Below are 57,671 nucleotides of genomic sequence, written 5' to 3' on the forward strand. Positions count from 1 at the left end.
TGTTTTAAGATGTTTTTTAGATAGCCTAATTTTTTTAAGTATGTGCTAATGTCTAAATTTTGGTTTAAAAATTCATCTCTAAGTTGATTTGTGAGCTCTTGTAAGAATAAGTTGAATATATTTTCATCTTTTAGGAGATTAAATGTGTCAAGGTTAAATATGCTCTGTTTTTCTTTTATTACATTTAACATTCTTTTGACTTCTTCTTTTAATTTTGTGTGTTCTTCACTGTAAAATAAGTTAAAATATTCTTCTGTTGTCAGTTCTTCATTTTGATTAAAGATTGCTTTGAATTTTTTGATCTCGAAGTCTCTGCTTTCTTTGTTACATTTGTAGATTCTTAGTCTTGAGAGTATTGTTTTTGGAATCTTATTTTTATTTCTTGTAGCTAATATAAAATAAATATTTAAAGGTGGCTCTTCTAATATTTTTAGTAGTGCATTGTAAACATTAAAGTGTAAGTTTTCAATTTCATTGATGTAAATTATCTTTGTCTTATTTTTTTCTGATAATGCCCAGGATTTAATCTTTCTAATATCATTAATGGTAATACTAAAATTTATATCTTTAATTATTTCTTCAATTTTTTTTATAAGTTCTTTTTTAGTTGCCTCATTATATTTGTGCTTATAATAAATTTCATTAATGAAATTTATATTTGCTTCAATTTTTTTTAAATTTTTATCACTGCTGAAATTGTACTTAGTAAATATGATGTTTTTAACATATTCTAGATATTTATTTGTGGTTTCATTTGAATTTACGTGAAGATATGCTTTTGCTTCGATTGTGTTAAGACTTGAGAAAATTATTATATTTGGAGTTGTTAGATTTTTTGTATTTAAAATTTTTTTTGCAAGTGCAATTGCAGTTGTCTTTTTTGAAGAAAATCTTTCTCCCCAAAGAAGTATTGCATTTGGCAGACTGTTTTTTTTGTATTCATTAATTATTTCTTGGGCTATTTTAGGTAGTGTTTCCATTTTTTTGATTCTCTTTACTGTGTTTTGGGTATTTTAAAAAAATAGTTTATTCCAGGATTTAGATATTCAAGAAATTTGCTTCCTGCTAGAAAATAGTCGGGGTTAAAGATTTGTTGTGAATGGATTATATATACTACAATTGCAATTATGCCAAAAGCTTCGAATAAACCTAGCATTAGGCCAAGGAGCCTGTTAAAAAATAATAATTTGAGATGACTTATTATTGATTCGATTAGTGCTTGTAAGATTAAGAATGCTATGTGTATTACTAAAAAAAATACTAGCAATGCTTGGATATATGATAAATCAAGAATGGGGGATATTAATATTTTAAAATCATTGGTTTTATTGTAAAGTAAGAATATTAAACTAAAAATCTCAACAAATCCAGCTATTTCTTTTACAAACCCTCTTAAGAACCCCCTCAATCCCATTGATGTGAAAATTATTATTATTAGTATATCAACTATACCAGTTATTTTGAAAGGATTGTTAATTAGCATTTATTTCCTCAAATTCTTTTAATAATAGATTGGCTATTAGATGTAATGAATCTTGATTGTGAAATTTTTTTATGTTATTTCTTAGTATATTTGCTTTTTCTTTGTTTTTTAGGATTTTTTTGATTGCATTTATTATTTTGCTTTCACTTAAGTTTTCTTCATCTATTTTTAAACATGCATTTTGTTTTTCTAATAGTTTTGCATTTCTAAGCTGATCTCCTCTTGAACCTTTTACAAATGGGATAAATATTACACATGCACCAGCATTTGCAAATTCCTTAATAGCCCCTGCTCCTGCTCTGCTTATTATCATGCTTGAAAACTTTACTATACTTGCCATTTCTTCTGCATTAAAAAATTGTTTTCTTAAATAATTCTTTTCTCTAATTTCATCTAGATTTTTTCCGCATTGATGGATAAAATACGCATCAATTTGATTTTTTATATTGGCAGTTAATTTATTTAAGATGTCTGCTCCTAGAGAGCCTCCAAGTACGCTTATGATCGGCTTTTCTGTATTCTGAGTTAAGCTTTTCACGATATTTGGATTTGGATTTGAAAATTCTTTTCTTATCGGTGAGCCTGTGTATAAGACATTTTTGTTATTAAAATATTTTGTGCTTTCTTTAAAGCTGATATGTATTTTGTTTGCAAATTTTGAGTTGATTTTTGTTGCAAGCCCAGGATCAAGATCCATTTCGTGAGTTATTTTTCTGATCTTAAGTAAACTTGCTGCAATAATTGGGGGACTTGATACAAAGCCGCCAGTTGCGTATATAATTTGAGGCTTGTATTTTTTTAGTATGAAAAAGCTTTTAATTATTCCAAACATGACTTTGAAAAAGTCCGTGAAGTTTTTTAGGGAAAAATATCTTCTAAATTTGCCTGATGGAATTGTAATAAATTTAATGTGTGCGTGTTCTTTTATGAGCTTCTCTTCCATTGATCCTTTTTGTCCTAGCCAGAAGAATTCGATATTTGGGGCAACTTCTCTAAGTTTTGAAATTATTGCTATTCCTGGAAATATATGTCCTCCTGTGCCTCCTCCTGTAAAAAATATTATTCTCTTAGTTTTCATATGCTTCTTTCATATATTGCTTAAATTTGTATATAGTAAATTGATCTATCCTTACATTTTAGTTTAACAATATATCTTAATGCAAATATTTTACATTTTTATTTTTTAAGTAGAAAGTATTTTTTTAAATTTTATTTGATTTTATAAAAACTATAATGGTGCATTTAGATTAAATTATGTTTTTATTTGAAATTACTATTTAACTGAGAGTAAGATAGTAGTATATTGCAATAGGTTAAAAAATATTTTTTAAAAATTTCTCAATTTGAATACCCCCTTTTGTGGGAGTATTATTTTCAATAGAATATTTTATTATTGAATGAATTACTTTGGTTGCTTTTTCTAAAGCATGCTCTATTTCCAGTTTCTCTAGGTATCCTATTAATAGGCTAGCAAATAAGTCTCCTGTTCCACCAAAGTTTTGTTCTAATTTTTCTAGAAAAGTCTCTGAATATTCTTTTGTTTTTGTGTTATAAGCAACAGTTCCTATAAGATTTTTATTTTCTACACTTGTAACTACGGTTATCCCCTTTATTTCAAGGCTTGATATTGCTTTTATCATTTCATCTTTATTTTTTATCTCTTCAGTTTTGGCTAGCATTTTCAGCTCTGTGATGTTAGGTGTTATGATGTTTGCATGTTTTATTAGGTTTCTAAATCCATTCACTATTTTTTGATTAAAAATGGGGTAGAGTATACCATTATCTGCAAACACAGGATCAATTATTATTTTTTCAAACTTTATTAGCTTAAACATATTTTCTATTATTTTTTGTTGCTTATTGCTTCCAAGGAATCCACTATAGAATATATCAAAATTTTCATTTTGATTTTTCCAAGATGAAATAAAGTTTTCTAATTTATTTGTTAAATCTATTATTTCAAACCCTTCGTAGTTTGTTGTTGCTGAAAGAACGGCAGTTACAAGTGGACAAACTTGCATATTAAATGAGGATATGACTGGTATGCACATTGTAAGTGATGCTCGTCCTATAGTTGAAATATCATGCATGGCTAATACTCTTTTCACAATTGTTCTCCTTTTGTACATTTATAGTTTTTTATTCTTGAATTTACATCGGTTTCAATTGGACTTGCCCCGTGTTTTAAATACATAAGATATCCAAGTCCTGCAATCATTGCCCCATTATCAGTGCAAAGGTTAATAGGGGGATAATATGTTTCTATTTCAAGATTTTTTATCTTTTCTCTTAAATAAAGATTGCTTGCAACTCCCCCAGATATTATTAATTTTTTTATGTTGGTATCTTTTATTGCTCTTTTGATTGGAATAATCAAGTTTTCAAAGGCTGCTCTTTGGAAGCTTGCAGCAATATTATTTTTTGTTATGTTTTCATTTTGATTTTTAAAGTTTTCAAGTTGATGTATGCAGGCTGTTTTAAGCCCTGAATATGAAAAATTATATCGATTTTCTTTTCTGTCAAAAATTGTAATTGGAAAATTAAATGCATATTGATTGCCGTTTCTGGCTAATTTTTCTATGTTTGGTCCACCAGGGAAGCCCATTTTATAGTGTTTTGCTACTTTGTCAAATGCTTCTCCACAAGCATCATCAAGGGAGCGTCCAAGTATTTCAATGTCATCGAAGTCGTTTTGTTTGGCAAGTATTGTGTGTCCTCCACTTAATATTAAAGATAAAAATGGATATTCTATTTTTATGGTCATTAAAGGAGCATAAAGATGGCCTAGAATATGGTCAATGCAAATTAGTGGTTTTTTAAGGGCAATTGATAGTCCTTTAGCGAAGTTTATTCCAACAATTAAGGAGCCAATAAGACCTGGTTTAGATGTTACTGCTATTAAATCAATTTCTGATGTGTGTATTTGGGCATTTGTTATTGCCTTTTTACATACAGACATGATAAATTCCGTGTGTAGTCTTGAGGCAATCTCTGGCACTATGCCATAATATTTTTTGTGCTCTTTTTGACTAAGTTTAATATTGCTTAAAATCTTGGTACCATCTTCTACTATAGCTGCGCAGCAGTCATCACATGAACTCTCTATTCCAAGTACTCTCATTATTTGCCTCTCTTTTATAAAGGTGGATTAAATTTTTAAATTCGAATTCTTGATTTAATCTTTCTGTTTCTTGTTTTAATATTTTAAGAGTATTTTTTGACCAAATGTGTCCTATTACTTTGACAATTCCTTTTTCTCTTGCTATTTGTTTTGCTTGTTCAAGTGCTTTAATAACAGCTTTTTCATTGTCCTTGTTATCAAGAAATATGTCTCTTTGTTCTACTGTAATTCCAATACTTTTTCCGATTTTTTCAGATATACTTTTTTGAGTAGTTAAGCTGTCAAAAAAGTATCTGTTTGCTTCTTTAAGTTTGATTAGAATAATTTGCATTATGTTTTCGTTTGAGGTAATAAGACTTCCCATATGATTATTCATTATCTTTGCATTAGGATATTCTTTAAATGTTTTTTCAATTTTGGTTTGTATTGCAAATTTATTGTCATTGATATTTATGTGAAATTTTTCTATTTCATTGTTGTGTTTTGATTGCATTGGAAAATGAATCATTATGATTTTATTTTTTCTTATTAGTTTATTGTAAAAATTCATTGATTTTGGTAGAAAGGGGATAATTGAAAAGTTGATTTTTAAGTCAATTTTTATGAATTCGTCTAGCATAAATTCGTCATACCCAACATCATCAATTATGAGATAAAATTCAGGTTTTAAGTTGTTAGGTTTTACTTTTTTTTTTGACTTTATTAAATTTTCTTTTTTAATTTTTGCTAATTTATCTTTAAAATTGAGATTGAAATTTTTTGAATTTGCTTTTATATATGCAAGACTAAAGAACATCACAATTATTGACACAAAAGATGTAACAAGAATTAATAATATTATAATTTTTGATTTGTGTTGTTTTAAAAAAATAGGGACATTATGAATGTTCATGCACAATGGATTTTATTATATCAAAATCTGACATTAAGTCAATGATTATTGATAAAGTTCTTCCCTGAGTTTTTTAAGTACTCGTTTTTCAATTTGTCTTACGGTTTCTGAAGAGATTCCCAGCTCGCTAGAAATGTCTTTTAAAGTGCTTTTTTTATCGTTATTATCTAAATTGTATCTCTTTTTTATAATGTATCTTTCTTTATCGTTTAGTTTTGTCTCTAGTATGTGATTGAGATGTTTGAGTGTTGAATTTTGCTCAAGAGTACTTTCTGGATTAAAAGAATTATCTTCGTAAAGATTTAAGAGCGTTGAATTCTCTGAGCCTTCGATCTTTTTATCAAGGGAATATTCTTTTTCTAGATAAGGAATGATTTTTATGTATTGAGAAGTTGTTAAGTTAAATTTTTCCATTATGTCTTCTTTTTTAGGTGATTTTTCTTCTTCCATGAGATATTTATTTATTTGAAGTATTAAATTTTCTTTTCTGTAAGGAACCTTTACTAGCCTTGTTTTAGTATTCAATGCTCTTTGAAGCGATTGCTTAATCCAAAATGAAGCGTAGGTTGAAAATTTAGTATTTTTGCTTGGGTCGTACTTTTCAGCAGCTCTAATTAGACCTAAATTTCCTTCTTGTATTAAGTCTTCAACTTTTAATCCTTTTCCAGCATATCTTTTAATTATTTTTAATACAAGACGTAAATTGGCATTTATCATTTTGTTTTTTGCTTTCATATCTCCTCGTTTTATTTGTTTTGCAAGCTCAATTTCTTCTTCGTGAGTTATCAATCTGTGTTCTCTTACGGATTTTAGGTATATGTTTAAATCTTCATTACTAAATATATTCACAATACTTCTCCCATCTTTTAAATTTGTCTATTAACATCCTTCTCCCTTTGATGTGCTGCAAAAATCATGCCAATTTAGAAAATAATTGATGTTTTAATTGAATATAAATTATTTTCTAGAATTGTCTACTTCTGCTATTTGATTGCTGATTAAATCAGCAAGCCTGAAACTTTTAGATTTTGCTATTTGTTTTGCTCTTTCTGAATAGAGCATATCTTCAAAAATTTCCTCTGTTTGTCCACCATTAATTAGATTATTTTCTTTTTTTAAAGAATTTTTTATGCTCTTAAGCATTTGCTCTATAAATATTGTCTCGAATTCTAATGCAGCTGTATAAATTTTAAGGTTGTTTTTGTGTTGATTTGTTTTTTCTTGTACTTTGGTTTTTAAATTTTTTATTTGTTTTATTTGATTTTTTGTTTCTAAGATTTGTAGGTTAATTTTGTTTATCATATTTATTCCTCCAAAATTAGTTCCCCATTTAATTTATTAATTTTTTTAGATGCCTTAATTATTTTTATTAGCTCTTCATTGCTAAGTGAATCTGAATTTTTTAATATGAATTCACTTATTTTCATCTTTTCTATTTCTATTTTTACTTTTTCGTTTTTTTTATTGCTAAATGAATTTTTTTCATATCTTTCAATTGCAAGTATAAGTGGTCCTATTTCTGCGTTTTTGCTTGCTATAATTAGTTTGTTTTTCTCGCTTATTAGGACCTTGGGCATGGTTTCTATTTCTATTTTTTCAATTTCACTTAGTAATTCAGTTTCTTTAATTTCAATTTCTATGATTTTTCCTGATTTTATACTATTTTTTATCTTTTTGCTTGTTAGTTTTTTGCTTATTGAATCTGCTAAAGTATGATCTTCCTTTTTTAGAATTATGTTGTAATTTGTATAGTCTTTATTCTCATGTATTGTTGCTCCATTTAATATATATCCTGTACCTTTTGATTTTGAGTTAGTTGATATTGGTCCGGATGCAGTTGCTATTACTTTTCCTTCTTTATTTCTTAATTCTGTTTTTAAAAGTATGCCGTTTGTTAGGTCTTTTGAATCTAGCATGGATGCTATGTAAACGTTCTGATTTGTGCCTTTAATCATATTCCCATTGATTTTGATTGTTGCACTTACTAGTGCGATATTTTTACTTTCTATTTTTGTTAGATCTATTTCATTTATGCCAATTTCTTTTAAAGCTTGATTTAAAATTTCTTTTCCCTTTGAGGAGTCTCCTTTATCAGTAAGTCCTGCTACTATTCCAATGCCTGTTAACGTGTGTGAATCATTAGATTTTATTTCTGCAAGATCTTTTATCTTTATTTGCTCGCTTATTCGATTGATGATATTATTATCTTTAATAAAATTTTTTGAAGGTTGATTTTCTTGTGTGAATGAGCTGATGACAGTCTTTAGGCTTAGTATGGCTATGATTATCAATGTTTTCATGATATATATTCCTTTTGTATGGCAATATAGTTTACCTTTATTTTAATATTATTTCAATTGCTTTTTAATTTATTCATTTTTGCTTTAGATTGTACTAATGTTGTTTTTTGTAGTTAGGTTTTATTAGAAGTAAATTTTTATGGTTCTTTGATTGTTTTACAATTGATGAATAAGAATAATATAATAATAGGGCTAAGAATTTATAGTTTAGGCATAAATTCTTGTTGTTTTTGTATTTTGTTTAGCTTTATCTCGTCATTTTGCATTATATCGTGTAGTACTGTATAGTTGCTTTGGTTTAATGCGTTTAAGCTTAAGATTTCATTGTTTCTAGTTGTATTTATTTTATATTGAAAGTAAATATTGTATTCGTTTAAGCTTTGACCTGCCTTTAAGTTTGATTTTGCAAATACAATTGGTTCTATTATGTCAATGTACATGTTTATTTTGTTATGTTTTTTATAATCTTCAAATTTTTCTGCATAATAAACCAAAGTTTTTTGAATTGGTATGTTTTTATATAATATGTTTTTTATTGCTTTAAATTTTATGTTATTGGAGAATTTATTTACTATATTGATTTCTGATTCATCAAAACTGAATTGTAATATGTAAATATTTTTGTTTGCTAGATCCTTTGTGATATAGTCAATCATTTCAAATATTATTTGTTTTTTCTTAAAATGTGAACCTATGTAAATTTGTGATAAGTTATTGGCATGACATATTTTTGAATATTCTTTTGAAAAAAAATATACCTTGCTAGGGGATATTGTAAAACAGGTGTTATAAGCATAAAGTGTCATTTGGGATAAATTGATTGCAAGTAGATAGCATAATATAAGTTTTTTAGTAAGTGGTTTCACTACCTTTTTAAGTTATTGGCAATTCCTAGCATATTATCTGAGGTTTGAATTGCTTTTGAGTTTACCTCATAGGCCCTTTGTGCAACGATCATTGTTACTAGTTCGTCTGCAATTGATACATTTGACATTTCAAGAATTCCTTGTCTTAGTTTACCCATTCCGTTACTTCCCGGTGTTCCTGATATTTCTTCTCCAGAACCAATTGTTTCTTTAAAGATGTTATTTCCAATTGCATTTAGACCTGATGGGTTGATGAATCGTATAATTTCTATTTGTCCAAGTTCAATTGGAGCAGGATTTTCATCAACTTTTACAGAGATTATTCCTTCTTCAGATATTGCAATGGAATCTTTTATATATCCTTCAGGAAAGGATATATCAGGTAACAATTTGTATCCTTGACTTGTTACAAGCGCTCCATTTGAGTCAATTTTAAATGAACCATCTCTGGTATATCCGTAGGTACCATCTGGGAGAAGAACCTTGTAAAATCCGTCACCTTCAATTGCAATATCAGTGTTTAAATTGGTGGCCTGCAACTTTCCTTGTTCAAAGATTCTGTGTGTTGCTGATACTTTTGTTCCGTGTCCAACTTGGTTGCCAATAGGCCTTACTGTATCCTCAGTTGCAGGGGTTCCTGCCCTTCTTTGTGTTTGGTATATTAGATCTTCAAATTCAGCTCTTATCTTTTTAAATCCTGTGGTATTTACATTTGAAAGATTGTTTGCAATTGTGTCCACATTATATTGTTGTGCTTTCATTCCGCTGGCTGCTGTCCAGAGTGCTCTCATCATAAACTAATCTCCTTAAAACTTTCCAATTTCATTAATTAATTTACCAAGAAGTGAATCCTCGGTTTGTATTATTTTTTGATTTGCTTCATAAGCTCTGTTGACTGTAATCATTGATACCATTTCGTTAATAGCATTTACATTTGATCCTTCTAAGGCACCAGTTTCAATTTTGGGCCTTGAGTTTATTGCAATATCTTTAGCTTCTCCAGATATTTCTGTGCTGTTCCAAAGTGAGCTTCCTTGCTTTTTTAAAAATCTTGGTTTTTCAAAATTTACAATTTTTAGGTTATCAAGGAGTTCATAGTTTTCCCAAGAATTTTCATGTTCACTTACAAGTCTTTTAGGATTTTCTTCAAATGTTGTATTATGAAATATTTGTCCTTGATCTGTTATTTTGAAGTTATTATGTTTTAGGTGTATGTACCCCTTTTCCCCAATCACAGGATATCCATCTTTTGTGACCAGTATACCTTCTTTCCCTAGTGTAAAAGAACCATTTCTTGTATATCTTGATCCCTCTGGTGTTTGAACAACAAAAAAGCCTTCATTGGTTAATGCTAAATCAAGAGGATTTCCAGTGATTTTTAGTGGTCCTTGCTCAAAGGAAGTATATATTTCATTTTCTTCGACTCCTGTGCCAATTTTGCCGACAACAGGAGCTGTTTCAAGGTATCCTTTAGGAAATTTGTAAAGGCCGTCGTCATTAACTCGCTTGATTAACATTTCAGGGAATGCTTTTTGTATGGATAAATCTTTTTTATATCCCGTAAGATCAATATTTGCTAAATTATTAGCTATAACATCTAGTCTATATCTTTGTGCCATCATCCCGCTGGCAGCAGTATAAATTCCTCTTACCAAATTAAATCCCCATTATTTTTACTTGTATAACTAATTCTATCACTAAAATCATTGTATATCAATTCTAATCTATTTATTATTTATATTTATGTTTATTTTGATATAAACAGTTTGAAACATCGATTTTTGAATAACTTAAGTTGTATGATGATAAGTTATTTCTTTTGCAAAAAGCATAAAATAAATGTATAATTTGCTTTTATTATAGTCTATTTAAATTCTTGATTCAGATATTAATTTAGGAGTTTTTATGAGTAATAATTTGTTAAAAATTATATTTTTTTTATTTTGTTTTTCGTTTTTTGCGTTTGCAGAGTCTGAAAAAACAGAGGATGAAAAAGATGGTAGTGAAGTTTTAGGATATTGGGTTGGATATGATGATAGTACAAATATTAAAAATTCTGTAATTTATGTTTATAAGCACGATGATAAAGTTTATGGTAGAATTTTAAATGTAATAAAGGATGGTAAGGTGTATGATATTAATAATCCTTCTGGTTCTAAAGTTGTGGGTTTTGAGCATTTAAGCACTGAAGGTCTTGATTTTATGTGGGGACTTAGGTATATTAAATCTGCTGATAAATGGGATTATGGAAAAATTATTGATCCTAAGAACGGTAAGATTTATACTTCTGAGATGAGAGTGGATTCAAAAACAGGTAATCTTGTTACTAAGGGCAAGGTGTGGGTTTTTGGTAGGAGTAAGGTTTGGACAAGAGCTAAAGAAGATGAAGTGCCAAGTTTAAATGTAGAAGGCATAATCCCAGAGCCTCCTGTAACAGAGAGATAGATATTTATGTTTTGTGGGAAATCTCAATGAAAGATAAAACGGGATATTATGATAAGTTTATTATGAAAGTTCCTAACTTTCCAAAGGAAGGTATACTTTTTTATGATATTACTAATGTTTTACTAAAAGTAGAAGCATATAAGTCTTTAGTGAGAGATGTGCATGCTTTTTATTCAACAAGAAAAATTGATTGTATTGCTGCTATTGAATCAAGAGGATATCTTATTGGTGCGCCTTTGGCTTTAAAAATGAGTTTACCTCTTTTGTTAATTCGAAAAGAAGGTAAGCTTCCAAGACAAGTTTTAAAAGAGAAATATGAGCTTGAATATGGATTTAGCAGTATTGAAATACATAAGGATGATGTTAAACAACATTCAAATATTTTGTTGGTCGATGACATTTTGGCTACTGGAGGGACTTTGAAAGCAGCTGCTATGTTGCTTGAAAAGGCAGGTGGGATAGTTTCTGATATATTTTGTTTCATTGAGCTTGTAGGCATAAATGGTCGAGGTATTTTGAGGGAATATAGTTTTAATTCTCTTGTTAAGTATTCTTGATATTATAATTACTTTTTAGTAAATAAATTTGAATTATTAATTGAATTTGAGTGATTGACTTTAAATTTTATTAAATTTATAATGCCTTAGTTTAAACATTGAGGGGGTTGAATTGTATTATGTATGCGTTGTTGGAAATAAAGGGTAAGCAGTATAAAGCTGTTATGGGAGAAATATTAAAGATAGATAAGATTGAAGCCAATGAAGGGGATAAATTAGAATTTGACAGTGTAATGCTTGTTAATAAGGGTGGTGATGTAAAAATAGGAAAACCTTATATTTTTGGTTCTTGTGTAAAATGTACTTATGTAGAAGCTAAAAAAGATAAAAAGGTTATTTCTTACAGATATAGGAGAAGAAAGTCAAGTGAGAGAAAAGTTGGTCATCGTCAATCTTATTCATATATTTTAGTTGACAACATAATTGTTAGTTAGTGATTAATATTTTAATAAAAACCCATAATAATGTGGTTATCTATATTTTAGCTAATGGACATGCACAAGGAAATGGTTATGTAAACATAGTTTGTGCTTCATTTTCTTTTATTTTAAGGACTTTTTTAAGTATTCTTGATTGTGAGGAAGAAAATTTTATTGTGGATAATTCTTTAAGAGGTTACTTGAAATTTGAGGCTTCTTTTGGGAATTTGAATAAGCAGAGTCTTTTTTATTATAGTAGGTTTTTAATACAAGGTGTAAAGGATTTGTGCTTTGAATATCCTTATGATATTAAATTAATTTTGGAGGAAACTAGTGGCAACAAGTAAAAGTGGTGGTAGTTCTAAGAATGGAAGAGATTCTATATCTAAGAGGCTTGGTGTTAAGAGGAGTGGTGGACAATTTGTGAAGGCTGGAGAAATAATTGTGCGTCAAAGAGGTACAAAATTTCATCAAGGTAAAAATGCTGGACTTGGCAGAGATTATACAATATTTGCATTAAAGGATGGTATAGTAGAGTTTAAAACTTTTAAGGGCCGAAAGTATATAAATATTGTTTAATACTATTGTCATAGTTGAGGTTGATTTGCATACATTTAAAGATTCTTTAAACATAACTGTATCTTCAGGTGATGGAGGTTCAGGTTCTATTTCTTTTTTGCGAGAAAGGTTTAAAGCTAAAGGGGGTCCTGATGGTGGTAATGGAGGAAGAGGTGGAAATGTAATTTTTAAGGTCAAAACCAATCTTAAGACTTTATCTCTTTATAGAAATGGTCAGCGACTTTCTGCTAGTGATGGTAAGCCTGGGATGGGTTCTAAAAAAAGCGGAGCTTCTGGTGAAAATTTAGTTGTTTTTGTTCCTCCGAATACTCGTGTTTATGATGCTGTTACCGATTCTGTGTTGTTTGAACTTCAAAGCTTTGATGAAGAAGTAATTATTTTAAAGGGTGGAAGAGGTGGGCTTGGTAATGCAAATTTTAAAAGTTCTACAAGAAGGACTCCAAGATTTGCTCAGCCTGGAGAATCTGGTATGACCTTGAATTTGCGTCTTGAATTATCATTAATAGCTGATATTGGGATTGTTGGACTTCCTAATGCAGGAAAATCTTCTCTTATTTCTACAATAACTGCTTCAAAGTCAAAAGTTGCAAATTATCCTTTTACTACTAGGGTTCCACATCTTGGTGTGATTAAGTCTTGTTGCGATGATTTAGTGATTGCTGATGTGCCTGGGATAATAGAAGGTTCGAGTCGGGGGTTGGGTCTTGGGTTTGAATTTTTAAGACATATTTCAAATACCAAAGTTTTAGTCTTTTTGATTGATGTTGCTAGTAATAATTTTTTGAGTGATTATAAGATTCTTTTTAATGAGCTTGGTAAATATAATGTTGAGTTTTTAAGCAAGAAGCGAGTAATTGTTGCTAATAAACTTGATTTAGATGGTGCAGTTGATGGATTTAATGAACTAAAAAGAGCTTTAGAAAGTGAAAGAATTTTAGGAATTTCTATTTATGAGAATAGAGGAATAAATGAGCTTGTTAGTGAGCTTTTTACTTTATCAGAAATTTGATAGAATTATTTCCTCTTTTTTAGAGGCTTATAATGGATGTATTAAGATAGGAGATTTATGCGAATAGCAATATTGGGTGGTACTTATAATCCTGTTCATATTGGACATATGTTTTTGGCAAAGGAGATAGAACACTTTCTAAGTGTTGATAAAATCATATTTATTCCTACTCATAAACCTGTTCATAAGCGTATTGAAAGTATCAGCGTTAAAGATAGAATTGAAATGCTTAAATTGGCAATACAGCATGAAAGTAAGATGTTTGTTGATGAATGTGACATAATCAATGGTGGAATAACTTATACTGTTGATACTATTGCTTGTATTAAGAATAAATATATTTATGATGAGATCTATTTGATAATTGGTGATGATCTTTTTAAGGATTTTGATTCGTGGAAGAATCCAGAGGTAATAGTTGAATCTGTTAATCTTGTGATAGTTCACAGGATTTACAATGAAGAAATAATTAGTCGGTTTAAACATACTTATATTAATAATAAAATATTTCCTATTTCTTCTTCAGAGATTAGAAGTAGGATTGAAAAAGGGCTACCTGTTGATTATTTACTTCCCTTTGACGTTTTGCAATATATTAAAAATAATAATTTATATGTTAAAGGTAAATAATTGAGAAAAGAATTATTTTTTTTAGTTTTAATTATTTTAATAATTCTTGGTATTATAATTTTCTTTGTTGATAGTTCTAAAAGAGAGCAAATATATTTTGAGTTGAATGCTAAGAATAATATTAGTTTTTTATTTTTAATAGAAGATGATAATGCTAGTCTTTTGAGTATGCAAGAGATTTTTATTAATATGAAAACAGGAAATATTGGATTTTTAGATATTCCTGTTTATACAGGTTATGAGGATTTAAAAGGGAATGTGTCTTGGTTTGAAGATTTATATAAAAAAAATAGCTTTAGTGAATTTTTGTCTAAAATATTTAGACAGTTAAATCATGAATCTGATTATTATATTCGTTTTAAAAAGAATAATTTTTTAAAATTTATTGACTATATTGGTGGCGTACAACTTCTTGTTAAAAACTCTGTTAAAGTATATAATCTGGCACGTCCTGTCTTAATACCTTCTGGTAATTCTTTTTTTGATGGAGATAAATCTTATGATTATTTGAGTTATTTCAGAGATATTGCTTCTTATAGTGAAAGATTTGAATTTTTTAAGGAATTTTTTAAAAAATTCTTGGCACAATTTTCTGATTTTAAAGAAGAGCATGATTATTTATCTAAAATGTATTTCATGTTAGATACTAATCTTTCTGAAATTATATTTAAGTATATTTTTGCCAATTATAAAATAAATAATGAGAAACTTATTTTTATTAATATTAAGGGTCAAGAAGAAACACTTAAGGATAATGATGATAATTTAATAAAAGTTATTTTCCCTTATTATGGGGGAGCTGTTCTTAAGGAGTCAATAGAAAATTTGAATAGAGATTTAATAGGTGAAACTAAGAATGAGGATGCAATAAAAGTTGTTGTTTTAAATGGAACTAAAACAGCTGGACTTGCAAGGAATGCGGCTGATATTTTCAAATCTTTTAAATTTAAGGTTGTAAGGTTTGGCAATGCAGATAGTCATAATTATTCTCATACTTTAATAATAAATAATTCGGATAATTTAGAAATAGCCATTAAAGTTGGGGATGTGATTAGAGCAAAAAACATTAAACCATCTTCTGAATTTCATATAGATACTTTAGGACTTGATGTACCCGATATGATTCCTGATGTAATAGTCATTTTGGGAGATGATTTTGATGGGAGATACGTTAAAAACAAATAATCTTAAGAAGTTATACGAGATGATATTTGATTTGTCGGAATTAATGTTTTGGGTATTAGTATTAGTTCTGTTTTTAATTGGGTAGATTTTTTATTATTGTTTTTTGTTTATCATTTAAGCAAATGGAGGCTTTATATTCTGAGAGATTGGTTATAGTTCTTTAAGGAAAAATTTTAATTATTGTGATCAAAGCAAGGTGTTTGTTCATGATTTAACAATTATTTTGTGTAAAAATTTAATTATACATTTGATGAGTGCAAAGGTCGAGTATACTATGAGCTTGAAAATATATGAGATAGGGGAGAAGTTATTTAATTAGAAAAAATAAAAATATCGCAATAATTATTTACAAAAAATTAAAAATATTCTAGATTTAAGACATGTATTTAGGGAGGCCTAGAGGTGAATATTACAGACATAAGAATTAGGAAAGTTGAGAATAAAAATCCCGGTTCGAAATTATTGGCATATGTTACGGTTACTTTTGACGATTGTTTAGTTCTACATAATATTAGGGTTATTAGGGGGCAAAAAGGTATTTTTATTGTTATGCCTAATAGAAGAACTAAAGTTGGAGAGTATAAGGACATTGTGCATCCTATTAATCAAAATTTTAGAGAGATTTTGCAAACTGCTATTTTTAAGGAATATGTCAAGGAAAATCCTTCAAATCTTGCACTTGAATTAGGTTAGAAAATATTATTGACAAAGTGTATTGTATTTTGTATTCTTTTGGTTTGTGGATAATTAAGTATTTGGGACGTCGACAAGTGGTAAGTCACCTGGTTTTGGTCCAGGCATGCGAGGGTTCGAATCCTTCCGTCCCAGTATTTTATATTAGGAGTTTCATTTTGGATAGTAGTAGGATTTTAAGATATGAGGGCCGTTTAGATTTTGGTTCATCATGTGCTCGTAGGATAAGATCAAAGTCTGATATACCAGCTGTTGTGTACGGAAAGGGGAACGATGTCCTTCATATAAAAGTTAAGGGTAGTGAATTTAATAAGAAATTTGCTAAGTTTACAGATAATACTGTTTTAATTTTAAGTGATGGAAAAGTTGAGAGATGTGTTTTTGTTAAAGATGTAAGTGAAAATTTAACTAAAAAATTTATTTATCATGTTGATTTTTATGAAATTGATAGAGATAAAGAGATTGAAAGGGATGTTTCAATTAAATTTGTAGGAGCTTCTATTGGCGTTAAGGAAGAGGGTGGAATTTTAAGTGTGATGCGGACTAAAATTAAAGTTAGATCTTTGCCTTTAGATTTACCAGAATTTGTTGAAGTGGATTTAACACCTGTGAAGAAAGGGGAGCAAATAACTTTCAAGGATATTGTATTTTCTGATAGTGTTAGGCTTTCCGAAGAGGATGAAAATTTAGCTATTTTAATTGTAAGATAGAGAATTATGAATTTGTTAATAATTGGCCTGGGTAATCCCGGGTCTAATTTTTTGCATACTAGACATAATGTCGGTTTTGAATTTATAGATAAATTGGTAGTTAAAAATGGTCTTTCTTTTAAAAGGGTAAAAAATTATGAATATTCTGATTTTAATCTTCAAAGTAGAAGGGTAGTTTTTGTTAAGCCTTTAACTTATGTGAATTTGATTGGTAATATTTTTCCTTCTGTTTTTGCTAGGTTTCATATGAAAATAACTAATATGCTAGTTGTAGTTGATAATGTTGATTTGCCTTTGGGAAAGTGTAAACTTAGAAAAATAGGAGGGACTTCTACTCATAATGGGCTTCGTTCTATTTCTGATAGCCTAGGAAGTACTAAGTATAGTAGACTTTATATTGGGGTTGGTTGCAATAATGAATCCAGTCTTAGAGATTTTGTTCTGTCAAAATTTAGCGATATTGAACTGGAGCGTATTAAAAATGTCTTTGAGTTTTTAAGTGAAGAGATATTAGATGTTGATGGTTTTAATTTTGAACATAAAGTTGCAACTATTAATTCTAGTAATTTTTGATGTTTGGGAATAATATAATAACAAAAATAGAAAGTTTTTATGAAAAAAATTCTTTAACCAAAGGAAAAGTGGTGGTTGCTTTTTCAGGAGGTGCAGATTCTACTGCTTTGCTATTAAGTTTAAAGGAATATTTAAATAATAATATTATTGCACTTTATTTTGCGCATTATATAAGACCGGAATTCGAACAAAATTTAGAAATAGAGCATGTAAAAACGTTTTGTAATTTTCATAATATTACTTTTCAAATAAAGGAATGTAGTGTTGATATAAAGAGAGAATCTAGGCAACTTAGTATGTCAATTGAAGATTTGGCTAGAAAATATCGCTATAATGCTTTATTAGAAGCTTTTAGCGAAAATAAGGCTAGTTATATTGCTCTTGCTCATAATAAGAATGATCAATTTGAGACCCTGGTGATGAGATTTTTCCAGGGTTCGTTTTTGGATGGATTTTCTGGTATTCCAATTATTAATGGTAACATTATTAGACCTTTACTTGAAGTATCAAGAAAAGAGATTGAAGAATTTCTTTCTTTGAATAATATCGTTTATTTTGTTGATAGTACTAATCTTGAGGATTTATATTTAAGAAATAAAATTAGAATTAATCTTATTCCAGTTATTGAAAAAATTTTTAAAGGGTATGAAAGGGGCTTAGAAAGAATATCTGATTTTTCTAGTGAGCTTGTAGATTATTTTGATAAGAAGGATTTTCTTCCCTTTAGTAAGGGTAATTACTATTATTCTTTTGACGCTTTTACTTTTTTCAGTCTGCCAAAATATTTGGTTTTTAGAAGTATTTTCAAGATTTTAAATTTAGAGGGCATTGTTTCAACTCTATCATATAGAGCTCTAGGTGAGATTTTTAGGGTAAATCCTGTTTACAAAAGGAGTAAAATTTTATTAAGGACCGATGATTTTTTTTTAGAAAAACGTAAAGATAAAATTAATCTTGTTTTTAAGGAATCTGAGGAGATGCATGAATCTTTTGATTTTTTCTTAAAACTTAATGAATATCATAGTTTATCTTTAGGTAAGATTTTGTTAAAATATTTGGAGTGTGAAGATGATTCTATATTGACATTGAGATGTTGTTCTTATGAGTTTAGGCATAGATTTTTTAAAAATAAGTTGCAATCAAAGAAGTTTTTTTCTAAGTTTGTAAGATATAATCCACTCTATTTAATGTTATTAGTTTTAAATGATAAGATAATTGGAATTATTGATTTAAATACTTTAAAATTAATATGGAGTGATAGGAGTATTCTTAAAAAAATTAATATATCTTTGATCGGAGGATTTTTAAAGGAATGAGTATTAACAATAATAACTTGAATAATAATTGCAAATCTAATAACAAAAAGAAAAATAAGAATTGGATTTTAATTCTTGTTATAATCTTCTTAGTTTTGGCAATATTTATGTCTTATTTCATGCGAGCTGGAAATAGTTATAAAAGTGTACCTTATAGCACATTTCAAACTTATTTGGATAGTGGTTTAATTGAGTCAGTGGTTATAATTGATAAAAGTCAAATTCAGTTTGTTGTAAAGAATTCAAATTTAGAAAGATCTTATTTTTTTACTAATATCCCTTACTTTGATATCAGTTTGCTTGCTGAGCTTAAAGCTAAGAAGGTTGAAGTAAGTTCTGGAAAGAGTCAATCTTCTTTACTTAGTGTTATTTTTCAAACTTTACCATGGATATTATTTTTTATTTTTTTCTTTTTTATATTTCGTCAAACTCAGGGTGGTGGAGGAAAAGTTTTTTCATTTGGAAAAAGTAATGCTCAAAAGTATGAAGCAGGAAAAAATAAGGTTACTTTTAAAGATGTTGCTGGTCAAGAAGAAGTTAAGCAGGAACTTAATGAAGTGGTTGAATTTCTTAAGTATCCTAAAAAATTTGAGAAGATAGGTGCAAGAATCCCAAAAGGCGTTCTTTTAGTTGGATCTCCTGGGACAGGAAAAACTTTGCTTGCTAAAGCTGTTGCAGGTGAGGCTGGTGTAAATTTTTTTCATATGTCAGGTTCTGATTTTGTTGAGATGTTTGTAGGGGTTGGTGCAAGTCGTGTTAGAGATTTATTTGACAATGCAAGAAAAAATGCTCCTTGCATAATTTTTATTGACGAACTTGATGCTGTTGGAAGAAGCCGTGGAGCTGGTCTTGGTGGTGGTCATGATGAGAGAGAGCAAACTCTTAATCAGTTATTGGTTGAAATGGATGGCTTTGGGACATATACTAATGTAATTGTGATGGCAGCAACAAATAGACCTGACGTTCTTGATTCTGCTTTGCTTAGACCTGGGAGGTTTGATAGACAAGTAACAGTAACTTTGCCTGATATTAAGGAGAGAGAAGCAATACTGAATATACATGCTAAGAAGACTAAATTTTCAAAAAGAATTGATTTACAAGTGATAGCAAGGGCTACTCCTGGTGTTAGTGGTGCTGATCTTGCAAATTTAATTAATGAGGGAGCTTTAATTGCTGCAAGGAATAATCAGTCTGAAATTCTTATGAGTGATTTAGAAGAGGCTAGAGATAAAATATTAATGGGTGTTGCCAAGAAATCCATGATGATTACTGATAGACAGAAACTTGAAACAGCTTATCATGAAGCAGGACATGCTTTGCTTCATTATTATCTTGAGTATGCTGATCCTTTACATAAGGTTAGTATTATTCCTAGAGGTAGAGCTCTTGGAGTTGCTTTTTCACTTCCTAGAGAGGATAGGCTTTCAATAAATAAAAATCAGATTCTTGATAAAATTAAGATATGTTATGGTGGTTATGCTAGTGAGCAGATTAATTTAGGTTTTACTACGGCTGGTGTACAGAATGATTTAATGCAGGCTACTAATTTGGCAAAAAAAATGGTTACAGAGTGGGGTATGGGAGAAGACGTAGGTCCAATATTTTTGGTAGATGATGAGGCTCCAATTTTCCTTCCAAAAGAATTTTCTAAATCAAAAGCTTATTCTGAAAATACTGCTGATAGAGTAGACAGAGAAGTTAAAAAAATTCTTGAGGGATGTTTGAAAGAAGCATCAGATATTTTGATTAAGCATAAGGAGCAGTTAGTTAAACTTGCAGAAGCCTTGATTGCAAGGGAAACTTTGACAGATAATGAAATAAGAGAACTTTTAGGATTTAAAATTATCGAAAATGATTATGAAAAAAGTTTAGAAGAATCTAAAATGGAGATAGGAAATGTATAATTAAGGTTTTGAATGATGGGGTTGTGCGGCTTATGGTTGAAAATTATGTTTTTTCTTTTATTTTAATAAGCTTAAATGTTAGTCTAAGGTGAAGGTAGACAAAGGGGTATCTCAAAAATTCTTTTTATTGAGGCTAAAAATTTGATGGTTGTGCTTACAAGGGGATTTGATATTCTTTATAGTTCTCTTGAGTTTAATTTAGAAAACTCAGATTCTCTTTATGGATTTTCATTAAGAGATAATGTTCTTTTGTTAGATAGAATTTATTTTTTGAGATTTGCAATAGACATTGGTAGTTTTATCTTTGTTAAGCTCAGGGGCTTATATTACCGTTATTTTTCATTAATTTTAAGTCAAAATGATGATATCAATAAGATGGAAAAATTATTGATCTTTATGAGAAACTGGAGAATGACTTGCAGAATGATAAAGATTTAATTTATATGAAGCTTGAAGCTTTTAAGAGAAATTTTAGTAAAATTTTGGCACATTGTTTTGCTATGTATGTCGATGATTTGAAATTTTTTAAATAGTTTTTGAATGATGATAATTTTTGTTCAAGTATTTTTTCTGAACTTAAGTTGAGAGGAGATTCTTTTTTTAAGATTAATGGTATTTAATTTTAAAAGTACGTCAAAATGAAGCTAATATCGTTTCTTTATTTACTTTTTTAAAGAATAAGAGCAAAAAATTAAACGGGGTTTGGTTTAGGGTATTTATTGGAGTATAAACTCCTAATTTCTCTTGATGACGTTTATATCCTTTAAAGAAGGGTAACTTGAGTAATAAATATTTATGAGCTTTTGGAGATCCTAATAAAAATTTGTCTGATGTGTATTTTATAGATGATAAAGAGAATGTTGCCGTATTTGAGAATGGGGTTTTGGTAAGTTTTTTTAAAAATGGTGGACCATTATTTTATGGATTTAAACTTAGACGAGCAGTATTTTAATAGAGTTTATTTTAAAGATAAAGCTCCTGTTTGTTATGAGAACAGTTTGCTTGGTTATAGAGTTAATTATTCTATTTATCCTTATTGCAGTATGATTGAAATTAGTTGTTCAGATAAACAGTATGTATATACTTTTTTTGTGGACCCCTTTTGTTATGAAATTTTTAATATTTTTAATTATAACTTTGATTATATGGGTATCAATGAATTTTTAATAGCTAATTTTTCAAGAATTTTTCTTTCTAAGAGTTTAAATTTGAATCCTATTATAAGAAAATTAATGATTCTAAAAAATTCAATTATATTGAAATTTATGATAAAGGAGTTTTAAAAGCTAAAAAAGTTATTTTAGATAATAGTTTTGATATCTATCATAATGTTAATTAGCTTTTGAGAATTATTGATGCATAAAAAGATTTTTATTATTTTTATTTTAATTTTTTCATGCAAAACAATAAAAGACATAGATGACAAGTCGATTTATTATATTCCATCCGAAGGCATAAAAAAGCATATTAAGGATAATAATTTTGAGATTGCTCTTTCAAGTTATTACAATATGAAGAATAGTGGTTTTGAAATGGATCAAGGTATTTTAGAATTGAGAGATAAAGCTTTATCTGGGATTCAAGAGGAATATCTTAAGTTTTATAAAGAAAAAGATTATGAGAAAGCAATCTCTAAGCTTGAGACTTTGAATTTGTTTGGTTTTTTACTTCATGAAAGTAGAGAACAATTGATTTTAAAGCATCTTGAGAGTTTAAAAAGTAAAGAGCAAATGCTTTCAGATTTTTTTGCAAAATATTATCTACTTGATGATAATGCTTTTAATTCTATTAAAAATTTTATTTTTAATAAAAAATCCCCTTCAAAAAATGTTTTGCTTGATACGTCTGTTTTAACAGTTTTGGTAGATATGGGTACTAAAGTTTTAGACGGCTATAGGATACCAAATATTGCTTTGGGTTCTGCTTTTGTTGTTGATAATATGAAGGGATATGCTTTAACTAATTATCATGTAATTAGTTCTCAAGTTGATGAGGATTATAATGGAATTTCAAATCTTTATGTCAGATATCCAAGAGGCAAGGGCGAAAAACTTCCTGCAAAAGTAATTTCTTATTCAAAGGAAATGGATCTTGCGTTAATTAAAGTTCCTTTTAAATTAGAGCATCAATTTAATTTAAATTATTCTTCAAATATTAATATTGGAGATAGAATTTATGCAATGGGATCTCCTATGGGACTTGAGAAGAGTGTTACTTCAGGAATAATTTCTGGAAAGAATAGAAATTTATTGTCAGTGGGCGATTCTTATCAAATTGATGCTGCAATTAGTCCGGGAAATTCTGGAGGACCTGTAGTAAATGAGAATGGCGAATTTATTGGACTTTCATTTGCTGGAATTTTACATGCTCAAGGTCTTAATTTCGTTATACCTTCAAAGTGGGTTTTAAAGGTCTTGCCATTTATGTATGGTGGTGGAATTTTAAAAAATAAGTGGTTGGGATTTACTTTTTCTGAAAGTTTAAGAAATTTGGAAATATCATATGTGTTTCCTAATTCTCCTGCAGATATTGGTGGGCTTAAGATTGGAGATTCTATTTTAAGTGTTAATTCCTTAAAGTTTGAAACTTTAAGTGATCTTCAATATTATATTTTGCAAAAAAAATCTATGGTGAAAATTAAATATAGACGGAACAATAAAGAATATGAAGGTTATTTTTATCCTCAAGATAGACCAGGAGATATCGTTGAAAGTATTGTAAAAAATGATTCTTTTAAAAATTTACTAGGAGCCTTTTTGGGTTTAAATTTAAGTTTGATTTCTGGTAGAGAGTATAGAGTTTCTAAAGTATTTACAAATGGTCTTGGAAATGAACTTAATTTTAGACCAAATGATGAAATTTTTGTTTATAATTTTAAATATGTTAAGGATGAGAGGATATTTATTTTATTGCTTTATGTTAAAAGACTATTTGCAGGATATTTAGGCTCTCCATTGCAGCTTATTATTCCATTTGATTCTATTGTATTTGTATAAAATTAATTTATTTTGAGGTAATTGTATGAGCTTTTATTTGAATTTAGTTAGTGGAGAAACTAAATCCAATCCCGATGATATTGTTTCTATTAGTCATTTTAATTTTAAAGATAATTTAAATTTAATGCTTATAATTGGTCCTATGGGTAGTGGTAAGACAGAATATGCTGCTAAGATTTATAAAGATTCTCTTATTATTAAGAATAAGTCTTTTAAGGTTTTAGCGTCCATTACCAAGGGTTTTAGAAACAGAGCTAATGTGTTTTTTATTAGAAATATTCTTGATAAAAAAAGGTTTAAAGATTATCCTGAAAATGTTATTCCTTATAGGGGTGGTGTAAGTGATAAAATTGATGGGGTTGATTTTGCAGGTAGTTCTTTTGATGTAGGTAAATTGATAGATAATAATCCTGAACATGGAACTTTTATTATTGATGAGACTTGTTTTTACGATGAGCGTTTGGTTTTTATTTTAAATAAAATTGCATTGGATTCAAACGTGTTATTTATACTTCCTACCTTACTTTATAACTTTAGGAAAGAAATCTTTAATAATACTGCTAGACTTTTAATAGAGTATTCAGACAAAATTTGTCGTCTTGGTGCTTATTGTGAACATGTGGATTGTATGGATGAGTCCTTTTTAACATACAGGTATTATTTTTATGGAGGAAAGGAAATAGCTGCTCCTTATTTTGATCCTTTGTTAATTGTTGGTGGTGATGAGATTGTTGAATCTGCTATTTATCCAAATTATGCTACAAGATGCTCTAGACATCATTATCTTGTTGGTAGGGAATATTTTTTTACTATTCTTAAGCCTTTTGCATTATTGTATTCTCAAGGTGATAAAAAATTTTTTGAAAGAGAAATCTTGGATTTAAGTAGTAATGTGATAAGTTCAAATTTTAAAAATTCTCTCTTAATTGAATCTAGAGGAAGATATGATCTTCTAGTTTTAGAAGATTTGCTAGAATTACCTTTTTTAGCAGAGAGAGCTTTAATTACGCTTTCATTGGAATATAATATTCTTAGTAAGGGAGATTTTAAAAATCTTATCGATAAATTTTCTCTTAGTAAGGATTATATTCAAAAAGTGGTTGTTTCAAGAGGGGACAAATGGATCTTTTAAAAGATGTTAATAATAGTTTGGTTTATTTTTAAAAAATTCCTTTGTTTTTTCAATGCGTATTAATTCTTTTTCAATTATGTTATAATAATCGAGTTCTTTCATTTCAATTCTGTAATATTCATCTTCCCAATTTGTTATTCCGCTGCTTTGTATTTTAGTAAATTTATATTTGTGAAGTTGCTTGTGATACTTTAAAGCTTCTGTGTAATAATCGGCAGCTATTTTGTAAAGATTTGTGGCTTTATTTAAGTTTTCAAGAATTGCATTTTTTTTTGGAGTTTTGTAAAAATATGCATATCTTGTATCAAATAAGTCACCTAAATACAAATGTTGCTTTACAAGAAGCAGATTTACATGCATTTTAAAAAGAAGCTTATATTTGTTCCATTCTTCTCTTGTTTCTATTTTTGATAGAGAGTAATTTGGATTTCCAAATGGGTACTTTAATGCATTTTTTAAAAAAAATATATTTCTTTTATAATTGTCAGGTTTTCTTTTAATTTGTTCGTTGAATATGACATACCATTGTTCCGCGTAGAAAAATTTTGATGATGCATTTATATTGGTTATTAGTAGGATTGAAAATATTACTAGACACAATATAAGAATACTTTTATTAAACATAGTTTAGATCCTTTCCTTCATTTTGATTATATTAAAATTTGATTAAATCAAAAATTTTTCTAGTGTTTATTTCTAAATCCTCTTCATTTGAATTTTCAATGTATACTATATCAATTAAGCTGTCAAATATTTTGAGTATTTTCATGTACTTAGAGTTAATTTTTTTAAATATTGATGCTTCAAATTCAAAAAGGTCAGCTTGTGTTCTATTTTTTTGAATGCGTTTGTATGCAATATTGGGATCCGCCTTTATAAAAAAAAGTTTTTCGGGGAGAGGGAAATCTTTATTTAGTGTATATCCTAATTTTCCTTGATATGCTATAGACGAAAATAAATATCTATCAGTTATTACTTTTGTTTTGCCTTTATTTAATATTTCTATTATTCCATTTTTAGTATTGTATAAATGTTCATATCTATCTGCTACATACAAGTGTGCAAGAGATACTTTTTTTAGAGGGGTTTTAAAATTATTTAGTTGCTGTCTTATAAATTCACCGATTACTCCTTGTGAAGGTTCTTTTGTAAAATGGTATTTTAGTTGATTGTTATTACAGAGTGTTTGTAAGTTTTGAATTATACTTGTTTTTCCGCTTCCGTCGATTCCTTCTATGCAATAGAAGTTTTTTAGAATCTTATTCACAAAAATTGTCCCCTTAGATACTTATTAAGTATAATATTATAATAATATATATACATAAATATATGAATTTGTTTTGTATAAGAAATAAGATTGCCTTATCTTTTATTTTCTCGGTTTTAGTTTTTATATTAATTCTTGTAGTTTTTATTTTATCCATTCAAGCTCAAGTTTACTCTGTTAGGTTTTTTGTCATAAATTATCTTGAATCGAAATTGGGATTTAAAATCAAATATGATAAAATTGCTCCTTATTTTTTGTCTTCAATAAAAATAGATAATCTGGAATTAAGTTTAAGTGAGCGAGATAAAATATTGATGGATACTGTTAAAGTAAATTTGGATTTATTTAAGCTGTTGTTAGGAGATAAAAACATTATTTTGGATGTTTTTGTAAAGGGTAGTATCTTGAGTTTTGATTTAAATGATTTGCTTCTTAAGTCTCAGAATTTGAATTCCCATACATTGGAATTGAATGATGATAATACGAGTTATGCAATACTTGGTAAAATTTTTAGTGAGTTTGACAGTCTTCATATTTATTTAGAAGATATTAAAATTAATCTTAAATTAAATTCTGATAAATTTTTGAGATTTCAGATTAATAATTTTGCATTAAAGACTGTTGATGATGATTTTTTATTTAACTTTATTGTTGATTTTATCCCTCTTTCAGGTTTGAATTCTAATGTTAGTGCGGAGAATATTTTTGATTCTACTTTTTATTTTGAAGGTAAATTTAAAAAGGATCTTAAAGATGGATATATTAATTTTAATTTTTTAGAATTGCACACAGGTTATTTTTCTTTGCTTGAGCAGGGATTTCAAATAAATTATTCAAAGGGAAATATTGAAATTTTTAATGTAAAAGAAAATTTGGATTTTAACTTAAGATATGATTTTAATAAAAATTTTTTAAGATTAGATGCTTTGTTCTTTGATTTAAATCTTTTAAATTGGATAAGACTTAATGAGAATTTAAGTTATTATAAAAATTATCTTGATACAAATTTAAATGGTCAATTGGCATTTTCTTATGATTTTAAAGATAAAGATTTGAGGTATGCATTATTATTAGATTCATCTTCAAAAGCTGAAATAATAGGAAAAGAGATTCAGGGAGTAAAAATACAGATTAAGGGTAATGAAGAAGTTGCAGATATACAAAATGTTTTCATAAAACTTAAGAGAGGATTTATTTCTTATAAGGGTTTTTATTCTTTAAAAGATTTAGTACCAATAGGAAGACTTGATTTTAAATCTGCAAAGATTTTTAGTTGTAAAGATATTAATGGGTATTTAGATTTTAGTAATAAAAATAAATATTTTTTGGTAAAATCTGATAATTTCAGTATTGGAAGGCTTAAAGTTCAAGATTTAAATATGAAAACAAATTTTTATAAGGACAGAATCTATGTTGATTATTTGTTAAATTTTATTAACAATAAGTCTAAAATTTCATTAAAGGGTGATTTTAATAAAGAAAATTTTAATCTTAATTTAGGTGTCAAAGAGTTTCCTATGCTTTTTTTGAAGGATATTTTACCAGAATCATTCATTATTAAGATTATTCCTGAATATTTTTTCTCAGGTAAGTATTTGAATTTGGCTTCGGATTTTGATTTAAATACTTTTGATTATGCTAAGAGTAAATTGAATAATCTTAATTTTACTATCTCATCAAAATTAGATGATTTTAGTTTATTATTTGATGCTAGTGGAGAAAAGGGTGTTTATAAGATAAATTATTTTAATTATGGTAATGTAGATTGTAGTATAAATTCTAGTTTTTTTATACAGTTTTTTGAAGATAGTTTTAAGATAAATACTAAGATTAATTATTTGAATAGAACTTATCCTTTGTATTTTGAGTGGGATTTCAAAAATAGATATGTGAACTTTGAATTTTCGCCTAAGGCACGGGCCGGTCTAAATTATTCTGATTCATTAATAGTTTATTTTTTTAATATTAATAATTTTCATTTTTATAATGGAGATTATGAGATTTTATTGAATGTTAATTCTTATGGTAATTACCAAAAAGTTAATGATGATTTGAATGTTACAATTACTGATTTTAGATTAGATAGAATTTCTGATAATCCTTCTTACAATTTTAATTTTAGCTTTGAGGGTTTATATGAGCATAAAGAAATTAGTCTTTCAAATATTAGGTTTATCAATAAGGTTTCAAATTTACAAGGGCAAGGATATTTTAATTTAAATGATAAACTTCGTGGTGATTTGAACTTATTTTCAAACTTGAATTCAGAGCGTTATTTTTTTGGTGTTACTTCCAATGAAGATAGCAGTTATTTTTTTGGTAGATTTCAGGGATTAGATTTTAATAATTTGAAATTTTTGTCTTTATTAAACGGAAAAATTAATGGTAACTTTATTTTTGTATTGAGTTTTAAAGAGAGTAATTTATTTAATTACTCTCTTAATGCTTATCTTGAAACAGATAGTCTTTCTTTGGCAGGTATTCCTACATATTGTTCTTTAAATGTAGGATTGATTGATAATAATTTTAATCTTTATAACATAAAGGCTATCCAGAACAAAAAAGAAATTTTAACAGGTAATGTTAGATATGATATGAAGAATTCTGTTGGAGTTTCTAATTTGAATTTTAATAGCACACTTTTCTCTTCAAGTGTGAATGCAAGTTTTCAGAAATTTGAAAATAAAGAAGAGGAAGAATTTGGTATTTTAAAGAGTGAGACTGATGGAGAGATTGCTTTCAGGGCTATAAGGTATAAAGACAATGATCTATCTGATATTACAATTGAATTTAGAAATAATCTTGAAAGGTTTAGCATGTCATCAATTGAGTATGATCTTATTAATTGTTTGTATAAATATGGTAACGGTAATTTTAATATTAGGTTAAATGATTATTTACCTCTTAGTTTTGATGCGTCAGGTAACATTTTTGGAAATAAAATTGCCAGCAGCATTCAAGATATTAAATTTGATTCAAAGTTAATTACAAAAGATTTATTAGGTTCAAAAATACTTTTTAATTTTAAAAAATATTTTCTTCTTTATGATATTAATTTGGCTGGCAAATTGGATGTTAATGGTAATTTATATAATCCCAATCTTAATGGAGAGTTTGAGATCTTAGATGGTTCCATAAGCAATGGATATCTAAAATCTTCTAGACAGTATGGAAAGAGTAGGATTTTAAAGTTTGTTAATGTGCCGGTTATTATTAATGATAATAATGTGATTATTGAGCACAAATTTAATTTAGATTATTATTCTGATGTCAATTTTGCTGCACGGCTGAGCCTAAATTTTTTAAGTGATAGTGTTGTTGATTATTATAAAATAAATATTGGTGTTTATGGTAGTTCTGGAGCACCTATTCAGTTTGATGATATAACTATAAATTTTACTGGACATGTTTTAGGTGATTTTTTTATTGAAGGTAATTTTGAAGAGATTATGTTGAGAGGAAATCTGAATGTTTCGAATGCTTGGATTTACTTACTTGAAAATTCGATTGTTGATTTATTAATAGATCCTTATAAAAGATCAAGGAAGCCCATAGTGTCTGATGTTAAATTTAAGGGTTTGGATATTGATATGGATTTTAAAATTCATTTTGATAGTAATGTTGCTTTTCATTGGCCCGATAATAAGATTTCTTTTTTGAATGCTGTTATTGCAAGAGGGAATGAGCTTGAGGTTAAATTTGATACTAAAACGGATGATTTTCTTCTTAAGGGAGATTTGAGTATTTCAAGTGGTTCTTTTAATTATAATAATAATCAATTTGTTTTCAAAGGTGGTTCATACATATCTTTTAATGAAAATAAGAATAAATTTGATCCTTGGGTAAAAGCTGAGGCAACAAATGTCATTAAGGATGGTAGTGAAAATTTGTTAATAACAATGAGTATAGATGGGCCTTTAAGTTTGTGGAAGCTTAGCTTTTCATCTTATCCTGTGCGAACAGAGCAAGAGATAAAATATCTTTTATCAAATGCAATAATTGGAGGCGAGCATGGCTTACAGTCAGCGGGCACAAATACGGCTGAAATGGCACTTGGTTTAGCTAGTGATATTCTGGTTGATCTGATAGTACAACCTATTGAAGATTATGTGCGTTCTGTATTAAAATTAGACCTGTTGAGTATAAAAACGGATATATTAAGGAATGCTATTGGTACCTTGGGGAATCCAACAACTTTTGCAGGTGTTCTTGATAAGACAAATGTTAAAGTGGGTAAGTATATTGTCGATGGTGTTTTTGCTAAAGCAGGATTTGGATTTTTGAAAGAAAAAGTCACGCCATTTTCTCAGAATTTAAACTTTAGTGTTAATTTTGGTCTTGAGCTTGATTCGCCATTTTTCTTTGTTGACTATGTTTTTGATTATAATTTTATGAAACATGGTCATGGGATAGGAAGTCAAATATCTATTTTTTGGAAGTTTAAATACTGAGTTATTAAGGGGTTTGCGATGCGGTTATTTAAAACTTTTGTTTTTATGGGTTTTTTCTTGTTTGTATTTGATTTTGTTTATTCTCAAGATGACTATAAGGGCAAAATGATAAGGAGTATTGATTTTAATGGACTTAAGAATATAAAGGAAAATGATCTTGGATTTATTTTAAATTCTTATTTGGGACAACTTTACTCTGATGAACTTTTTGATAGGTTGCAAATTGATCTTTATGCCCTTGATTATTTTGAAGGATTTATTCGACCTGAGTTTAAATTAGAAGATGATAAGCTTGCTATTACATTTTTTGTAAAGGAAAAATCCTTAATAAATACTGTTACTTTTATTGATTATAGTGGAGTTTTTTGGAATAGTGAATTGCGAGATAAATCAAGTGTTAAAGTAAAAGATGCTTTAAATCTTTCAAAGGTTAAGAAAAGTGTTGTTGAGTTTGAGGAAATGTATAAAGACGCTGGTTATCTTGATGTTTCTGTTGAATTTGATGTTAAAGAGGAAAATGCTTTAGTAGATATTGTGTTTAAAATTAATGCTGGTCCTAAATATGTTGTTAAAGAGGTTTCTTTTGAGGGTAATTTGAACTTTAAGAGTAGTACTCTTAGAAAATATTTAGTATCAAAAACTGCATCTTTGTTTTTTGATGGCAAATATTTAGAGTCAAATGTTGCTAAAGATAAAGTGCGACTTGAATCTTATTATAAGAATAATGGATACGTTAATGCAAAGGTTGTAAATAATACTGTAGATATACAAGATCCTGTTGATTCTAAAAAATTAGAGAAAGGGGTTTATTTAAAGTATTTTATTTCAGAAGGCGATGTTTTTAAGTTTGGTAAGTTTGAAATTATTGGTAATTTAGTTTTTCAATTGGAAGAATTGCAATCTTTAATTACCTTTAAAGAAGGGGATATTTTTGATGATTCGAGATTTGAACAGGATTTTGCAAAAATTAGGGAAAAATATTATTCAGATGGTTATATTTTTACAGAGATTGTACCTTCCAGAATTATAAGAGATGAATTTGTAGATTATTCTATTAAGATCTTTGAAAGAGAGAAAGCACATATTGAGTCTATTACTGTTTCAGGTAATAAGAGAACATCTGATCATGTAATTCTTAGAGAAATTCCGCTAGTAGAAGGTGATATTTTTAGTCTAGAAAGGCTTCGTATGGGAATGCTTAATTTGCAAAGAATTGGCTATTTTGGAAATGTTATACCCGACATTGTTCCAAGTAATACTGAAGGTTTAATGAAAATAAATTTTACTGTAGAAGAGCGAGAGACAGCAAGTTTTAGATTTGGTATGAATTTTGGTGGGGTGAGTAATTCTTGGCTTCCATTCTCAATTTTTGGACAATGGGAAGAATCTAATTTTTTAGGTGAAGGGTATTCTTTGTCTGCAAGACTTAATCTTGCTTTTTCAGAGCAAAGCTTTCGATTTATGTTTGAGGATAATTGGTTTATGCAGACTAGGTGGACTGTTGGAGGATTTATTGATTTTTCACATTCTATAAATACAGCTTATCAAGATATTAATGGTCCTATTTTTGTAGGAAAAAAGGAAGTCCCTGACCCTTTTGTAAGTTGGGTGGGATATAATGGTGCTAAAAATTTTTCGGATTATAATTTTATGAATTATTCTTTAGCTAAATTTAGTATTAGTGGATTTACTGGCTATAATTTTTTAAATTATCTTGGTAAGCAATCATTTATTGGTACTGTGCAAACTGCTTTGAAATATGTATATTATGATAATAATGTTAATAGACCTTCAAATTACTATTTAAGAGATAATCATAATACTGTTAGATTTGAAAATTCTCTTGGTTTTAGTATTGCGTGGGATACAAGAAATTCCCAGTCTTTGTCTAATAATGGTTTTTTGCTTAAGCAACAATTTGATTTCTTTGGTGGATTTTTATTTGGGCAGAGTCATTTTTCAAAATCCACAACAACTTTTGAAAGATATTTCTCTCTTTTGGGATATCAGGATGTTTTTAACTCATTTTTTGATTTAATCTTAACTCTACGAAGCGTTTATTCAAATATTTTGCCACCACTTGGGAATGGTTTTGAAATAGAATTACAGCCACATCACCTTATAGTCATTAGTGAGAACTTTATGATTGCAAGAGGATGGGGAATTTTGAACAATATTTATAGTTCATTTGTTAATACTGTTCAGTTGTCAATGCCTTTAATTAAAAATATTCTGGTTTGGGATATTTTGTTTTTAGATGTGGCTTCGTATTCTCTAGAAGGACAAGACAATGCTTTATTTGTTCCTTTTGATAATTTTATTTTTAGTTGGGGTTTTGGAGTTAGAAGTGTATTGCCTCAAATGCCTTTATCTCTTGTAATAGCGTATCCATTTCATTTTAATAATGCAGGTGTTAATAGGTATCATGATTTTTATGGAGGATTCAAATTTTTCTTAGCAGTTGATATGAGATACTGATATAATTTAGTCAGTTTGTATACTGATATAATAAGGAGGATTTTATGGCTTTAGTAGTTTTTGTATTTTCATGTTTCTTCCCATTAAATATTTTTTCAGTCAATATGACAAAAGTGGGTATTGTAGATTTTGAAAAAGTTGTAATTGGATTTTTGAGTCCACAGTTAAAATCTAATCTTGAAAAATTAAAAAGTCATTATCAAGAGGAAATAGATACTTTGAATTCTGAGATTAAAGATTTGAAAAAAATGTACGATGAATCTGTTAGTCTTCATGATTTGGAAAACGCTAAATTATATGGCAATCAGTATAACTTGAAGATTGATGAGCTTAAGAAGCTTAGAAGCTTGGCTAAGAATAATCTTGAGCAACAGAAGCAAATTAATATAAACAGTCTAAATAGTGATGGATTGCTTTGGAGCAAAATACTTAATGGTGTTCAGTATGTTGCAGAAGCTCATGGTATTTCTTTGGTTATGAAAAAGGATAGTCCTTATATTCTTTATTATAATAGTACAGTTGATATAACAGACGATGTAATTAAGCATTTAAGTGAGCAATAGTATTTTGTTAGAATTTTTCTTTAATTATTGTTTTATTTTTTATTGCCTATAATCAAATATTGAGGGTCAATATTTGATTTTAACATTGATCTTAAGTATTATATTGTATGCGTTTAAGTCATTAAATACTCTTTCATATCACTTTTTAAGTATTCTTATTTTTTTTTAATATGAGACCTTTTAAGTTTTTAGTTGCTTTCTCTAAATGAATTTATTGAATTTTATTAATTAAGCTTATAAAAGTAGTATTTTAAGTATGTTGTAAAATTTTAATAATATCAATTATAATTTTAATATTGGCTAAATTATTAACAAATAATTATTAACAAATATGGAAAAAGATCTTACGCCTATGATGAGGCAATATTTAAATATTAAAAACAAATATAAAGATGCTATTCTATTTTTTAGAGTAGGTAGTTTTTATGAAATGTTTTTTGATGATGCTATCCAGGGAAGCAAGCTTTTAGGTTTAACTCTTACTAAAAAAGAGGATGTTCCTATGTGTGGAGTGCCTTGTCATGCGAGTAAAGAATATATAAAAAGGTTAATTTTACTTGATAAAAAGGTTGCGATTTGTGAGCAAGGAGTACAAACAGATTCTAAGGGGCCTTTGGAAAGAGAGGTTGTTGAAGTTATAAGCCCTGGAGTTGTGGTTGATGAAGATTTTTTGCAGGATGATGTTAATAATTACTTGGTAGCTATTAGTGATTATAAGGATTACTGTTCATTTTCGTATATAGATTTATCAACATCTAGGCTTGGAATAATCCTTTATGAGTGTAATTTTTTAGAAAAATTAAGACGGGATATTGAAAAGTACTTTCCAAGAGAAATAATAGTTTCTGAGAGCTTTTATTATCAGTATTCAGACAAGCTTGTTCTTGATCGATTTTTAGTCAATAAAGTTCCAAATTGGCATTTGAATAAAGAAATTGCTATAAAAGCATTAAAAGAGCATTTTAATGTGCTCAGTTTGAGTTCTCTTGGATTCAAAGAAGACGATCCTTATTATATTTCGTCTTTTTTAATTATCGACTACATAAAGAACAACTTGAAAAATTTATTGAGAAATATTGATACGATTCATATTAATAATGATTCTGCATATATGTTTCTTGATGATATTACTCAAATAAATCTTGAACTTGTTAAAAACAATAATGATCTGACTGCTAGTTATTCTCTTTATTCAGTTTTAAATGATTGCAAAACCTCAATGGGGAAGAGGCTCTTAAGAGAATATATATTAAATCCCCTTCTGGATATTGTTGCCATTAACAATAGATTAGATCATGTAGAATTTTTAAACAACAATATTAATTTAAGTATGAAATTAAGAGATATTCTTGGTGATGTTTGGGATATTGAAAGAGTAATCTCAAGACTTCAAATGAGAAAATATGTTAAGAAAGATTTTTTATTTATTCGAGAAGCTTTAATTGCATTTTTTTCGATAAAGGGGTTATTTGAAAAGTATTTTTTTGATTATTGGATATTCGATATTAATGATGAAGGTGATATAGGAGAAGTTTATTCTTTAATTAATACTTCTATCTCAGAGGAGCATGATGAACTTATTAAACATGGATATGATTCTAATATTGATCGTTTAAGAGAGCTCAAAAATAATGCAAGCAAGTATGTTGATGATTATCTTAATTTTGAGAGGAGTTTTAGTAAGATTAATGGTCTTAAAATTAAGAGAACTAACATTCGAGGTTTATTTTTTGAGGTTACTAAGAGTTATTATGGGCAAGTTCCATCTCATTTCATGGAAAGTCAAACTTTAAATTCTGTTAAAAGATATAAAACCAGTAAGCTTATTGAACTTGAAAAAGACATTAATGATGCTGAAGATAGTTTATCAGCTCTTGAACAAGAAATATTTGATGGGATAGCTTTAAGAATTGTTAAGCATAGTGCACTTATTAAAAGAATTGCTGAATTTTATGCATATGTTGATGTAATTTCTAATTTTGCATATTTAGCTAAGAAGAATGAATATGTAAGACCTACTCTGACCAATAACAAAGAAATTATTCTTGAGTGTGCCAGACATCCTGTTGTTGAACATTATATGAGAGGTTTGGATAATTTTACTAAAAATTCTGTGAAGATTGACAGTGAGAAATATTTTTGTTTAATGACTGGTCCTAATATGGCAGGTAAGTCAACTTATTTGCGTCAGACTGCTTTAGTTGTTTTAATGGGACATATTGGTTCTTTTGTTCCTGCTGATAAGGCTGTAATCGGGGTTACAGATAAGATTTTCTGTAGGATCGGAGCAAGTGATAATATTTCCAAAGGGGAGTCTACATTTTTAGTAGAAATGAATGAAACGGCTAATATTTTAAGAAATGCAACGCAAGATAGTTTGATAATTATGGATGAAGTTGGTAGAGGTACTAGTACTAATGATGGACTTGCTATTGCATGTTCAATAGTTGAATATATTTTAGGACATATTAAATCTAGGAGTTTATTTGCAACTCATTTTCATGAACTTTCAGCTATTAATCATAGTTCTTTTGTTAACCTTTCAATGAAAATTGAGAGGCAGGGTAATGAGCTTATCTTTTTACGAGAAGTTGAAGAAAAACCTTCTCTTAATTCTTATGGAATTTATGTTGCTCATATAGCTGGGATACCTTTAAAAGTTATTGAGAGAGCTAATATTATGCTTAAAAGCTTAGCAAATCGAGAGCACTTGTATGTGCCAGAATTTTTTACTTCAGCTATTTCTGTGACTAATGATAGTGAAGAAGAGATAGAAAAAAATTTATGTTATACAGCCGATCTTAATGCTTATTTAGAACTTAAAGATTTTATTTCTAAAATAGATATCAATAATATTACTCCTTTGCAAGCGATGAGTTTACTAAAAGAAATGGTTTTAAAGATTAAGGTATAGGTAAAGGAGTATAGATGTGTAATTGGGTTATTTTAAAAAGCATATTTCTTCCCTTTTGTTCTTGTTGTCATAAAGATTATGTTTGTTTGAATGCTCTTTGCAAGAGTTGTGTTGAATTTTTTCATTTTGATATTAAGATGAAAGGTAATATTTGGTATTTTTTTGAATATAAAAATGAATATAAAAGGTTGATTCTTGCTTATAAAAAAGATGGACAAAGATCGCTTGGTAAATTTTTTGCAAACGGGATTTTGCAATTTTTAAAAAGCATTGATTTTGATTTGGTTGTTAGTGTTCCTTGCAGTTTTAAGAGAAAGGCTTTTTATGGTTTTGATCATATGGAATATATTGGGGATTTATTGGTTAGTAATGGGATAAATTATATTAATGTTTTTAAACGAGGATTGGGTAGGAGTCAAAAATTTTTGCGTAGAGATTTGAGGCATAGTAATTTAGGAAATAAAGTTAAATTAAAATTGAGGCATAGAAATATTAAGCTTAAAAGAATCATATTGATTGATGATATTGTGACTACAGGGGTGTCCATGTCTTTGTGTGAAGATATTCTTACAAAATATGGAGCTTGGAGTGTCCTAAAGCTATCAATTGCAAGGGGCTAGTTAGTTATTATTATCTTGACATTTATTGTTATTAATGTTAGCCTTTAGTTGCGTTGATTATTATATTTAATAAGGTTCTTTTGAAAGGACCTTATTCTTTTTGGGAATATGATTGATTAAAATTTTTGATAATAGTGAAGTTTACAATTTAATAAAGAATGTAGCATATCGGTTGGGAATTGAAGCTATAGAAATGAACATTTTCAGCAAAAGAGATGAGGGGTAGGGTTCAAATAGTTCTTTATAAAAATGATGATTTTGAGTTTGATACGCTGTTTGATTTATGTAAAATGGTTTTGTTATGCTTGGAGTTAGTTCTTAAATATAATTTAAGCTTAGGGATCTCTATGCCTGGAATAAATAGGGATATGACGAGTGATAGAAAGTTTAAAATTTTGAGGGTAAAAAGATTAAGTTAATGTTAGATAATGATTTTGAAGAAGGTTTAATCTTGAGAGCAGAAATAGATAGTTTTATTTTTAAAACAGATGATAAAGAGATAAGAGTTTTTTATACTGATATCAAGAAAGCTAAATTATCATAAAGGAGTCGTGGGTATATGATAAAGGGTACTGGTCAAATGATTTCCAATATTGCTAATGATAGAGGAATGAGCATAGATGCTATTCGAAAGACAGTTAGGGAATCTATGATGATAGCTTATAAGAAATATTTTGGAACGAGTGAGAATGCTTTAGTTAAATTTGATGAAGATACTGGAGATTTAGTAGTTTATTCCAAAAAAAAGATTGTAGAGAAAGTTCAGGATGACATACTTGAAATATCGAAAGACAATGTTCAAGAATTTGAAATTATGGAAAATGGATATGCATATGTTGAAATTGATCCTAAAATTTTTGATAGACTTTCAATTCAAGTTGCTAAGCAAAGAACTAAGACTGATTTGCAGGGAATTGAGGATAATGAACTTTACTTAGAGTTTAAGCACAAATTGCATAAAATTGTTATTGGTTATGTTCAGCAGAATAGGAATGGAGATCTGTATATTAATCTTGGTAGTACAGATGGTGTTATTCCTAAAAAATATCAATCTCCAAGGGAAGTTTATGGGCTTAATGATAAAGTTCGAGTTCTTGTTTATAGTGTAAATAAAGGGAAAAATGGGGTGGAGGTAGTTTTAACAAGAACTCACCCTAAATTTATTGAAGAGCTTCTTACTCTTGAGATTCCTGAAATTGAGGAAGGTATTATTAAGATTCATAAGATAGTAAGAGATCCTGGTTATAGGACTAAGGTTGCTGTTTATTCTGAGAAAGAGGAGATTGATCCTGTAGGTCCTTGTATTGGACAGAAGGGTGTTAGGATTCAATCAATCATTAAAGAACTTGAGGGAGAAAAAATAGATATTATTCCTTATTCTAAAGACATTAAAGAGTTTATTAAAGATGTTTTAACTCCTGCCAAAATAGATAATGTATATATTGTTGATGAGGATTTGCATAAGGCTTTAGTAGTGGTTAGCGATGATCAACTTTCGCTTGCAATAGGTAAGATGGGGCAGAATGTTAGACTTGCAAATAGGCTTCTTGATTGGGCAATTGATGTTAAGACTAATAGTCAGTTTGCAGAAATGAAAGCAAGTGGAGAGTTTAAACAAGAGACTTTTGAAATGTTTGACAAGATTATGGATAATGTTCAAGAAGATGAATTTGAGGAAATAAATAAGATTAGCGAGCTTAAAATTCTTGATGGTGATATTGTTGACAAGTTGATTGAGGCAGGTTTTGATGATATTGATAGTTTTTTAGATGCTAGCGAAAAAAAACTTTTTGAGCTAGGAATAAGTTATGAAAAGCAAGAAGAAATAAACAAGATCTTGAAAGAAGGGATGGTAATAATTTCTAATGATGATGGATCTATTGAAAGTGTTAAGGAAGAAGAAGAGTTGCTTTGTCCTGAATGTGGGTCTGTTATTAATGAAAATATGACTTTTTGTCCAGGTTGTAAGATAGGGCTTAGCTTTGAATTTGAAGAGGAGTAGTAGTTTGTCAAAAAATATTGATGATGATAGCAATGAGGATGAGAGAAAAATTAAGGTTGTTAAGTTGCGAAAGAAAGTAGTAAAGGTTGTAGCCCATACTGATAGAAATTTAAATAAATTTAGAAAAGATTTTGTTGAATCTTCGAGTTCATCTAGTAATCAAGGTTCTAATAAAGGATATTCTTATGGGAATAGAGATAGGGTGGGGGGTGGAGTGAGACCTTCTTCTTTACAATATACAGATAAAAGTCATGCTGGGGGGGGTCATCAGCAAGGTCATAAAGGGCCTTTTAATAGAACTCATCTTCATAGTAAAGATAATAGAGGATATTCTTATGGGAATAGAGATAGGGTGGGGGGTGGAGTGAGACCTTCTTCTTTACAATATGCAGATAAAAGTCATGCTGGGGGGGGTCATCAGCAAGGTCATAAAGGGCCTTTTAATAAAATTCATACTAATAGTAGTAGTACTACTGGTTCCCAAACATTTAGACGAGTAATAAGGACTAAAATTGTTTCTAGTGTTGCTGCACTATCACCTGCTGATTCTGATAATAAGGGTCTTAATAGAAAGCTTGGTGAAAAGAAGAAGCAACAGCAGGAAAGTCAGAAAGGTTATAAGAGGAAAAAAGAAGAAATCGAGAGTAAAACAATAGAACAAAAAGTTTTTGATCAGCTTCAGAAAAAAAAGAAAGAAAATTTGGCAAATCCAATTCCTAAATCAATTGATATTATGGGAACTATTACTGTTTCTGAACTTGCAAGAAAAATGAATTTAAAATCTTCAGATTTAATTGCCAAACTAATGACTTTAGGTGTGATGGTAACTATTAACGAGAAGATTGATTCTGACACCGCTACTATTTTGGTTGAAGAGTATGGTGCTAAAGTGAATGTTGTTTCAATTTATGATGAAACGGTTATAGAAATAGAAAAAGATGATGAGAGCAAGAGGATTGCAAAACCCCCTATTATTACAATAATGGGACATGTTGACCATGGAAAAACTAAGCTTTTATCTGTGTTGCAAAATATTGATATAAATCAAACTGAGTTTGGTGGGATTACTCAACATATTGGTGCTTATACTATTAATTATAATGATCATGAAATAACATTTTTAGACACGCCAGGACATGAAGCTTTTACGATGATGAGAAGTCGAGGAGCTCAGGTTACAGATATTGTTGTGCTTGTTGTTTCTGCTGTAGATGGAGTGATGCCACAGACCATTGAGGCTATTAATCATGCAAAGGACGCTAAAGTTCCAATTATTGTTGCAATCAATAAAATTGATCTGCCAGATTCGAATTTGGATAAAGTTAAGCATCAGCTTTCAGAATATGATTTAGTTCCTGAAGATTGGGGAGGGAATACGATTTTTGTTGCAATTTCAGCTCTTAAAAGTATTGGTATTACAGAACTTCTTGATATGATTATTTTGCAAGCAGAAGTAATGTCATTAAAGGCTAATCCAACTAAAAGAGCTATTGGTAGAATTCTTGATGCTAAAGTTGACCTAGGTAGGGGAATAGTTTGTTCTGTTATAATTGAAGATGGAACGCTTTTTGTGGGGGATTCTTTTGTTGGAGGAGTCTATCATGGTAAGGTTAGAGCGTTAGTTAATGAGCGAGGAGTCTCTGTTAAGAGTGTTGGTCCTGCAAAAGCGATTAGTGTTTTGGGTTTTTCATCAATTCCTCAGGCTGGTGATCCGTTTCAGGTTACAAAAACGGAAAAGGAAGCTAAATTAATTAGTTCTAAAAGACAAGATCTTAAAAAATATGAAGATGCTAAGAATGTCAAAAAAGTTACTGTGTCAAATCTTTATGATTCAATTAAGGATGGAGGGCTGAAGGAACTTAAGATAATTTTAAAGGCAGATGTTCAGGGTTCTGTTGAGGCTTTAAAGCATTCTCTTGAAAAATTAACCAATGATGAGATTAAAGTAAAAGTTATTCATTCATCAGTAGGAGCAATAACAGAGACTGATATTAGTTTTGCAGCGGCAAGTGAAGCAATTATGATTGGTTTTCATGTGCGACCTACAGCAAAGGCACAATTATTAGCTGATCAAGAAAAAGTTGAAATTAGAAAATATAATATAATTTATGATGCAATAAATAGTATTAAATCGGTTCTGGAAGGGATGTTGGAGCCAGATATTGAACAGCAATTTATTGGATTTGCTGAAGTTCGTGATGTTATTAACCTTCCTAAGGTTGGAGTAGTGGCTGGATGTTATGTTTCGCAAGGATGTATAAAAAGGGATGCCATAACCAATGTTATGCGCGAAGGATTTCAGGTGCATTCAGGTAAGATTTCTTCATTAAAGAGATTTAAAGAAGATGTTAAAGAGGTTAATGCACAATATGAATGTGGAATTATGATTGATAATTACTCTGATATTAAAGAAGGAGATATCATTGAGGCATTTGAAATTAAGAAAGTAAAGAGGCGCTTTAATTCTTAAACATTTGCTTTGTTGTTTTTATTTATGGAAAAAGAGATAAGAAAGTCAAAACTTGAAAGTTTATTAGTTCAAGAGATTGGTAATTTAATAGTAACAAAGGGAATTAAAGATCCTAGAGTACATGAGTTTTTAACTGTTGCAAGAGTTGAAGTTTCAAAAGATTTAATAAATGCTAGAGTATTTATTTGTTCTATTAAAGAAGGGGCTTCTCTTGATAATGCCATTAAAGCATTAAATAATGCTAAAGGCTTCATTCAAAGAGAGATTGTTAAACGCATTAGAGTCAGGAATACTCCAAAATTAAATTTTTTAAGAGATGATACTATTTCTAAGGCTTTTTATGTTAATAAGGTAATTGAAAATTTAAGTTTTAGTGAAGAAAAATAGAGTGTGATGAATGGAATTATTTTATTAAATAAGAAAGTTGGAATAACTTCTTGTAGCACCCTCTTTCCTTTAAAGAAATATTTTTCGACAAGCCGAGTTGGACATACTGGGACTCTTGATAAGTTTGCAAGTGGTCTTTTGGTTGTTCTTGTTGGTAGATATACTAAACTTTCAAGTTATATTACATCTTTAGATAAAGAATATGTATCAGAGTTTGAGTTTGGAATTGAAACCGATACTCTTGATCCTAACGGTAGAGTAGTGAATACAACAGATTATATTCCGAATTTGGAAGAATTAACTCGTGGGATTAGGTCTTTTATAGGTGAAATTTATCAAACTCCACCTAGATTTTCTTCAGTGCATTTTAAAGGAAAAAGAGCTTATAAGTTGGCTCTTAATGGAGAGTCTTTTAAACTTAATCCTAGAAAGATTAATATACATGATATTCAGGTCTTAAGCTATAATGTTGATTCTCATATTTTGAAGTTAAGGATAGAATGCTCTAAGGGAACATATGTTAGAAGTATAGCAAGAGATTTGGCACTTTCTTTGGGCTCATTTTCTTATGTTAAGAGTCTTGAGAGAACTAAGGTTGGAGATTTTAGATTGGATAATGCTTGCTTTTGTGAAGATTTCAATATAAATTCTTTAATGAGTTTAGAATCTTTGAGGCTTTTTGAAAAAATTTATGTTGATAATAATATGATTAGGGCTATTAAAAATGGTATTCATATCAATATTGTTATTAATGTTGGTGAATATAAGATTTTGAAGTCTAGAGATGGAGAGATATTAGCGGTAATTTATGGCATTGGTTTTAATAAATATAAGTATGTTCTTGTTTTTTGATAATTAGTTACCTCAAAATACAGCAATTTTATTGCAATACATTTACAAAAAATAGTAGTAAAATAGGGTATTTGGGATAAGGAAGTATGTTAAATGTGTTAGGGTAATAAATAATTGGTTTGATTGATTTAATTGGTATTTTGTGAAACTTGGAAAAAGTCTTTGGTTTATTTTTGTTATTTGAATAAAAAAATATTATAATTTACTGTGAAGATTTAATTATAGCAAAATGGTCTGTTTTAGGCTTTGCTATGATGGTATATGGAGTCATTTTTATGGTTAGTAAAGAACAAAAACAAAAAATAATTACAGAATTTGGGAAAAATTCAAAGGATACAGGTTCAGTTGAAGTTCAAATAGCGTTAATTACGGGTAGAATAAGGTATTTAACAGAGCATTTAAAGATCAATAAAAAGGATCATAGTTCTAAGAGGGGTTTGTTAAAGTTAGTTGGACAGAGAAGGAGCCTGTTAAGATATTATCAGAAAAAAAATTTGGAGGCTTATAGAACCTTAATAGCTAAACTTGGACTTAGAAAGTAATAAGGGGTTAATTTTGAAAAAAGTTTTAAAGTTGAAAATAGGAAGAGAAGATTTAATTTTGGAAACAGGCTTATTGGCTAAGCAAGCAAATGGCGCGGTTCTTGCTACTTATGGTGGTTCTACTGTTCTTGCTACGGTCTGTTGCTCAAATTCAGTTCGTGAAGATTTAGATTTTATTCCTTTGTCTGTTGAATATAATGAAAAGTATTATGCTGCTGGAAAAATTCCTGGGGGGTTTATTAAGAGAGAAGGTAAACCGAAAGATAAGGAAGTACTTGTTTCTAGATTAATAGATAGACCTATGAGACCCCTTTTTGATAAGAGGTTTGGTAGAGAAATTCAGGTTGTTCCTACAACTTTGTCTACAGATCAGATGAATCCTCCTGATATTGTTGGGATGAATGCTGCATTTGCATCGGTTTTTTTATCGGATATTCCGTTTGATGGTCCAATTGCTGCTGTTAGAATAGCCTATTTAAATAATGAATTTATAGTAAATCCTTCTTTTAGTGAGATAGAAAATTCTGTGCTTGATATTGTTGTTGCAGGGAGTTTGGATGGGATTACAATGGTTGAAGGTGGTGCTAATGAAGTTAGCGAGGAAGTTTTAATTTCTGCTATAGATCAAGCTTATGAATATATTAAACAAATTTGTAATCTCCAAAAGGAATTTATATCTATAATCGATAAGAGGGAAAAATTGCCACTTGCTTATGAGGAAAGAGTATTTGAGTTTAAGGATGAACTTAAAAGTTTAATTTATTCTGAACTTAAGGATGCTTGCTTTGTGAGGGGCAAGCTTAATAGAGATAAGGCTATAAAATTAGTCCAAAAGAAAGCTTATGAACATTTTTCTTCTATCAATCAAGTAAATGAAGATAGTGAATTTCTTTTCTATAAAGCTTTTGATGATTTTGAGCGAGAAATTGTTAGAAAATCAATTCTTGAAGATAATCTTAGAACTGATGGACGTACTCCTACACAGATAAGAAATATTGTTGCTGAAGTTGATCTGTTAAAGAGAACACATGGTTCTGCTCTTTTTACAAGAGGTGAAACTCAGACATTGGCTGTAACAACTTTGGGCACAAGTATTGATGAACAGATAATGGATGATATTGATGGTGATAAGCGTCTTAATTTTATGCTTCATTATAATTTTCCTCCTTTCTCTGTTGGGGAGACAGGTAGACTTATGACTGGCAGGCGTGAGATTGGACATGGTCACTTAGCTCAAAGATCTTTGGAAGCCATGTTACCTAAGAAAGATGATTTTCCATATACTATTAGGGTAGTATCTGAAGTGTTAGAATCAAATGGTTCATCATCAATGGCTACAGTATGTTCTGGGAGTATGTCTTTAATGGCAGCTGGAGTTCCTGTTAAGGAGCAAGTTGCAGGAATAGCTATGGGTCTTGTTAATGAGGGCGATAAGTATGTTGTTTTAAGTGATATTCTTGGAGAAGAGGATCACTTAGGGGATATGGATTTTAAGGTTGCAGGCACTAAGAATGGAATCACTGGTTTTCAGATGGACATTAAGATTTCAAACGTTACAAGGCAGTTAATGAAGGATGCTCTTGAACAGGCACGAATTGGGAGGATGCATATTCTATCTATTATGGATTCTGTTATTTCAAGATCAAGAGACGATATATCTGTTAATGCTCCTAAGATTATTCAATTACAAATTGATATTGATAAAATTTCTCTTGTTATTGGGTCTACTGGTAAAACAGTTAAAGCAATTACAGATGAATTTGAAGTTAGAGTTCAAATTGAGCAAGATGGAAGGATTAATCTTTTTGGAACTGATAGCTTAAAGATGCAAAAAGCTAAGGAAAGGATAGAGAGTATTGTCAGAGAACCCAAGATCGGTGAGATTTATGAAGGAATTGTTAAAAAGATTAACAGTTTTGGAGCTTTCATTGAGCTTACTCCTATAAAGGAAGGATTTTTGAGTAACCGAGCAAAATTAAGAGATGATAGATATGGTGGTGATATTAGGAATTCTAAGTATGGCAATAGTAGACATTCTAGATATGGTAGAGATAATAGGACTACATTTAGTATGCGTCCCCCAAGATTAGAGGAAGGTCAAATGGTTAAGGTCAAAATATCTGATATCGATAAGTTTGGTAAGATTGAGCTTGAATTTGTTAGAGATTAGTAATTGATATTATGAGTTTCATAGAGCTTTTGAATACTTTTTTTAAAAGTAGGCTTATTTTCTTAAGCTTGTTTTTACTTATTTCATGTCTGACTAATCAAGATGCTAATTTATCTTTTCATTTTATTGATGATATTGAAAAGCCAAATATTGATGAGCTGGATGTTAAGGAAAGAAGTTATTTATCGGGGCTTAAAGATAATGAATTCTTTTTCTTAAGTGATGCTTTTTTAAAGGAAGATAATTCTTATTTTAAAATGGCTAGGGAGAGTTATGCTCAGAAAAATATTGGTATGACTAGTTATTATTTAAATAAAATCATAACTGATAAGAAAAGTTATGGTAAAGAATTAATTGCTAAGGCCAATTTATTTTTTGGTTATGTTAATTATAGTATGGGTGCTTATGATCTGTCTGAATATAATTTTGATAATTTTTTAAAAGATTATAAATATTCTCATGCTAGTCTTAGGATTGCTGAATTAAAATATTTTGTTAAAGATAGAATGGGTGCTATTTCTGCATTAAGGGATGTTGATAAATTTTCTCTTGATTCAGACTATGATCTAGGAATTTATAATTTCTTAAATAATAAATTTGGGATAAATTATTTAAATTTAAAGACTTTAGGATTTTTGGATAATAGTATTTTTGATATGTTTATTTTTGGAAGTAATGTTTTTGTTTCAAATATATTTGGTGGTCTTTTAAGGTATGATATTCAGAATAATGAATATAAAGTTTATATTAAAGACAAAAAAAATATCGTTTTAAATGGTCTTAGAGGTTTTGCAGAGCATAAGGGAATTATATATGTTGGGGGAAATGATGCTCTTTATTATATTGATGATTTGAAAGGTTTGATCAAGCAAGTTAAAATACCTTTAAATGTTAATTTAAATAGTGTACAAGTTTTGATGAGCGCTAAGGATGGAATTTTTATTGGTACTCTGGATTCTGGGCTATGGTTTTATTCTGATATGGGTGAGTGGACTTGTATCAAACTTGATTCTAAGAGGATCTCATCATTGTATTTAGATGAACAGAAAAATTTATTGTTGGTAGGGACAATGGATAAAAGTATTTATAGCGTTGCTTTAACTAATTTTTATGACGTTAAACATTTAAATTTTTTTAGCAAGGCAGATAGTGAGAAAAATATTAATTTTATAAAAGAATATGATGGTAGTTATTATGTTGGGACTTATGGAGGTGGTCTTTTTAGATTAAATTTAGATAATCACACATATGTAAAATATAGTGTTAGTAATGATCCTAGTGTTGGATATTTTCTAGATATGGAAATAAGAGATAATAAATTATTATTTGCAACTTTTGAGCATGGTTTATTAATTTATGATACAGCAAGTAATAGTTGGGATTATTTAGGTCCTCGTGATGGACTTATCAGTTTAAATTTAGTAAAAATTTTAAATTTTAAAGATTATGTTTTACTTGGGACCTTAAATAATGGTTTGGTTTTTGTAAATGAAAGTATTAAAAAACAATTATGAAGTTTATATAGTTCATGAATTTTGTAAGTATTTTTTAATTACTTTTTTGTTTTTTTTCTTTGTGTTTTTTGTAAATCAAATACTTTTTTTTATGAGAGTACTTCTTCAAAACTATGTCCCATTTTTCAAGGCTTTTATTTTTGTGATATATTCGCTTCCCATGGTAATTAATCTTTCACCTCCTTTTGCAGCTTTGCTCTCAGTTGTGCTTACCATTTACAGGTTTAAACTTAATAATGAAATGTTAGCTTTTAGATCAATTGGAATATCTGTTATTGATTTGTTATTTCCATTTTTAAAATTAGGTTTACTTATTGCGTTGATTTCTTTTGTTGCAAACGATTTTTTGCTTCCTCTTGGTTCTATTGGTAGATTAAAAATTTTTAATGAAATAAAAGAAGAAGTGCCTCATTTGATATTAAAGCCTTATTCAAGCAAACAGTATGGGGATTTAATCTTTGTATCAGGAGAAAAATCTGAGACGGGATATAAAAATGTTACTTTTTTTGATAATACTAGACTTAAAGGTTATGACAGAATATTTATGGCAAGGGAACTTAATATTAAAAAAGAAAGTTATCAAGTTTATTTCATTTTAAATGATGTTTTATCGATTGCTTTAACAGAAGATGAGAGTGGATTTTATGATTATTTTTATGCTGATCGAATGAAATATTCAATTGAGCAAGTTACTTTTAGTGATAATTGGCTATTGAGTAATGTAACACCATCTCAAATGAGTATAAGGGATGTTATGAAACTTATTGTTAAGCAAAATAATTTGGTTAAAGAGTTAAATATCAAAAATGATTTAGAGGAAGATTTTTTGAGTTTAAATTTTTCAAGTACTTATTTAAATTATTTATATGATAAGAGCAACATTTTTAATGAAGATTCTGTTATTGAAAACTTAAATTATTTGCATAACTTAAGTTTAAGTTATACTCCTTATAAAGATCTGGTTATGCAGAAAAATCATGCTCTTTTTTATCTGGAATTTTATCAAAAAATTAGTTTACCATTATCTGTTTTATTTTTTATTTTTTTAGCTTTTGGTATGGGTATGTACTCAAATAAGAAATATTCTATTATTCTTGAACTTGTGATTTCAATTCTTATTTGTGTTTTTTATTGGACAATGTTTATTGGTGGAAAAGTTTATACTGTTCAGAATGCTTCAAATCCTTTTGTTGTAACTATTTTGCCAAATTTATTGTTAATTTTCATAGGTGCAATACTTTTTTTTAGACTTTTAAAAAAATGAGAGTAGATAAGCTTTTTGTAAATAATATACTATCGACCTTTTTGGTTATGAATTTGTTTTTTGTGATCTTACTTGTGCTTTTCGATTTGTTTACAAATATTTTCAATTATATTGATAATAATCTTAGTATTAATGATATTATTTACATTTATTATCTTTATTTGCCAAAATCTTTTTCAGATGGTTTGGCTTTATCTTTTCTTTTTGCCGTTTCTAATCTTATTGGCAATCTCTCCATGAGAAATGAAATGATAGGACTTTTTAGTTGTGGAATTTCCATTTTTAGGATATTAATTTCGATAATGATCATTAGTGTTTTTATCTCAATAATGCTCTTTTTTTTTGATAATTATTTGGTTATAGATACTGTTGCTAAAAGGGATGTTTTTCTTAAAAATAGTATTGAAAGTTATAGTGCAAATGATAGAAATATAATCATTAAGGATTTTGCAAGAGAAATTTACAATATTAGGCGTTATGATGTTAAGCATAATACTATTTCTAATCTAATAATTATTTTAAAAGATAAAGATGATAATTTTAAAAAAAGGTATGATATAAGTAAGGCTGAGTGGATTGATGATAGATGGCATCTTTATGGTGTAAGAGAATTTTCTAAGGTAGAACGAGACGTGGTAGAGAAATTTTATGAAATTCGTGATGGAACTGGGATTGTTAATTTAGAGCCTGAATATATTAAGGTAGTTATGCTTTCTTCAAAAACATTGAATTTTTCAAGGCTTATTAATTGGATTGGAAACCTTAGGAGAGAAAATTTGGATTATTCTGAAGCTTTGTTTGATTTTTTAAATAGGATATTTTTTTCATTTAGACTAATACTTCTTAGTTTTACTGTAGTTTTTGTAAGTCTTGCTTTGAAAAAAAATATTTTTATATGGAGTTTACTAAATAGTATTGCGTTTGCAGTTGTGTATGTAATTTTAATTACAATTTTTAACTTTTTAGCTGATCTTGGCTATTTGCCTATAGCAGTTGCAAGTTCATTGCCCACTGTTTTGTTTATTATTATTAATTTTGTTATTTATAATCTTGTATATAAGTAGTAGGTTTTTAAAAAGTTTATGTTTAATATTATTAAAACTGATAAGAATTCTTATGCAAGGCTTGGTATGCTTAAACTTCCTCATGGAAAGGTAAGAACCCCATGTTTTATGCCAGTTGGTACTTTAGGGGCAATGAAAGGGTTAAAGCATGATGTGCTTGATAAGTTAGGATGTAATTTAATACTTGCAAATACTTATCATCTGTATTTAAGGCCTGGTGTTGATGTAATTAAAGAATATGGAAACTTGCATAATTTTACAGCTTGGAATAAGAATTTTTTGACGGATTCTGGGGGATTTCAGGTTTTTTCTTTATCTAATCTTAGAAAAATTGAGATTGACGGGATAGATTTTAGATCTCATATTGATGGATCTAGGCACTATTTTACACCTGAAAGTGTTTTTAAGATGCAAGAAATTTTTGAAAGTGATATTATCATGGCACTTGATATTTGTAGTTCTTATGGGATTGATTATAGTGAAGCAAATTTATATACAAATATTACAACCTCTTGGGCTCGTCGTACATTGAGTGCTTATGAGAATAGAAAAGATGGATATGATGGTCTTTTATTCTTAATAACTCAAGGTAATTTTTTTAAAGATTTAAGGAAAAGAAGTACTGAGGATATTTTAGACTTAGATAGTCCTGGTGTAGCCATTGGTGGAATTTCTGTCGGAGAACCAAGAGATAAATATTTAGAGATTCTTGAATATAATTCTTCATTAATACCTAAAGATAAGCCAAAGTATGTAATGGGAATTGGCACTCCACATTATATATTGGATGCAATATATTATGGTGTTGATATTTTTGATTGTGTTAATCCTACAAGAATTGCTAGACATGGTTCACTTTTAACCGATAATGGAATATTGCGTATTAAACGATCTGAATTTGCTGTTGATACTTCTCCTGTTGAGCAAGGTTGTTATTGTACTTTATGTACAAGGTATTCAAGAGGTTATTTAAGGCATTTAATCAAATCAGGAGAAACTTTTGGAGTGATGTTGGCCAGTGAGCATAATATTCACTATATGTTTCGACTTATTGAAAAAGCCCGAAATGCAATTATGAATGATGATTTTATAAAATTTAAAAAGCTTTATTTAAGCAAATATGATGAAGGTAATTGTAATGAATAAATATATGTTTTCAACAATTGTTATGATGATTTCAATTTTTTTTTCTCGTATAATGGGTTTTGTTAAGATAAAAGTATTTTCTTATTATTTTGGAGCAAATCTTGAAGCGGATATTTTTAATTATGTTTTTAATATTCCAAATAATTTGAGAAAGATTATTTCAGAAGGTGCAATGACTTCGGCTTTCATGCCTGAATTTATTCATGAAAAAAATAAATCTAATAAGCATGCTATTGATTTTTTCAGACGAGTTGTTACCTTTAATATTATAAGTATTAGCCTTAGCATTTTTATTATGATTCTTTTTTCTAGACAAATTATGTATTTTGTATCTTCTTATAGAGGTAGTCATTTAGAGTTAGCTAGTTATATGTTTAATTACTTAATATTTTATGTATTGCTTATAAGCTTAACATCAATATTTGCATCGGTTTTAAATTCTTATAAGTTTTTTTTCATTCCATCTTTTTCTCCCATTATGCTCTCTTTTAGTACTATCTTAAGTATATATTTATTTTATAAGCAATATGGGATATATAGTGCTGTTATTGGGGTGATTGTTGGTGGGATTTTTCAGTTTTTATTCCAGATGATAAATTGTATTTATATTGGTCTTATATATATACCGATATTTAATTTTAATAATCCTTCATTTTTAAGGTTTTTGAAGCGATGGGCACATGTGTTTTTGTCGTCCTTGGTGACAATTACTACTCAGCAAGTTTCATTTGCGTTGGCATCAACCTTAGATATTGGAAGTATTTCTGTTTTAAGTAATGCAATTGTTTATTATCAGCTTCCTGTTGGAATTTTTTATGTCTCTATTTCTACAGTTATTTTTCCTAAAATGACTGAATATGCTTCTTTGGGAAATAAAAAAGGATTAAATGCTATTTTGAATCAGGGGATTGATATTTTGATTTTTGTTTTAGTTCCGATTTCATTTTTGTTGTATATTTGGGCTAATCCTATTTTAAATTTATTGCTTACAGGAGGTAAATTTTCTGTATATGATACGCAACGTACTGTTAGTGTGTTGCAGTATTTTTTAATTGGGTTGCCATTCTCTTCAATTTTTGGGCTTTTTCAGAAATATTACTTTTCAATTTGTAATTCAAAAATTCCTCTTTACTTTAGTCTTCTTTTTGCTTTTCTTGATATTACAATCTCAGTTTTTGGTATTAACCTTTATAAGGTAGACATTTTACCTATTGCACAATCAGTTTCTTTCGCTTTATGTGTAGTTATTTTTTATTTTTTTGTTGGATTTAAGGGGGATATGAAACTTGAACTTGTTAGATCGTTAATAGCCTTTATAAAGGCATTTATTGTGCTTATTCCTTTGTATTTATTTTATACTCTTTTTAATGGCTTTAGGTGGGATATAGGGTTTAGTTTTAGTAATTTTTGCTTCTTAGGTTTTGCAGGTATTGGGAGTATTATTGTTTTAATAGTTTGTTATTATTTGCTTGGGGTTAATAAAGTTTTTAAATTCATTGGTAGGGAGATTGTATGAGACTTTTCTACTTGATTTTTTTATGCTTTGTTATATTTAATGCTTTTGCAATTAAGATTTCAACATTCTCAGATAGATTCTTAGTGTCTCAACATTTTGAGCTTGGGGCCAATAAAAATTATTTTAGGAATGCTTCTATTAAAGATTCTGATTTTAAAAATGTTAATTTAAATATGAAGCGAGTAAGTGATGTGATTTCTTATGGACTTGATGCTCAAGTTATTGAAATTATTAATAGTCTTAAAAAATCAGGTGATGGTGAATATAATGATTTACTTGAAAAGAGATTGCAGAAAACTTTTAATATTGTTCTTAAAAGATCAATTCTTGATTTGTTTTTATCTCTTAAATACTCGGGAGGTGTTGATACTGCTAATTATATTCTTGATAATTATGAGAGCAATAAATATCCTAATGATTTGATTAATTTATCAATTTTGTATCTTAAGGAATTTGGTAATAAGGCTTCATTGAAAAAAACGCTTATTGATATTCTTGAAAATAAAGAAGGTAATATTGCAGCTATTGCTGCTTATTATCTTGGTGAGCTTTCTTCTCCTGAATATTCAAAAGATATGATGAATGTTTATGATAAGTATTCTGGTAACGATGGAGTTAAATCTGCAATACTTATTGCAGTTGGTAAATCTCATGCTGTTGATTATGAAAATAGGTTTTATGAAATTTCTGTGGATAGTTATGAGAATCCATCAATTAAGGCATCAGCAATTAGAGCATTATCATATTTTGTACCTGAAAAAATAACAGAGAATGCCGGTTTATATCTTCAGAATAACAATAACAATTACTATGTTAAGGCTGCCATTTTAGAAGCACTCTCAAGAGATATATCATCAAAATCAAAAGAGATTTTACAAGATTTTCTAAGGGATTCTGATGAAAACATTAGGGTTAGTGCTGTTGAGGCTATTAAAGGTCATGGAGATATTGCTTCAAAAGAGATTCTAATTTATAAGGTTAAAAGTGATCCTTCTTTAAAAGTCAGGGAAACATCTGGTAAGGCTTTAATAGATATAGGTTCTGGTTATGAAGAAATACAAAATATAATGCTTGATTCTATCATTGAGAATAACTTTAAACTTACTATGTTTGTTTATCTTTTAGATAAAGATGTAAATTTTGCACTTTCAGTTGCTTTGAAACTCTTGGAAAAGGAAAATATTAATAAACCTTCAAAGATACTTACAGATATTGCTATGCTTCTTTCAGCTCGAAAGGGTAATTTTGATGATTTTTATTCTAGGATTATTAATAGTCAAAATATTAACTTGATGAATTTTGCAGTGAGGGGAGCCGTTTATAATGCATCTTCTTTACTCTCAGGTAGACTTAAAGAGATCAAGAGAACAACTAGTTCGGGATATTTAAAGAAACTTTTGGAAAATTATTGATATAATATTTTTAAAATTTCCTTTGCAGTTTCTTTTTTTGACAATTCAGGTAGTTCTTTAATATTGTTTTGGCCTATTATATAAATTTTGTTTAATCTTGATCCAAAATATTTTAAGTCATTTGCAATAATATAATCTAAATTTTTAGTTTTTAGTTTTTCTTTAGCTTTTTTTATTAGAATTTCATCTTTTTGAGCACAAAATCCAATAACAACTTGGTTTTTAGTTTTATTTTTACCTATATGTTTTATTATGTCCGGATTTTGGATGAACTTGATATTAAAGTATTTCATAGTATTTTTTTTGATTTTAAGATCATAAACTTTTTCGGGCCTAAAGTCTGCAACGGCGGCAGCAGCAATTATTATGTCGAATCCTTGATATATATTTATTGCTTCTTTGTACATTTCTGATGCTGTCTTGATTCTAATAACGTTTATTTCATAAGGTGTTTTTTCATCGCTGGGGCCTGTAATTATTGTTACATCAGCTCCAAGATCTCGCGCCTCAATTCCTAAAGTAAAGCCCATTTGACCTGTTGATTTGTTTGAGACGTAACGAATAGGATCTAATGCTTCTTCAGTTCTGGACGCAGTTATGAGTATTTTTTTACCTTTTAAAGGTAATTTTGGATCTAGCTCTTTTGATATTATATTTAAAATATCATTTTCGCTTTTAAGGCGTCCAATAGCATTTAAAGAGCATGCCAGAAATCCTTCTTCAGGTTCAATGAATTTGTAATTATATTTTTTTAATTTTTTAATGTTTTCTTTTAGGATGGGGTTTTGGTACATTATGTTATTCATTGCTACTGCAAAATAAACTGGAACGGTGCTTGCAGATATGATTGTGCTTAAGGCATCATCAGCAATTCCTGAGGCAATTTTAGAGATAATATTGTATGTGGCTGGAATAATTAATATTAAATTTGCCCATCTTGCTAGATTTATATGTTCTACTTCTTCGTGGGTTGTGTCCCATAAACTTTTAATTACTCTATTTTGAGAGACAATCTCTAATGTTAGAGGGGTAATAAATTTAGTTGCATTGTCTGTCATTATGACTTTGACATTATACCCCATCTTTACTAGGTTTGAGATGATATAAGCTGATTTATAGGCTGCGATTCCGCCGCACACTCCTATCAGTATGTTTTTGCGTTTGTTCATGTTGATTTTATATACTATTATATAATTGTATTGAATATTTTTAAAAGGATTTTTGATTGATAAATAAAGTATTTTTTGCAGTTCTAATATATTTCTTTTTGTTTATTTGGTGGCTTGTTTCATATTGTTTGTCTTACTACTCTTCTATTGCTGTATTTGATGTTCCTCTTTGGTTTGTGCTGTCATGTATCTTTTTTCCTATTTTAAGTCTGTTATTAGTGTGTATTTTTGTGCTCTTTTTTAAGAATGACTAAAAGTTTTTTTTTATTTTTGATCTTTTTGGTTTTGTATTGTGCTTTTGGATTCTTTTCTAGAAGAAAAAAAAAAGGAATTTTATTTCTGCGTAGTTATTTTCTTGCAAATCAAGGTCTAAATTTTTTTGTAATGGCACTACTTGTTGCTTCTAGCTATGTTAGTGCTAGTAGTTTTATATCAGGACCTTCAGCTGTTTATAGATATGGATTATCTTTTGTATTTTTAGCAGTTATTCAAATTCCTACAAATTTAATTTTATTTGTTATTGTTGGTGAGAAATTAAATTTAGCATCTAAAAAAATTGGTGCTATAAATATTATTGATTATATTAGATACAGATATTTTAGTTGTTCTTTAGCTTTTGTTAGTAGTTTGATAGTAATTTTCTTTTCTTTGTTTTTAGTTTCAGCTCAGCTTATGGGAGGTGCTAAACTTTTGGAGGTTTTTTTTCAAACTAGTTATACTGATGCTCTTATTTTTTTCTCTTTATTTGTTTTTTTATATGTTTGTTTGGGGGGGTTTAAGATGATAGCATATGTGGATTCAATACAAGTAATTTTGATGGTCATGGCATCTATACTACTATTTTCAGAATTATCTAATTTGGGAGGTGGAATTAGTAATATCTTCAAGATGGCCAAATTAAACCTTAAGAATGATTTATTTTTGCCATCAAACTTGGATTTGAAAATTGAATATATAATTTCTTTTTGGATATTAATAGGCATTGGATCATTAGGATTACCACAACTTGTGAATAATTTTATAGCATTTAAGGATGGTAGGGCTATCAGATTTTCTCTTCCTATTGTTACTTTTATAATAGGATTTCTGGTCGTTATTATGCATTTAATAGGTTTTTTTTCTCTTGTAATTTTCCCCGAATTTGAACCAAATGATAAAGTGATTTTAAATGTAGCATTAGAGGTATTAAATCCTGGAATCTTTATGTTATTTTTTATAGGGCTTTTATCAGCGATTATGTCTACAATAGATTCAGGTTTCCTTTTTTTATCTTCCATTTGGGTAAAGTTAATATTGTCATTAAGTGAGAATATTGTAACTAATGTTGGAATTAATAAAATTATTATTATTTCTAATGTTTGTTTTATGTTAATAATAGTGCTTTTATCTTTAAAACCACCTGAATTTTTGCTTTTTTTGAATATTTTTGCAATTGGGGCTTTAGAAGTTGCATTTTTTTCTATTATTATTTTTGGACTTTATTTGAATTTTGTAAGTAAAATATCAGCTTTTATTTCTCAATTTTTAGGGCTTTTAAGTTATTTAGCCATAATTTTTTACGGGGAGGTAGGTAGTTATCATTTTCATCCTGTTGTTCCTTCACTTTTTATCTCTGTATGTTCATTTTTAATAGTTAATTTTGTTTGTCAAAAATGTAGTAATATTTAGTTATATGTTTTATTTAGATGTTAAAAGTGTTGGTAAATATAGTGTTATTAATGTTCTTAAGAATGATAATGGGAAAAGACTTGATGCAGTTTTAATAAAATTTTTAAAATTTCCTAAATCTAAAATAATTAAACATATTAGAAATGGAGATATTCTTTTAAATAATTTAAAGGTTTCTTTTTCTCATAGAGTTTTTAAGGATGATGAGATTTATTTGTATAAGTCTTTACTGCGTGATTTAAGTTTTAGTTTAAGAAAAATTACAGTTAGAGATGAGACTAATGTATTGAGAGATATAAAAAAGAGAATAGTATATGAAGATGAAGATTTGCTTGTAATTAATAAAAGTAGAGGAACTTTAGTTCATGGAGATAAATATTCGCTTGATAATTTGATTAATGCTTATCTTTTAGGTGAAAATCTTAAGTCTCTTAGTTTTAAGCCTTCAGCTGTGCATAGACTGGATAGAAATACTTCAGGGCTTGTTATTTTTGCAAAAAATATAGGTTCTGCAAGACTTTTAAGTCAGGCATTTAGTCATGGTATTGTTACTAAGAAGTATTTGGCTTTGCTTGATGGTGAGATTAAAAAGTCTTTAACTTATAGAAATTTTTTATATCGTGATAGAATTGCAAGAAAAACCTTTGTTATCAAGGATACAGATAAATGTAATGCTATAACTGATGTTAAGCCAATTTTAGTTTCTAAGTTTTCAACTCTTGTAGAGGTGTCAATTAAGACAGGCTTTACACATCAAATAAGGGCTCAGTGTGCTTTTAATAAACATGCCTTAATTAATGATAAGAAGTATGATTCTAAATTTAGAAGAACCAATTACTTTTTACATTCTTTTTTGATAAACTTTAACCAGTCTTTATTTTTAAGAAATGAGTTTTTTGTTGAACCTAGTTCAGATTTTTTAAAACAGATAAGAAACATTTTTGGTGTATATGATTTTAAGGAATTTATTTAATAAATTTGCATTTAAAAATGCTTTATGTTTAGTTAAGGATATCTCAATTGCTATTAAGAATAAGTTTAAAAAGATTAAGGTTTATTCTTTAGTGGGTGTTGCTGGTACTGGAAAAAGTTTTAGATCTCACTTGATAGCAGATAAGTATTCAATTCCTTTGATCATTGATGATGGTGTTTTAATAAAAAACATGAAGATTATTGCTGGGAATTCTGCTAAATTTGAAGATAACGTGTTTAATGCAATAAGGCGTTCTATTTTTGAAGATGATGTTCATAGAAATGAGGTTGTTGAAGCTCTCCGAAGAGAAAATTTCAGTAAGATATTAATATTGGGAACAAGTGTTCGTATGATAGATAAAATAACTTCTAGACTTTTTTTACCTAGTTCTTCTAAAATTATTTATATAACAGATGTTT

53 protein-coding genes, 1 tRNA gene and 2 pseudogenes (2 of these 56 only partly in view) are annotated in these 57,671 nt (G+C 28.6%); 41 read left to right on the forward strand and 15 right to left on the reverse strand.

Annotation, left to right across the window (positions count from 1 at the left end; translation table 11 throughout):
- The 12 genes and pseudogenes from K5Q05_RS03810 to flgF form a co-directional block, all read right to left on the reverse strand.
- Positions 1-980, reverse strand: the 5' portion of a protein-coding gene (locus tag K5Q05_RS03810; protein ID WP_025443459.1) for a DNA polymerase III subunit gamma/tau. The gene continues 64 nt to the left of window position 1, outside the view; only the first 980 of its 1,044 coding nucleotides appear in the window; the start codon lies at positions 978-980; its stop codon lies off the left edge, out of view.
- A 14-nt stretch (positions 981-994) separates the two neighbouring features.
- Positions 995-1,483 (reverse strand): CvpA family protein, encoded by a 489-nt coding sequence (locus K5Q05_RS03815; protein ID WP_025443458.1) that lies wholly within the window; start codon positions 1,481-1,483, stop codon positions 995-997.
- Positions 1,473-2,561, reverse strand: a complete 1,089-nt coding sequence (gene murG, locus K5Q05_RS03820) for an undecaprenyldiphospho-muramoylpentapeptide beta-N-acetylglucosaminyltransferase (protein ID WP_025443457.1) — start codon at positions 2,559-2,561, stop codon at positions 1,473-1,475. Before murG ends, K5Q05_RS03815 begins: the two co-directional genes overlap by 11 nt.
- A 235-nt stretch (positions 2,562-2,796) precedes the next feature.
- On the reverse strand, positions 2,797-3,591 hold the full coding sequence (locus K5Q05_RS03825) for a pyridoxamine kinase (protein WP_025443456.1): 795 nt from the start codon (positions 3,589-3,591) through the stop codon (positions 2,797-2,799).
- Positions 3,566-4,604: pseudogene (tsaD, locus tag K5Q05_RS03830) on the reverse strand (tRNA (adenosine(37)-N6)-threonylcarbamoyltransferase complex transferase subunit TsaD). The gene K5Q05_RS03825 and the pseudogene tsaD overlap by 26 nt, the downstream one beginning before the upstream one ends.
- Positions 4,573-5,496 carry a divergent polysaccharide deacetylase family protein gene (locus tag K5Q05_RS03835; protein ID WP_099497049.1) on the reverse strand — a complete coding sequence of 308 codons (924 nt, stop codon included), beginning with the start codon at positions 5,494-5,496 and terminating at the stop codon, positions 4,573-4,575. Before K5Q05_RS03835 ends, tsaD begins: the two are co-directional and overlap by 32 nt.
- Positions 5,497-5,541: 45 nt before the next feature.
- Positions 5,542-6,345: a sigma-70 family RNA polymerase sigma factor gene (locus K5Q05_RS03840; RefSeq protein ID WP_025443454.1), complete on the reverse strand. Its 804-nt coding sequence runs from the start codon at positions 6,343-6,345 to the stop codon at positions 5,542-5,544.
- A 108-nt stretch (positions 6,346-6,453) separates the two neighbouring features.
- Complete coding sequence (locus tag K5Q05_RS03845) at positions 6,454-6,798, reverse strand: rod-binding protein (protein WP_025443453.1); 345 nt, start codon at positions 6,796-6,798, stop codon at positions 6,454-6,456.
- Positions 6,799-6,800: 2 nt separating this feature from the next.
- Positions 6,801-7,796 carry a flagellar basal body P-ring protein FlgI gene (locus tag K5Q05_RS03850; RefSeq protein WP_099497048.1) on the reverse strand — a complete coding sequence of 332 codons (996 nt, stop codon included), beginning with the start codon at positions 7,794-7,796 and terminating at the stop codon, positions 6,801-6,803.
- Positions 7,797-7,996: 200 nt separating this feature from the next.
- Complete coding sequence (locus K5Q05_RS03855; RefSeq protein WP_232515435.1) at positions 7,997-8,602, reverse strand: hypothetical protein; 606 nt, start codon at positions 8,600-8,602, stop codon at positions 7,997-7,999.
- A gap of 59 nt (positions 8,603-8,661) precedes the next feature.
- Entirely contained in the window at positions 8,662-9,456 is a 795-nt protein-coding gene (flgG, locus tag K5Q05_RS03860; RefSeq protein WP_025443451.1) for a flagellar basal-body rod protein FlgG, read from the reverse strand.
- 12 nt (positions 9,457-9,468) lie between these two features.
- On the reverse strand, positions 9,469-10,317 hold the full coding sequence (gene flgF / locus K5Q05_RS03865) for a flagellar basal-body rod protein FlgF (protein ID WP_025443450.1): 849 nt from the start codon (positions 10,315-10,317) through the stop codon (positions 9,469-9,471).
- 250 nt (positions 10,318-10,567) lie between these two features.
- Between flgF and K5Q05_RS03870 the strand changes: the two genes are divergently transcribed.
- The 19 genes from K5Q05_RS03870 to K5Q05_RS03955 all read left to right on the forward strand — a co-directional run bounded on the left by K5Q05_RS03870 (position 10,568) and on the right by K5Q05_RS03955 (position 24,810).
- Complete coding sequence (locus tag K5Q05_RS03870) at positions 10,568-11,107, forward strand: DUF2147 domain-containing protein (protein WP_025443449.1); 540 nt, start codon at positions 10,568-10,570, stop codon at positions 11,105-11,107.
- 26 nt (positions 11,108-11,133) lie between these two features.
- On the forward strand, positions 11,134-11,664 hold the full coding sequence (locus tag K5Q05_RS03875) for an adenine phosphoribosyltransferase (RefSeq protein ID WP_025443448.1): 531 nt from the start codon (positions 11,134-11,136) through the stop codon (positions 11,662-11,664).
- Between the two features lie 119 nt (positions 11,665-11,783).
- The gene (gene rplU, locus K5Q05_RS03880) at positions 11,784-12,098 is read left to right on the forward strand and encodes a 50S ribosomal protein L21 (RefSeq protein WP_025443447.1); all 315 of its coding nucleotides are present in this window, start codon (positions 11,784-11,786) and stop codon (positions 12,096-12,098) included.
- Positions 12,098-12,430 (forward strand): ribosomal-processing cysteine protease Prp, encoded by a 333-nt coding sequence (locus K5Q05_RS03885; protein ID WP_025443446.1) that lies wholly within the window; start codon positions 12,098-12,100, stop codon positions 12,428-12,430. Before rplU ends, K5Q05_RS03885 begins: the two co-directional genes overlap by 1 nt.
- A complete protein-coding gene (rpmA, locus tag K5Q05_RS03890) occupies positions 12,417-12,662 on the forward strand; it encodes a 50S ribosomal protein L27 (RefSeq protein ID WP_025443445.1) in 246 nt (81 codons plus the stop codon). Before K5Q05_RS03885 ends, rpmA begins: the two co-directional genes overlap by 14 nt.
- Before the next feature lie 25 nt (positions 12,663-12,687).
- Positions 12,688-13,671 (forward strand): GTPase ObgE, encoded by a 984-nt coding sequence (gene obgE, locus K5Q05_RS03895; protein WP_025443444.1) that lies wholly within the window; start codon positions 12,688-12,690, stop codon positions 13,669-13,671.
- A 57-nt stretch (positions 13,672-13,728) separates the two neighbouring features.
- Entirely contained in the window at positions 13,729-14,301 is a 573-nt protein-coding gene (gene nadD / locus K5Q05_RS03900; protein ID WP_025443443.1) for a nicotinate (nicotinamide) nucleotide adenylyltransferase, read from the forward strand.
- Positions 14,302-15,486, forward strand: a complete 1,185-nt coding sequence (locus tag K5Q05_RS03905; protein WP_025443442.1) for an LCP family protein — start codon at positions 14,302-14,304, stop codon at positions 15,484-15,486.
- 402 nt (positions 15,487-15,888) lie between these two features.
- Positions 15,889-16,179, forward strand: a complete 291-nt coding sequence (gene spoVG, locus K5Q05_RS03910) for a septation regulator SpoVG (protein ID WP_025443441.1) — start codon at positions 15,889-15,891, stop codon at positions 16,177-16,179.
- A 63-nt stretch (positions 16,180-16,242) separates the two neighbouring features.
- Positions 16,243-16,314, forward strand: a tRNA-Gln gene (locus K5Q05_RS03915).
- 23 nt (positions 16,315-16,337) lie between these two features.
- Positions 16,338-16,889, forward strand: a complete 552-nt coding sequence (locus K5Q05_RS03920) for a 50S ribosomal protein L25/general stress protein Ctc (protein WP_025443440.1) — start codon at positions 16,338-16,340, stop codon at positions 16,887-16,889.
- 6 nt (positions 16,890-16,895) lie between these two features.
- Positions 16,896-17,462: an aminoacyl-tRNA hydrolase gene (gene pth, locus K5Q05_RS03925; protein WP_025443439.1), complete on the forward strand. Its 567-nt coding sequence runs from the start codon at positions 16,896-16,898 to the stop codon at positions 17,460-17,462.
- On the forward strand, positions 17,462-18,778 hold the full coding sequence (tilS, locus tag K5Q05_RS03930; protein ID WP_044003302.1) for a tRNA lysidine(34) synthetase TilS: 1,317 nt from the start codon (positions 17,462-17,464) through the stop codon (positions 18,776-18,778). Before pth ends, tilS begins: the two co-directional genes overlap by 1 nt.
- A complete protein-coding gene (gene ftsH, locus K5Q05_RS03935; RefSeq protein WP_099497047.1) occupies positions 18,775-20,682 on the forward strand; it encodes an ATP-dependent zinc metalloprotease FtsH in 1,908 nt (635 codons plus the stop codon). Before tilS ends, ftsH begins: the two co-directional genes overlap by 4 nt.
- A gap of 141 nt (positions 20,683-20,823) precedes the next feature.
- Positions 20,824-21,120 (forward strand): hypothetical protein, encoded by a 297-nt coding sequence (locus K5Q05_RS03940; protein WP_025443437.1) that lies wholly within the window; start codon positions 20,824-20,826, stop codon positions 21,118-21,120.
- Positions 21,121-21,505: 385 nt separating this feature from the next.
- Positions 21,506-21,634: a hypothetical protein gene (locus K5Q05_RS04325; RefSeq protein WP_255315125.1), complete on the forward strand. Its 129-nt coding sequence runs from the start codon at positions 21,506-21,508 to the stop codon at positions 21,632-21,634.
- Positions 21,603-21,965: a hypothetical protein gene (locus tag K5Q05_RS03945; RefSeq protein ID WP_025443436.1), complete on the forward strand. Its 363-nt coding sequence runs from the start codon at positions 21,603-21,605 to the stop codon at positions 21,963-21,965. Before K5Q05_RS04325 ends, K5Q05_RS03945 begins: the two co-directional genes overlap by 32 nt.
- Before the next feature lie 72 nt (positions 21,966-22,037).
- Positions 22,038-23,678 carry a S1C family serine protease gene (locus tag K5Q05_RS03950; protein ID WP_232515434.1) on the forward strand — a complete coding sequence of 547 codons (1,641 nt, stop codon included), beginning with the start codon at positions 22,038-22,040 and terminating at the stop codon, positions 23,676-23,678.
- Positions 23,679-23,703: 25 nt separating this feature from the next.
- Entirely contained in the window at positions 23,704-24,810 is a 1,107-nt protein-coding gene (locus K5Q05_RS03955) for a thymidine kinase (protein ID WP_025443434.1), read from the forward strand.
- Between the two features lie 6 nt (positions 24,811-24,816).
- Here the strand turns inward: K5Q05_RS03955 and K5Q05_RS03960 are convergent, their stop codons facing one another.
- Both K5Q05_RS03960 and tmk read right to left on the reverse strand, forming a co-directional pair.
- On the reverse strand, positions 24,817-25,434 hold the full coding sequence (locus tag K5Q05_RS03960) for a hypothetical protein (RefSeq protein WP_025443433.1): 618 nt from the start codon (positions 25,432-25,434) through the stop codon (positions 24,817-24,819).
- Between the two features lie 31 nt (positions 25,435-25,465).
- Positions 25,466-26,077 (reverse strand): dTMP kinase, encoded by a 612-nt coding sequence (gene tmk / locus K5Q05_RS03965; RefSeq protein WP_025443432.1) that lies wholly within the window; start codon positions 26,075-26,077, stop codon positions 25,466-25,468.
- A 62-nt stretch (positions 26,078-26,139) separates the two neighbouring features.
- Here tmk and K5Q05_RS03970 point away from each other — a divergent pair, with 62 nt between their 5' ends.
- The 18 genes and pseudogenes from K5Q05_RS03970 (at position 26,140) to K5Q05_RS04055 (ending at position 53,442) form a co-directional block, all read left to right on the forward strand.
- Positions 26,140-30,528 carry a translocation/assembly module TamB domain-containing protein gene (locus tag K5Q05_RS03970; protein ID WP_025443431.1) on the forward strand — a complete coding sequence of 1,463 codons (4,389 nt, stop codon included), beginning with the start codon at positions 26,140-26,142 and terminating at the stop codon, positions 30,526-30,528.
- A gap of 45 nt (positions 30,529-30,573) precedes the next feature.
- Complete coding sequence (gene bamA, locus K5Q05_RS03975; RefSeq protein ID WP_420043027.1) at positions 30,574-33,006, forward strand: outer membrane protein assembly factor BamA; 2,433 nt, start codon at positions 30,574-30,576, stop codon at positions 33,004-33,006.
- Between the two features lie 44 nt (positions 33,007-33,050).
- The gene (locus K5Q05_RS03980; RefSeq protein WP_025443429.1) at positions 33,051-33,569 is read left to right on the forward strand and encodes an OmpH/Skp family outer membrane protein; all 519 of its coding nucleotides are present in this window, start codon (positions 33,051-33,053) and stop codon (positions 33,567-33,569) included.
- A gap of 331 nt (positions 33,570-33,900) precedes the next feature.
- Positions 33,901-36,483, forward strand: coding sequence for a DNA mismatch repair protein MutS (gene mutS, locus K5Q05_RS03985; protein ID WP_025443428.1), 2,583 nt, complete (start codon positions 33,901-33,903; stop codon positions 36,481-36,483).
- A gap of 14 nt (positions 36,484-36,497) precedes the next feature.
- Positions 36,498-37,103, forward strand: coding sequence for a type I phosphoribosyltransferase (locus tag K5Q05_RS03990; RefSeq protein ID WP_025443427.1), 606 nt, complete (start codon positions 36,498-36,500; stop codon positions 37,101-37,103).
- A 112-nt stretch (positions 37,104-37,215) separates the two neighbouring features.
- Positions 37,216-37,647, forward strand: a pseudogene (rimP, locus tag K5Q05_RS03995) (ribosome maturation factor RimP).
- Between the two features lie 15 nt (positions 37,648-37,662).
- Positions 37,663-39,105 (forward strand): transcription termination factor NusA, encoded by a 1,443-nt coding sequence (gene nusA, locus K5Q05_RS04000; RefSeq protein ID WP_025443426.1) that lies wholly within the window; start codon positions 37,663-37,665, stop codon positions 39,103-39,105.
- A 4-nt stretch (positions 39,106-39,109) separates the two neighbouring features.
- Positions 39,110-41,575 carry a translation initiation factor IF-2 gene (infB, locus tag K5Q05_RS04005; protein ID WP_099497046.1) on the forward strand — a complete coding sequence of 822 codons (2,466 nt, stop codon included), beginning with the start codon at positions 39,110-39,112 and terminating at the stop codon, positions 41,573-41,575.
- A 24-nt stretch (positions 41,576-41,599) separates the two neighbouring features.
- Entirely contained in the window at positions 41,600-41,962 is a 363-nt protein-coding gene (gene rbfA / locus K5Q05_RS04010) for a 30S ribosome-binding factor RbfA (protein WP_025443425.1), read from the forward strand.
- Positions 41,963-41,965: 3 nt separating this feature from the next.
- Positions 41,966-42,814 carry a tRNA pseudouridine(55) synthase TruB gene (truB, locus tag K5Q05_RS04015; RefSeq protein ID WP_025443424.1) on the forward strand — a complete coding sequence of 283 codons (849 nt, stop codon included), beginning with the start codon at positions 41,966-41,968 and terminating at the stop codon, positions 42,812-42,814.
- 275 nt (positions 42,815-43,089) lie between these two features.
- Positions 43,090-43,356 carry a 30S ribosomal protein S15 gene (gene rpsO / locus K5Q05_RS04020; protein WP_025443423.1) on the forward strand — a complete coding sequence of 89 codons (267 nt, stop codon included), beginning with the start codon at positions 43,090-43,092 and terminating at the stop codon, positions 43,354-43,356.
- Between the two features lie 13 nt (positions 43,357-43,369).
- On the forward strand, positions 43,370-45,526 hold the full coding sequence (gene pnp / locus K5Q05_RS04025) for a polyribonucleotide nucleotidyltransferase (RefSeq protein WP_025443422.1): 2,157 nt from the start codon (positions 43,370-43,372) through the stop codon (positions 45,524-45,526).
- An 11-nt stretch (positions 45,527-45,537) separates the two neighbouring features.
- Positions 45,538-47,040, forward strand: a complete 1,503-nt coding sequence (locus K5Q05_RS04030; RefSeq protein ID WP_025443421.1) for a ligand-binding sensor domain-containing protein — start codon at positions 45,538-45,540, stop codon at positions 47,038-47,040.
- Complete coding sequence (locus K5Q05_RS04035) at positions 47,015-48,304, forward strand: LptF/LptG family permease (RefSeq protein ID WP_025443420.1); 1,290 nt, start codon at positions 47,015-47,017, stop codon at positions 48,302-48,304. Before K5Q05_RS04030 ends, K5Q05_RS04035 begins: the two co-directional genes overlap by 26 nt.
- Complete coding sequence (locus K5Q05_RS04040; protein ID WP_025443419.1) at positions 48,301-49,368, forward strand: LptF/LptG family permease; 1,068 nt, start codon at positions 48,301-48,303, stop codon at positions 49,366-49,368. Before K5Q05_RS04035 ends, K5Q05_RS04040 begins: the two co-directional genes overlap by 4 nt.
- Before the next feature lie 18 nt (positions 49,369-49,386).
- The gene (gene tgt / locus K5Q05_RS04045; RefSeq protein WP_025443418.1) at positions 49,387-50,514 is read left to right on the forward strand and encodes a tRNA guanosine(34) transglycosylase Tgt; all 1,128 of its coding nucleotides are present in this window, start codon (positions 49,387-49,389) and stop codon (positions 50,512-50,514) included.
- Entirely contained in the window at positions 50,507-52,030 is a 1,524-nt protein-coding gene (gene murJ, locus K5Q05_RS04050; RefSeq protein WP_025443417.1) for a murein biosynthesis integral membrane protein MurJ, read from the forward strand. Before tgt ends, murJ begins: the two co-directional genes overlap by 8 nt.
- A complete protein-coding gene (locus tag K5Q05_RS04055) occupies positions 52,027-53,442 on the forward strand; it encodes a HEAT repeat domain-containing protein (RefSeq protein ID WP_025443416.1) in 1,416 nt (471 codons plus the stop codon). The genes murJ and K5Q05_RS04055 overlap by 4 nt, the downstream gene beginning before the upstream one ends.
- Here the strand turns inward: K5Q05_RS04055 and coaBC are convergent.
- Positions 53,436-54,611, reverse strand: coding sequence for a bifunctional phosphopantothenoylcysteine decarboxylase/phosphopantothenate--cysteine ligase CoaBC (coaBC, locus tag K5Q05_RS04060; protein WP_025443415.1), 1,176 nt, complete (start codon positions 54,609-54,611; stop codon positions 53,436-53,438). The two genes, K5Q05_RS04055 and coaBC, sit on opposite strands and share 7 nt — an antisense overlap.
- 128 nt (positions 54,612-54,739) lie before the next feature.
- Here coaBC and K5Q05_RS04330 point away from each other — a divergent pair, with 128 nt between their 5' ends.
- The 4 genes in view from K5Q05_RS04330 to K5Q05_RS04080 are tightly spaced (at most 4 nt apart) and all read left to right on the forward strand, a layout consistent with a single transcriptional unit that may run on beyond the window.
- Positions 54,740-54,865, forward strand: a complete 126-nt coding sequence (locus K5Q05_RS04330) for a DUF997 family protein (protein ID WP_232515460.1) — start codon at positions 54,740-54,742, stop codon at positions 54,863-54,865.
- On the forward strand, positions 54,858-56,279 hold the full coding sequence (locus tag K5Q05_RS04070; RefSeq protein WP_099497044.1) for a sodium:solute symporter family transporter: 1,422 nt from the start codon (positions 54,858-54,860) through the stop codon (positions 56,277-56,279). The genes K5Q05_RS04330 and K5Q05_RS04070 overlap by 8 nt, the downstream gene beginning before the upstream one ends.
- A 4-nt stretch (positions 56,280-56,283) precedes the next feature.
- Entirely contained in the window at positions 56,284-57,252 is a 969-nt protein-coding gene (locus tag K5Q05_RS04075; protein ID WP_025443413.1) for an RluA family pseudouridine synthase, read from the forward strand.
- On the forward strand, positions 57,230-57,671 hold the beginning of the coding sequence (locus tag K5Q05_RS04080) for a hypothetical protein (protein WP_044003296.1). Its footprint extends 506 nt past the window's final position; only the first 442 of its 948 coding nucleotides appear in the window; it begins with the start codon at positions 57,230-57,232; its stop codon lies beyond the right edge, outside the window. Before K5Q05_RS04075 ends, K5Q05_RS04080 begins: the two co-directional genes overlap by 23 nt.

It is taken from the genome of Borrelia miyamotoi, from assembly GCF_019668505.1.
Lineage (GTDB): Bacteria > Spirochaetota > Spirochaetia > Borreliales > Borreliaceae > Borrelia > Borrelia miyamotoi.

What these genes read in the sequence shown, in the direction of transcription:
- K5Q05_RS03815 (WP_025443458.1), bottom strand. Translation starts at nt 1,483, where the DNA reads ATGCTAATTAACAATCCTTTCAAAATAACTGGTATAGTTGATATACTA.
- bamA (WP_420043027.1), top strand. Translation starts at nt 30,574, where the DNA reads ATGGGTTTTTTCTTGTTTGTATTTGATTTTGTTTATTCTCAAGATGAC.
- K5Q05_RS04030 (WP_025443421.1), top strand. Translation starts at nt 45,538, where the DNA reads ATGAGTTTCATAGAGCTTTTGAATACTTTTTTTAAAAGTAGGCTTATT.
- rplU (WP_025443447.1), top strand. Translation starts at nt 11,784, where the DNA reads ATGTATGCGTTGTTGGAAATAAAGGGTAAGCAGTATAAAGCTGTTATG.
- K5Q05_RS03950 (WP_232515434.1), top strand. Translation starts at nt 22,038, where the DNA reads ATGCATAAAAAGATTTTTATTATTTTTATTTTAATTTTTTCATGCAAA.
- K5Q05_RS03855 (WP_232515435.1), bottom strand. Translation starts at nt 8,602, where the DNA reads ATGACACTTTATGCTTATAACACCTGTTTTACAATATCCCCTAGCAAG.
- rbfA (WP_025443425.1), top strand. Translation starts at nt 41,600, where the DNA reads ATGGAAAAAGAGATAAGAAAGTCAAAACTTGAAAGTTTATTAGTTCAA.
- mutS (WP_025443428.1), top strand. Translation starts at nt 33,901, where the DNA reads ATGGAAAAAGATCTTACGCCTATGATGAGGCAATATTTAAATATTAAA.
- K5Q05_RS03955 (WP_025443434.1), top strand. Translation starts at nt 23,704, where the DNA reads ATGAGCTTTTATTTGAATTTAGTTAGTGGAGAAACTAAATCCAATCCC.
- tilS (WP_044003302.1), top strand. Translation starts at nt 17,462, where the DNA reads ATGTTTGGGAATAATATAATAACAAAAATAGAAAGTTTTTATGAAAAA.
- K5Q05_RS04075 (WP_025443413.1), top strand. Translation starts at nt 56,284, where the DNA reads ATGTTTTATTTAGATGTTAAAAGTGTTGGTAAATATAGTGTTATTAAT.
- K5Q05_RS03850 (WP_099497048.1), bottom strand. Translation starts at nt 7,796, where the DNA reads ATGAAAACATTGATAATCATAGCCATACTAAGCCTAAAGACTGTCATC.
- nadD (WP_025443443.1), top strand. Translation starts at nt 13,729, where the DNA reads ATGCGAATAGCAATATTGGGTGGTACTTATAATCCTGTTCATATTGGA.
- K5Q05_RS03835 (WP_099497049.1), bottom strand. Translation starts at nt 5,496, where the DNA reads ATGAACATTCATAATGTCCCTATTTTTTTAAAACAACACAAATCAAAA.
- murJ (WP_025443417.1), top strand. Translation starts at nt 50,507, where the DNA reads ATGAATAAATATATGTTTTCAACAATTGTTATGATGATTTCAATTTTT.
- flgG (WP_025443451.1), bottom strand. Translation starts at nt 9,456, where the DNA reads ATGATGAGAGCACTCTGGACAGCAGCCAGCGGAATGAAAGCACAACAA.
- pth (WP_025443439.1), top strand. Translation starts at nt 16,896, where the DNA reads ATGAATTTGTTAATAATTGGCCTGGGTAATCCCGGGTCTAATTTTTTG.
- coaBC (WP_025443415.1), bottom strand. Translation starts at nt 54,611, where the DNA reads ATGAACAAACGCAAAAACATACTGATAGGAGTGTGCGGCGGAATCGCA.
- K5Q05_RS03875 (WP_025443448.1), top strand. Translation starts at nt 11,134, where the DNA reads ATGAAAGATAAAACGGGATATTATGATAAGTTTATTATGAAAGTTCCT.
- K5Q05_RS03970 (WP_025443431.1), top strand. Translation starts at nt 26,140, where the DNA reads ATGAATTTGTTTTGTATAAGAAATAAGATTGCCTTATCTTTTATTTTC.
- K5Q05_RS03980 (WP_025443429.1), top strand. Translation starts at nt 33,051, where the DNA reads ATGGCTTTAGTAGTTTTTGTATTTTCATGTTTCTTCCCATTAAATATT.
- K5Q05_RS04035 (WP_025443420.1), top strand. Translation starts at nt 47,015, where the DNA reads ATGAAAGTATTAAAAAACAATTATGAAGTTTATATAGTTCATGAATTT.
- K5Q05_RS04040 (WP_025443419.1), top strand. Translation starts at nt 48,301, where the DNA reads ATGAGAGTAGATAAGCTTTTTGTAAATAATATACTATCGACCTTTTTG.
- K5Q05_RS03845 (WP_025443453.1), bottom strand. Translation starts at nt 6,798, where the DNA reads ATGATAAACAAAATTAACCTACAAATCTTAGAAACAAAAAATCAAATA.
- K5Q05_RS04055 (WP_025443416.1), top strand. Translation starts at nt 52,027, where the DNA reads ATGAGACTTTTCTACTTGATTTTTTTATGCTTTGTTATATTTAATGCT.
- K5Q05_RS03945 (WP_025443436.1), top strand. Translation starts at nt 21,603, where the DNA reads ATGGATTTAAACTTAGACGAGCAGTATTTTAATAGAGTTTATTTTAAA.
- rpsO (WP_025443423.1), top strand. Translation starts at nt 43,090, where the DNA reads ATGGTTAGTAAAGAACAAAAACAAAAAATAATTACAGAATTTGGGAAA.
- ftsH (WP_099497047.1), top strand. Translation starts at nt 18,775, where the DNA reads ATGAGTATTAACAATAATAACTTGAATAATAATTGCAAATCTAATAAC.
- K5Q05_RS04070 (WP_099497044.1), top strand. Translation starts at nt 54,858, where the DNA reads ATGACTAAAAGTTTTTTTTTATTTTTGATCTTTTTGGTTTTGTATTGT.
- murG (WP_025443457.1), bottom strand. Translation starts at nt 2,561, where the DNA reads ATGAAAACTAAGAGAATAATATTTTTTACAGGAGGAGGCACAGGAGGA.
- K5Q05_RS03960 (WP_025443433.1), bottom strand. Translation starts at nt 25,434, where the DNA reads ATGTTTAATAAAAGTATTCTTATATTGTGTCTAGTAATATTTTCAATC.
- tgt (WP_025443418.1), top strand. Translation starts at nt 49,387, where the DNA reads ATGTTTAATATTATTAAAACTGATAAGAATTCTTATGCAAGGCTTGGT.
- K5Q05_RS03870 (WP_025443449.1), top strand. Translation starts at nt 10,568, where the DNA reads ATGAGTAATAATTTGTTAAAAATTATATTTTTTTTATTTTGTTTTTCG.
- nusA (WP_025443426.1), top strand. Translation starts at nt 37,663, where the DNA reads ATGATAAAGGGTACTGGTCAAATGATTTCCAATATTGCTAATGATAGA.
- K5Q05_RS03990 (WP_025443427.1), top strand. Translation starts at nt 36,498, where the DNA reads ATGTGTAATTGGGTTATTTTAAAAAGCATATTTCTTCCCTTTTGTTCT.